Origin of the sequence: Micrococcus sp. TA1 (assembly GCF_014199555.1) — a bacterium.
Classification (GTDB): Bacteria; Actinomycetota; Actinomycetes; order Actinomycetales; family Micrococcaceae; genus Citricoccus.
This window is the reverse complement of the sequence record NZ_JACHNW010000001.1, coordinates 2,463,959-2,520,778: the sequence shown is the minus strand read 5'-3', so window position 1 is coordinate 2,520,778 and position 56,820 is coordinate 2,463,959. Positions and strand designations below refer to the sequence as shown.

General features: G+C 71.8%; 50 protein-coding genes and 1 tRNA gene (2 of these 51 only partly in view). 30 read left to right on the top strand and 21 right to left on the bottom strand.

The genetic code is table 11. The annotated features are described in order from the left end of the window. Positions 1-552: the 5' portion of a putative hydro-lyase gene (locus tag GGQ69_RS11100; RefSeq protein ID WP_183527992.1), read on the bottom strand. 300 nt of this gene lie to the left of the window's left edge; 552 of the gene's 852 nt are visible here — the first part of the coding sequence; the start codon lies at positions 550-552; the stop codon falls past the left edge of the window. After that, positions 549-1,820: an NRAMP family divalent metal transporter gene (locus GGQ69_RS11095; protein ID WP_183527990.1), complete on the bottom strand. Its 1,272-nt coding sequence runs from the start codon at positions 1,818-1,820 to the stop codon at positions 549-551. The genes GGQ69_RS11100 and GGQ69_RS11095 overlap by 4 nt, the downstream gene beginning before the upstream one ends. Before the next feature lie 218 nt (positions 1,821-2,038). Between GGQ69_RS11095 and GGQ69_RS11090 the strand changes: the two genes are divergently transcribed. Then, on the top strand, positions 2,039-2,311 hold the full coding sequence (locus tag GGQ69_RS11090) for a Rho termination factor N-terminal domain-containing protein (RefSeq protein WP_183527988.1): 273 nt from the start codon (positions 2,039-2,041) through the stop codon (positions 2,309-2,311). A gap of 21 nt (positions 2,312-2,332) precedes the next feature. Here the strand turns inward: GGQ69_RS11090 and GGQ69_RS11085 are convergent, their stop codons facing one another. Continuing rightward, complete coding sequence (locus tag GGQ69_RS11085; RefSeq protein ID WP_183527986.1) at positions 2,333-3,403, bottom strand: DNA topoisomerase IB; 1,071 nt, start codon at positions 3,401-3,403, stop codon at positions 2,333-2,335. A 1-nt stretch (position 3,404) separates the two neighbouring features. Beyond that, entirely contained in the window at positions 3,405-4,478 is a 1,074-nt protein-coding gene (locus GGQ69_RS11080; protein ID WP_183527984.1) for a Ku protein, read from the bottom strand. A gap of 43 nt (positions 4,479-4,521) precedes the next feature. Between GGQ69_RS11080 and GGQ69_RS11075 the strand changes: the two genes are divergently transcribed. Together GGQ69_RS11075 and GGQ69_RS11070 are read left to right on the top strand one after the other, a co-directional pair. Beyond that, positions 4,522-7,161 carry an ATP-dependent DNA ligase gene (locus GGQ69_RS11075; RefSeq protein WP_183527982.1) on the top strand — a complete coding sequence of 880 codons (2,640 nt, stop codon included), beginning with the start codon at positions 4,522-4,524 and terminating at the stop codon, positions 7,159-7,161. Beyond that, a complete protein-coding gene (locus GGQ69_RS11070; protein WP_183527980.1) occupies positions 7,158-7,727 on the top strand; it encodes a DUF6328 family protein in 570 nt (189 codons plus the stop codon). The genes GGQ69_RS11075 and GGQ69_RS11070 overlap by 4 nt, the downstream gene beginning before the upstream one ends. A gap of 5 nt (positions 7,728-7,732) precedes the next feature. On the opposite strand, the gene GGQ69_RS11065 is transcribed toward GGQ69_RS11070, so the two are convergent. The 6 genes from GGQ69_RS11065 to GGQ69_RS11040 are packed head-to-tail and all read right to left on the bottom strand — an operon-like array spanning position 7,733 to position 16,095. Beyond that, entirely contained in the window at positions 7,733-9,151 is a 1,419-nt protein-coding gene (locus GGQ69_RS11065; protein ID WP_255459487.1) for an NAD-dependent succinate-semialdehyde dehydrogenase, read from the bottom strand. A gap of 5 nt (positions 9,152-9,156) precedes the next feature. Then, on the bottom strand, positions 9,157-10,998 hold the full coding sequence (locus GGQ69_RS11060; RefSeq protein WP_255459486.1) for an amidase: 1,842 nt from the start codon (positions 10,996-10,998) through the stop codon (positions 9,157-9,159). Further along, entirely contained in the window at positions 10,985-12,073 is a 1,089-nt protein-coding gene (locus GGQ69_RS11055; RefSeq protein WP_183527974.1) for an agmatine/peptidylarginine deiminase, read from the bottom strand. Before GGQ69_RS11055 ends, GGQ69_RS11060 begins: the two co-directional genes overlap by 14 nt. Further along, complete coding sequence (locus GGQ69_RS11050) at positions 12,073-13,629, bottom strand: APC family permease (protein ID WP_183527972.1); 1,557 nt, start codon at positions 13,627-13,629, stop codon at positions 12,073-12,075. The genes GGQ69_RS11055 and GGQ69_RS11050 overlap by 1 nt, the downstream gene beginning before the upstream one ends. 1 nt (position 13,630) lies before the next feature. Beyond that, positions 13,631-14,542: a universal stress protein gene (locus GGQ69_RS11045; protein ID WP_183527970.1), complete on the bottom strand. Its 912-nt coding sequence runs from the start codon at positions 14,540-14,542 to the stop codon at positions 13,631-13,633. Then, positions 14,539-16,095 carry an NAD(P)/FAD-dependent oxidoreductase gene (locus GGQ69_RS11040; protein ID WP_183527968.1) on the bottom strand — a complete coding sequence of 519 codons (1,557 nt, stop codon included), beginning with the start codon at positions 16,093-16,095 and terminating at the stop codon, positions 14,539-14,541. The genes GGQ69_RS11045 and GGQ69_RS11040 overlap by 4 nt, the downstream gene beginning before the upstream one ends. Before the next feature lie 361 nt (positions 16,096-16,456). Here GGQ69_RS11040 and GGQ69_RS11035 point away from each other — a divergent pair, with 361 nt between their 5' ends. From GGQ69_RS11035 to GGQ69_RS11025, 3 genes are all read left to right on the top strand, one after another. Further along, a complete protein-coding gene (locus GGQ69_RS11035) occupies positions 16,457-17,821 on the top strand; it encodes an APC family permease (protein ID WP_183527966.1) in 1,365 nt (454 codons plus the stop codon). 113 nt (positions 17,822-17,934) lie between these two features. After that, positions 17,935-19,512, top strand: coding sequence for an amidohydrolase (locus GGQ69_RS11030; protein WP_255459672.1), 1,578 nt, complete (start codon positions 17,935-17,937; stop codon positions 19,510-19,512). A gap of 127 nt (positions 19,513-19,639) precedes the next feature. Further along, positions 19,640-20,362, top strand: coding sequence for a TetR/AcrR family transcriptional regulator (locus GGQ69_RS11025; protein ID WP_183527963.1), 723 nt, complete (start codon positions 19,640-19,642; stop codon positions 20,360-20,362). 13 nt (positions 20,363-20,375) lie between these two features. Here GGQ69_RS11025 and GGQ69_RS11020 read toward each other — a convergent pair whose 3' ends face one another. From GGQ69_RS11020 to GGQ69_RS11005, 4 genes are all read right to left on the bottom strand, one after another. Beyond that, positions 20,376-21,953, bottom strand: coding sequence for an NAD(P)/FAD-dependent oxidoreductase (locus GGQ69_RS11020; RefSeq protein WP_370577155.1), 1,578 nt, complete (start codon positions 21,951-21,953; stop codon positions 20,376-20,378). Between the two features lie 22 nt (positions 21,954-21,975). After that, positions 21,976-23,355 (bottom strand): aspartate aminotransferase family protein, encoded by a 1,380-nt coding sequence (locus GGQ69_RS11015; protein WP_183527961.1) that lies wholly within the window; start codon positions 23,353-23,355, stop codon positions 21,976-21,978. A 103-nt stretch (positions 23,356-23,458) separates the two neighbouring features. Continuing rightward, positions 23,459-24,853 (bottom strand): aspartate aminotransferase family protein, encoded by a 1,395-nt coding sequence (locus GGQ69_RS11010; RefSeq protein ID WP_183527959.1) that lies wholly within the window; start codon positions 24,851-24,853, stop codon positions 23,459-23,461. Continuing rightward, positions 24,850-25,344 carry an Lrp/AsnC family transcriptional regulator gene (locus tag GGQ69_RS11005; RefSeq protein WP_183527957.1) on the bottom strand — a complete coding sequence of 165 codons (495 nt, stop codon included), beginning with the start codon at positions 25,342-25,344 and terminating at the stop codon, positions 24,850-24,852. Before GGQ69_RS11005 ends, GGQ69_RS11010 begins: the two co-directional genes overlap by 4 nt. 280 nt (positions 25,345-25,624) lie before the next feature. Between GGQ69_RS11005 and GGQ69_RS11000 the strand changes: the two genes are divergently transcribed. From GGQ69_RS11000 to GGQ69_RS10915, 18 genes are all read left to right on the top strand, one after another. Then, positions 25,625-26,917 (top strand): spermidine/putrescine ABC transporter substrate-binding protein, encoded by a 1,293-nt coding sequence (locus tag GGQ69_RS11000; RefSeq protein ID WP_183527956.1) that lies wholly within the window; start codon positions 25,625-25,627, stop codon positions 26,915-26,917. A gap of 4 nt (positions 26,918-26,921) precedes the next feature. Beyond that, entirely contained in the window at positions 26,922-28,148 is a 1,227-nt protein-coding gene (locus GGQ69_RS10995; RefSeq protein WP_183527954.1) for an ABC transporter ATP-binding protein, read from the top strand. Continuing rightward, a complete protein-coding gene (locus tag GGQ69_RS10990) occupies positions 28,145-29,083 on the top strand; it encodes an ABC transporter permease (protein ID WP_183527952.1) in 939 nt (312 codons plus the stop codon). Before GGQ69_RS10995 ends, GGQ69_RS10990 begins: the two co-directional genes overlap by 4 nt. 19 nt (positions 29,084-29,102) lie before the next feature. After that, the gene (locus tag GGQ69_RS10985; protein ID WP_255459484.1) at positions 29,103-30,032 is read left to right on the top strand and encodes an ABC transporter permease; all 930 of its coding nucleotides are present in this window, start codon (positions 29,103-29,105) and stop codon (positions 30,030-30,032) included. A 51-nt stretch (positions 30,033-30,083) separates the two neighbouring features. Continuing rightward, a complete protein-coding gene (locus GGQ69_RS10980) occupies positions 30,084-30,635 on the top strand; it encodes a MarR family winged helix-turn-helix transcriptional regulator (RefSeq protein ID WP_183527950.1) in 552 nt (183 codons plus the stop codon). A 353-nt stretch (positions 30,636-30,988) separates the two neighbouring features. Next, on the top strand, positions 30,989-31,225 hold the full coding sequence (rpmB, locus tag GGQ69_RS10975; RefSeq protein WP_067189728.1) for a 50S ribosomal protein L28: 237 nt from the start codon (positions 30,989-30,991) through the stop codon (positions 31,223-31,225). A gap of 1 nt (position 31,226) precedes the next feature. Next, complete coding sequence (gene rpmG, locus GGQ69_RS10970) at positions 31,227-31,394, top strand: 50S ribosomal protein L33 (protein ID WP_010145439.1); 168 nt, start codon at positions 31,227-31,229, stop codon at positions 31,392-31,394. Between the two features lie 3 nt (positions 31,395-31,397). After that, on the top strand, positions 31,398-31,703 hold the full coding sequence (rpsN, locus tag GGQ69_RS10965) for a 30S ribosomal protein S14 (RefSeq protein WP_010145440.1): 306 nt from the start codon (positions 31,398-31,400) through the stop codon (positions 31,701-31,703). A gap of 359 nt (positions 31,704-32,062) precedes the next feature. Next, entirely contained in the window at positions 32,063-32,347 is a 285-nt protein-coding gene (locus GGQ69_RS10960; protein WP_029139339.1) for an HU family DNA-binding protein, read from the top strand. Positions 32,348-32,463: 116 nt separating this feature from the next. Continuing rightward, positions 32,464-33,321 (top strand): hypothetical protein, encoded by an 858-nt coding sequence (locus GGQ69_RS10955; protein WP_255459483.1) that lies wholly within the window; start codon positions 32,464-32,466, stop codon positions 33,319-33,321. A gap of 57 nt (positions 33,322-33,378) precedes the next feature. Then, positions 33,379-34,302: a copper resistance CopC family protein gene (locus GGQ69_RS10950; RefSeq protein ID WP_183527948.1), complete on the top strand. Its 924-nt coding sequence runs from the start codon at positions 33,379-33,381 to the stop codon at positions 34,300-34,302. Between the two features lie 3 nt (positions 34,303-34,305). Then, on the top strand, positions 34,306-35,022 hold the full coding sequence (locus tag GGQ69_RS10945) for a copper chaperone PCu(A)C (RefSeq protein ID WP_183527947.1): 717 nt from the start codon (positions 34,306-34,308) through the stop codon (positions 35,020-35,022). Beyond that, the gene (locus GGQ69_RS10940; RefSeq protein ID WP_183527945.1) at positions 35,009-36,385 is read left to right on the top strand and encodes a Dyp-type peroxidase; all 1,377 of its coding nucleotides are present in this window, start codon (positions 35,009-35,011) and stop codon (positions 36,383-36,385) included. The genes GGQ69_RS10945 and GGQ69_RS10940 overlap by 14 nt, the downstream gene beginning before the upstream one ends. Then, positions 36,373-38,541, top strand: a complete 2,169-nt coding sequence (locus GGQ69_RS10935) for a bifunctional copper resistance protein CopD/cytochrome c oxidase assembly protein (RefSeq protein WP_183527943.1) — start codon at positions 36,373-36,375, stop codon at positions 38,539-38,541. The genes GGQ69_RS10940 and GGQ69_RS10935 overlap by 13 nt, the downstream gene beginning before the upstream one ends. After that, positions 38,538-39,383 carry a hypothetical protein gene (locus GGQ69_RS10930; RefSeq protein WP_183527941.1) on the top strand — a complete coding sequence of 282 codons (846 nt, stop codon included), beginning with the start codon at positions 38,538-38,540 and terminating at the stop codon, positions 39,381-39,383. Before GGQ69_RS10935 ends, GGQ69_RS10930 begins: the two co-directional genes overlap by 4 nt. Positions 39,384-39,638: 255 nt before the next feature. Then, positions 39,639-39,932, top strand: coding sequence for a DUF6480 family protein (locus GGQ69_RS10925; protein ID WP_010142986.1), 294 nt, complete (start codon positions 39,639-39,641; stop codon positions 39,930-39,932). Between the two features lie 84 nt (positions 39,933-40,016). After that, positions 40,017-42,167, top strand: a complete 2,151-nt coding sequence (locus GGQ69_RS10920) for an NHL domain-containing thioredoxin family protein (protein ID WP_183527939.1) — start codon at positions 40,017-40,019, stop codon at positions 42,165-42,167. Between the two features lie 43 nt (positions 42,168-42,210). Beyond that, complete coding sequence (locus tag GGQ69_RS10915) at positions 42,211-42,687, top strand: flavodoxin domain-containing protein (protein ID WP_183527937.1); 477 nt, start codon at positions 42,211-42,213, stop codon at positions 42,685-42,687. Between the two features lie 18 nt (positions 42,688-42,705). On the opposite strand, the gene GGQ69_RS10910 is transcribed toward GGQ69_RS10915, so the two are convergent. Together GGQ69_RS10910 and GGQ69_RS10905 are read right to left on the bottom strand one after the other, a co-directional pair. Further along, positions 42,706-43,848 (bottom strand): hypothetical protein, encoded by a 1,143-nt coding sequence (locus GGQ69_RS10910; RefSeq protein WP_183527935.1) that lies wholly within the window; start codon positions 43,846-43,848, stop codon positions 42,706-42,708. Positions 43,849-43,852: 4 nt separating this feature from the next. Then, a complete protein-coding gene (locus GGQ69_RS10905; protein WP_255459482.1) occupies positions 43,853-45,640 on the bottom strand; it encodes a helicase HerA-like domain-containing protein in 1,788 nt (595 codons plus the stop codon). Between the two features lie 118 nt (positions 45,641-45,758). Here GGQ69_RS10905 and GGQ69_RS10900 point away from each other — a divergent pair, with 118 nt between their 5' ends. Continuing rightward, a complete protein-coding gene (locus GGQ69_RS10900; protein WP_183527933.1) occupies positions 45,759-45,995 on the top strand; it encodes a hypothetical protein in 237 nt (78 codons plus the stop codon). 8 nt (positions 45,996-46,003) lie between these two features. Here GGQ69_RS10900 and GGQ69_RS10895 read toward each other — a convergent pair whose 3' ends face one another. The 4 genes from GGQ69_RS10895 to GGQ69_RS10880 all read right to left on the bottom strand — a co-directional run bounded on the left by GGQ69_RS10895 (position 46,004) and on the right by GGQ69_RS10880 (position 49,050). Then, positions 46,004-47,011: an AEC family transporter gene (locus GGQ69_RS10895; RefSeq protein ID WP_183527931.1), complete on the bottom strand. Its 1,008-nt coding sequence runs from the start codon at positions 47,009-47,011 to the stop codon at positions 46,004-46,006. A 59-nt stretch (positions 47,012-47,070) separates the two neighbouring features. Further along, positions 47,071-47,141 (bottom strand) — tRNA-Gly (locus GGQ69_RS10890). Between the two features lie 138 nt (positions 47,142-47,279). Continuing rightward, complete coding sequence (locus GGQ69_RS10885; RefSeq protein WP_183527929.1) at positions 47,280-48,566, bottom strand: cation:proton antiporter; 1,287 nt, start codon at positions 48,564-48,566, stop codon at positions 47,280-47,282. A gap of 4 nt (positions 48,567-48,570) precedes the next feature. Next, entirely contained in the window at positions 48,571-49,050 is a 480-nt protein-coding gene (locus GGQ69_RS10880) for a cation:proton antiporter regulatory subunit (RefSeq protein WP_183527928.1), read from the bottom strand. Between the two features lie 59 nt (positions 49,051-49,109). Here GGQ69_RS10880 and dcd point away from each other — a divergent pair, with 59 nt between their 5' ends. After that, positions 49,110-49,691, top strand: a complete 582-nt coding sequence (gene dcd, locus GGQ69_RS10875; RefSeq protein ID WP_010142995.1) for a dCTP deaminase — start codon at positions 49,110-49,112, stop codon at positions 49,689-49,691. A gap of 139 nt (positions 49,692-49,830) precedes the next feature. On the opposite strand, the gene GGQ69_RS10870 is transcribed toward dcd, so the two are convergent. Then, on the bottom strand, positions 49,831-50,382 hold the full coding sequence (locus GGQ69_RS10870) for an endonuclease domain-containing protein (protein WP_183527925.1): 552 nt from the start codon (positions 50,380-50,382) through the stop codon (positions 49,831-49,833). Between the two features lie 707 nt (positions 50,383-51,089). Here GGQ69_RS10870 and GGQ69_RS10865 point away from each other — a divergent pair. From GGQ69_RS10865 to GGQ69_RS10850, 4 genes are all read left to right on the top strand, one after another. Beyond that, the gene (locus GGQ69_RS10865; RefSeq protein WP_183527923.1) at positions 51,090-52,457 is read left to right on the top strand and encodes an MFS transporter; all 1,368 of its coding nucleotides are present in this window, start codon (positions 51,090-51,092) and stop codon (positions 52,455-52,457) included. A gap of 205 nt (positions 52,458-52,662) precedes the next feature. Further along, positions 52,663-55,863, top strand: a complete 3,201-nt coding sequence (locus tag GGQ69_RS10860; protein ID WP_183527921.1) for a Na+/H+ antiporter subunit A — start codon at positions 52,663-52,665, stop codon at positions 55,861-55,863. Then, entirely contained in the window at positions 55,860-56,624 is a 765-nt protein-coding gene (locus tag GGQ69_RS16880; RefSeq protein WP_183527919.1) for a Na(+)/H(+) antiporter subunit C, read from the top strand. The genes GGQ69_RS10860 and GGQ69_RS16880 overlap by 4 nt, the downstream gene beginning before the upstream one ends. Continuing rightward, positions 56,624-56,820, top strand: partial view of a Na+/H+ antiporter subunit D gene (locus GGQ69_RS10850; RefSeq protein ID WP_183527917.1) — the 5' end (the start) only. It continues 1,624 nt past the right edge of the window; the window shows 197 of its 1,821 coding nt (coding positions 1-197); the start codon lies at positions 56,624-56,626; the stop codon falls past the right edge of the window. The genes GGQ69_RS16880 and GGQ69_RS10850 overlap by 1 nt, the downstream gene beginning before the upstream one ends.

The window sequence follows — 56,820 nt, the reverse complement described above, 5'->3', positions numbered from 1 at the left end:
CGAGACCACCAGCGGCCCGGCGAGGCCGCCGGCCGGGGCGCAGCGCACCGAGGTGCGGTACATCGGCACGTTCACGCCCTGCTCCTGGTGCGCGACCGGCACGCCCCCGGCCACCAGCGCCGCCTCGAAGGTGAAGGAACAGCCGACGATGAACGTCACCAGGTCCTCCCGCCAGTACTCGGTGATCGACGTCGGCTCGGCCACCGGCACGCCGTCCTCGTAGACCACGTACTTCGGCACGTCGGTCCGGATGTCCCCACCGGCCAGCAGCTCGGAGGTGACCTCGCCGGCGTCGAGCACGCCCAGCAGCGGCATCGGCTTCGGGTTGCGCTGGGCGAACAGCAGCAGGTCGAAGGCGTGGGAGCGCGGGACGATGATCAGGTTCGCCTGGGCGTGGCCGGCGGAGAAGCCCGACGTCGGCCGCACCAGTCCGGCGCGGAACAGAGCCCGGGCCTCGGCGGGGGAGAGTGCCTGGGCCTCGGCGGGAGACGGTGACGCGAGGTCGGCCGGGCGGTTCCCGGGGCCGGGTGCGGGAGGGGTGCTCAGGTTCATGCGCCGGTCATCATCTCGATGGCGGGGACGAAGGAGTTGACGGACAGGAACGCGGTGATGAGCCAGACGAGCACGCCGATCACGATCAGCCACACGGGGTAGCGGTAACCGTGCAACAGGTCCCGGCGGCGGATGGCCACCCACAGCAGCACGCCGAAGCCGATCGGCAGGATCAGCCCGTTGAACGCGCCGGCGAAGACGAGCAGGGTCTGCGGGGCCTGGCCGAGCAGCAGGAAGGCGATGGTGCACACCACGATGAACGCGACGGTGAGCAGATTGCGCCGGCGCGGGTTTCCGTCGGACCGGGTGACGAAGGAGATGGAGGTGTAGGAGGCGCCGATGACCGAGGTGACGGCCGCGGCCCACAGGATGACCCCGAACATCCGCAGGCCGATCTCGCCCGCGGCGCTCTGGAAGGCCTCCGCGGCCAGGTTGTCACTGGTCAGCGCGACGCCACCGGCGACCACGCCGAAGATGGCCAGGAACAACAGGGTGCGCATGACGGCCGTGACGATGATGCTCAGCACGGAGGTGCGGCTGATCTGCTTGATCGCGCGCTCGCCCCGGACGCCCGAGTCGATCATGCGGTGCGCCCCGGCGTAGGTGATGTACCCGCCGACGGTGCCTCCCACGAGGGTGGTGATGACCAGGAAGTCGACCTGCTCGGGGAACACCGTGTTGCGCAGGGCCTCCCCGACGGGCGGGGCGGCGACGACCGCCACGTAGAGCATCAACAGGATCATGACCGCGCCGAGCAGGACGACGATCCGGTCCAGGGCCATGCCCGCCCGCTTGGACAGGAAGATCAGGATGGCGATGACCGCCGAGGCGGCGCCGCCGATCTTGGGGTCCAGGCCGAACATCGCGTTCGCCCCGAGGCCGGTTCCGGCGATGTTGCCGATGTTGAAGATCGCCCCGCCGACGAACACGAGCGCGGCGAGCACCCAGCCGACACCGGGCAGGACCTTGTTCCCCAGCTCCTGGGCCCGCAGCCCGGAGATGCCGATGACCCGCCACACGTTGAGCTGGACCGCGATGTCGACGAGCGTGGAGACCAGGATCGCGAACGCGAAGGCGGCGCCAAGCTGGACCGTGAAGGTGGCGGTCTGCGCGATGAAGCCCGGGCCGATCGCGCTGGTGGCCATGAGGAACATGGCGCCGAGCAGCGCGGTGCGCTGGGCCTTGACGGTGAGGGGGACCTTCTCGGGGTGCCCTCCCGCGGGCCCGGCGGGGTCCGTGCCGGTGGCCGGCTTCGCAGTGTCCTTCATGGTTCCTCCCGGGGGGTGGGTGACTGGCATCACAGATGCAGGCTGGTGAGAAGGCTACCGGTTGTTCAACAATCCACGCAAGACATTGTTCAACAATCACGATTGCAGCTGCAGGCGCAGGTGCCGGTAGAGGTGCAGGCGTGGGGCGGACGCCACTGGTCGTGCCGGGCCGGCCCCGGCACTTGAACTTCCGCCGCCACCCGGAGAACACTGGGGGCATGCCCCAGAAGAACGACGACGCCCCGCAGCTCAAGGACCAGGAGATGTACGAGGCCCTCCGCGAGGAAGGGGCCAGCAAGGAGAAGGCGGCCCGGATCTCGAACGCCGCCGCCCGGGACGGCCGCTCCGAGGTGGGCGAGCGCGGCGGGGAGTCCGGGTCCTACGAGGACTGGACGGTCGAGGAACTCAAGGACCGGGCCCGGGAACTGGAGATCACCGGTTACTCGGACCTGCGCAAGGACGAGCTGATCGAGAAGCTGCGCAACCACTGAGCCTCCGGGCAGGTCCCCGGTTCAGTCCCCGTCGCCCCCGGTCAGCAGGGCCAGCAGGGCCCGGTCCGGCTGGCGCGTCAGGTCCATGACCCGGCCCTTCTCGAACAGGTCCAGCACCCGGGGGTCGATGTAGGACTCCCGGGCCACGGTGGGGGTGTTGTGCAGCAGCTCGGCGCTGGCCCGCACGGCGATCCGCACCGCCTCCGGTGAGGTGGCCCCCGCCCGGTGGGACCGCGCCAGCGACCGGGCGGCGGCCATCGTGCCCTGCCACGTGCGGAAGTCCTTGGCGGTGAACTCCAGGCCCGCGATCTCGGTCAGGTACTCGTTCACCGCCTCGGCCGAGATGCCCCTCCACTCCTTGCGGCGTCCGGACTTCACCGGATAGCAGACCGCGGGGGCCGTGCGCGGGGTGAGCGGCACGCCGGCGAAGAACTCCGCCAGGTCCGCGTCCCGCAGGGTGAGGTCCCACTCGCTGCCGGACTTGCCCCGGAACACCAGGCGGACCTCCTCCCCCTGGACCTCGACGTGCCGCCGCTGCAGGGTGGTGGCCCCGAAGGCCTCCAGCTGCCCCGAGTGCTCCTTCCCGCCGACGCGCAGGGCGCCGCGGTCCATCAGGCGCACGGCCGCGGCCAGGGCCCGACGCCGGCCGGTCGCCTCCGCCGGGGCGGGGCCCGTCCCGCCCCGCGCCGTCCCGCGGCCGGTGCCGGCCGCGCGTGGGGCGGCACCGCCGTCGCGGTCCTGCGCACCGGAGCGCAGGTCCCGGGTGACCCGCCGGCGCAGGGAGGGCAGGGTCTGGCCGAACGAGATCGACTTCTCGAACTTCTCGGCGTCCCGGTCCGCGCGCCACTGCGGGTGATAGAGGTACTGGGTGCGCCCGGCGTCGTCCACGCCGGTGGCCTGGATGTGGGAGTTCTCCTCAGCGGCGATCCACACCTGTTTCCAGGCCGGCGGGATCGCCAGTGCCCGGATCCGCTCGAGGGCGTCCTCGCGGGTGATCCGGCGGCCGTTGGCGCCCCAGTAGGTGAAGCCCCGTCCCGCCCGGCGCCGGGTGTACCCGCCGGTGCCGGGCGAGACCGTCTCCAGCCGCGGCACCTCAGGCGCTCTTGCGGCGCGAGGACGGGGTGCCGGTCTTCTTCCGCGTGGACCGGCCGGAGGACTTCGCCGTCGTCTTCGCGGACTTCGCCGAGCCCTTCGCCGAACCCCCCGTCGAGTTCCTCGTCGAGTCCTTCGAGGACGTCGTCCCGGAGGCACCCTTCCGGCCCGAGGCGGCCGACGTCTTCGAGGCCCCAGAGGCGCGCGACGTCGAGCTGCCCTTCGCGGTCCCGGACCTGCCGGGCCCGCTGGACCTGCCGGACCGGGAGGTGCGGCCCCGGCCGCGCTTGCGGTCCAGGGAGGCCTTGAGCGCCTCCATCAGGTCGATGACCTCGGCGTCCTCGCCCGCGTCCTCGTCCGACCCGGACGCCCCGAAGGTCGCCTCGGTGTCCAGGGAGTCACCCTGCTCGAGCTTGGCGTCGATCAGCTTGCGCAGCTCCACCTGGTACGTGTCCTCGAACTCCTCCGGCGTGAAGTCGGAGGCGAACTGGTCCACCAGCGCCTTGGCCAGCTTCTTCTCCTTGGGACTGATCCTGGCCCGGGACCGGGTGGCGGGGAAGTCGACCTCCCGGATCTCGTCCGCCCAGTGCATGCCCTGCAGCACCAGCACGTCGTCCTGCACCCGCAGCACGCCCAGCCGGGTCTTCTGCCGCAGCGCGAAGGTGACGATCGCGGTGCGGTCCGTGGACTGCAGGGCCTCGCGCAGCAGCAGGTAGGACTTGGGGGACTTGCCCTGCGGCTCCAGGAAGTAGCTCTTCTCCAGCGTCACCGGGTCCACCTGGTCGGAGGGGACGAACTGGACCACCTCGATCTCGTCGTTGGTGGCCTCGGGGAGGGCCTCGAACTCCTCCTCGTGGATCACCACGGTCTGGTCGCCGTCGTCGTAGGCCTTGTCGATGTGCTCGTAGTCGATCTTCTTCCCGCACACCTCGCACCGGCGCTGGTACCGGATCCGGCCGCCGTCGGCGTCGTGGACCTGGTGGAAGGACACGTCGTGGTCGGTGGTGGTGGAGTATGCCTTGACAGGGACGTTCACCAGCCCGAAAGTGATAGATCCAGACCAAATGGCTCGCATGGCGGTCAGCATATGCGGCCGCCGGGGGGTCGCGGGAGGGCACGTGGCACGGACAACCCGCCAGACCTACACCGTGGGGCAGAGATCGCTCTCCGTCTCCAACCTCGACAAGGTCCTCTACCCGGCCACCGGCACCACCAAGGCCGAGGTGATGCGCTACTATCTCGGGGTCGCCGACGTGCTCATCCCGCAGGTCGCCCGCCGGCCGGTCACCCGCAAGCGCTGGGTCGACGGCGTGGGCACCGCGGACAGGCCCGGCACCGTGTTCTTCCGCAAGGACCTCGAGGACTCCGCCCCGGCCTGGATCCCCACCGGCCGGATCGTCCACGCCGAGCGGACCAACACCTATCCGCTGGCCGACGAACCGGCCGTGCTGGCCTGGTTCGCCCAGGTCGCGGCCCTGGAACTGCACACCCCGCAGTGGCGCTTCGGCCGCAACGGCCAGCCGCGCAACCCGGACCGGCTCGTGCTGGACCTTGACCCCGGTGAGGGCGCCGGGCTCGCCGAGTGCGCGGAGGTGGCCCGGTTGTGCCGTGACCTGCTCACGGACATGGGGCTGGAGGCCTATCCCGTCACCTCCGGGTCCAAGGGCATCCACCTGTACGCGGGGCTGGACGGCAGGCACAATGCCGAGGCTGTCAGCGCGGTCGCCCACGAACTGGCCCGCGCCCTGGAGGCCGACCACCGTGACCTGGTGGTCTCGGCGATGAAGCGGTCTCTGCGCGCGGGCAAGGTGTTCGTGGACTGGAGCCAGAACAACGCCTCCAAGACCACGGTCAGCCCCTACTCGCTGCGCGGACGGGAGCACCCGTGGGTGGCCGCGCCCCGGACCTGGGAGGAACTGGAGGACCCCCGGCTGCGCCACCTCGAGTTCGAGGAGGTCCTGGAACGGGTGGCCGGGGGCCTGGACCCGATCGCCCCGCTGGGCTGGACCCCGGACGGCCGAGACGGTGGGGATGAGGAGACCGGGGACGACGACGGCGGGGCGGGTGCCGGCAGCGGCACGGCCGAGGCCATCGACCGGCTCTCGAGGTACCGCTCCATGCGCGACCCGGACAAGACCGCCGAACCGGTCCCGGCACAGGCTCCGGTCGAGCGGGAGCTCGGTGAGGGACAGCTGCCCAGCTTCGTGATCCAGGAGCACCACGCCCGCCGCCTGCACTGGGACTTCCGGCTGGAGCACTCCGGGGTGCTGGTGTCCTGGGCCGTGCCCAAGGGCCCGCCGCTGGACACGGACCAGAACCGGCTGGCGGTGATGACGGAGGACCACCCGCTGGAGTACGGCACCTTCGAGGGCACGATCGCCCCGGGCGAGTACGGGGCCGGGGAGGTCACCATCTGGGACGCGGGCACCTGGGAGCTGGAGAAGTGGCGCGAGGGCAAGGAGGTCATCGGCGTCCTGCACGGCCGCCCGGACGGCGGGCTCGGCGGGGTGCCCCGCCGCTACGCGCTGATCAACGCGCCCGGCATGGGCGGGGAACGCAACTGGCTGATCCACCTGATGAAGGACCAGCCGGACACCGGGCAGTCCACGCCCGGGGTCCCTGCGGCCCCGGACGCGACGACGGCAGGGAAGCAGACGGCAGGGAACAAGGCGGCAGCGAAGAAACCGGCAGGGAAGACGGCGGCCGGGAACAAGGCGGCCGGAAACAGGGCGGCCGGAAACAGGGCGGCCGGGAACAGGACCGTGGGGGCCGGCCCCGCGGCCTCCTTCGGCCCGGAGGACCTGCCGGCCCCCATGCTGGCCACGGCGGGCCGCCCCGCGGATCTGACCGCGGACGAGGACTGGTCCTTCGAGATGAAGTGGGACGGCTGGCGGGTGGTCGCCGGGGTCAGCCAGGACCGGGTGGTCCTGACGAGCCGGAACGGCCAGGACCTCACCGACCGCTATCCCGCACTGCAGGAACTCACCGGGCTGCTCCGGGGCGAGGCCGCGGACCGCGGGGGAGCGGTGCTCGACGGGGAGCTGGTGTCCCTCGACGACCAGGGCAGGCCGGACTTCGGGATGCTGCAGGACGGGACCGGGGAGCTGCGCCTCATCGTGTTCGACATCCTCCAGCTCGGCCCGCCCGGCACGTCGCAGCACCGACGCCATTCCCTGCTGCGCACCGCCTACGGTGAGCGACGGGTGATCCTGGAAGCCTCCCTCGGAGAGGGGGAGGTGGTGTCCGTGCCGCCGGCCTACCATGGCTCCCTGGCCCAGGCCCAGCGGATCAGCCGCGCGATGGGGCTGGAGGGCGTGGTGGCCAAGCGCACCGGTTCCGTCTACCTGCCGGGCCGCCGCGGGTCGGCGTGGATCAAGCTCAAGCTGCAGCAGCACCAGGAGATCGTGGTGATCGGCGTCCGTGAGGGCCGGGGTGAGCGCTCCGGCGGCATCGGTTCCCTGCTGGCGGCCATTCCGGACGAGAACGGGACACTGCGCTACGCGGGCCGGGTGGGCACGGGCTTCTCGGCCGGCCAGCTGGTGGAGGTGGAACAGCGGCTGCGGCCACTGGCCCGGGACACCCCGCCCGTGGACGATGTCCCGGCCGGGGACCGTTCGGACGCCTGGTGGGTCACGCCGTCGGAGGTGGCGGAGGTGTCCCTGGCCGGACGCACCCGCGCAGGGCGGCTGCGCCAGGCGTCCTGGCGGGGCTGGCGGCCGGACAAGTCCGTGGACGAGGTTCGCTGGGAGGTCCCGTGAACCACGCAGGCCGGCCGGGTGGCGCCGACCCGCCGGCGGATCCGGGTCTGCCCGGGGATCCCTCAGGCCGGCCCGGGGACCCCACCGGGCTGCGGCACGAGACGCCCGCCGAGAAGCTGGACCGGAACTGGAACGACCTGCTCCAGGAGCTGCGGGTGATGCAGACGGGCACGCAGATCGTCACCGCGTTCCTGATCGTGCTGCCCTTCCAGGCCCGTTTCGAGGAGGTGGCCGGGGAGATCATCGGCTGGTACATGGCCCTGTTACTGGCCGCGGTGGTCCTGACGACCCTGATGCTGCTGCCCGTGGTCATCCACCGCCGGTTGTTCGGCCGGCACGTCAAGGACCAGACCGTGGCCTGGGGGAACCTGCTGGTGAAGGTCTGCCTGGCCGGGCAGGGGGTGCTGCTGGCCGGCTGCGTGGCGCTCATCGCACACGCCGTGCTCGAGCCCGCCCGGGCCTGGTGGATCGCCGGTGTCACCGCCGCGGTGATCGCGCTGCTGATGCTGGCGCTGCCACCGCGGCGGGTCCACGCGGGCGACGAGGGTGACGCCGGCGGACGCTGAGACGACTACCGGGTCCGGGCCACGGACATGAGCCGCTTGTTCACGAACTCGTCCATGCCCAGCGGCCCGAGTTCCCGGCCGAAACCGGAGCGCTTCACGCCGCCGAAGGGCATGTTCGCGGCCTCCGGCGGCGACTGGTTGGCACCGACCATCCCGGCCTCCAGCTGCTCGGCGAACCGCTCGGCGCGCCCCGCCTCGGTGGCGAACACGGTCGATCCCAGGCCGTAGGGGGTGTTGTTGGCCAGGGCGATCGCCTCCTCGTCACTGGACACCCGGTACACCGCCAGGACCGGGCCGAAGAACTCCTCGCGGTAGACGTCGGAGTCCTGGGGGATGTCCGTGATCACGGCCGGCTCCACGTAGAAGCCCTCCCGGTCGGCGCGCCGGCCGCCCACGTGCAGGGTGCCGCCGGCAGCCACCGCGCGCTCGATCTGGTCGACCAGGGTCTGCGCCGCGGACTCCGAGGACAGCGGGCCGAAGGTGCCCTCCCGCTCCTGGGCCGGATCGGCGGGCTGCAGCCCGGAGACCTGCTGCACCAGTTCGTCGACGAAGTCGTCGAAGACGTCGTCCATGACGATCAGGCGCTTGTTCGAGTTGCACGCCTGGCCGGTGTTCTCCAGCCGGATGGCCAGCGCGTCGCGGGCCGCCTGGCGGGGGTCGTCCGTGGAGAGGATGACGTAGGGGTCGGACCCGCCCAGTTCCAGGACGGCCTTCTTCAGGTGCCGGCCGGCCTGCTCGGCCACCGCGGCGCCGGCCCGCTCGGAACCCGTCAGCGAGACGCCCAGGACCCGGGGGTCGGCGATGATCGTGCCGACCTGGTCGTGCGTGGCGAACAGGTTCTGGTAGACCCCCTCGGGCACGCCGGCGTCGCGGAACAGCTGCTCGATGGCCAGCGCGGACTCGGGGACGATCTCGGCGTGCTTGAGCAGGATGGTGTTGCCCAGCACCAGGTTCGGGGCGGCGAAGCGGGCCACCTGGTAGTACGGGTAGTTCCACGGCATGATGCCCAGCAGCACGCCCAGCGGCCGGCGCTGGATGACGTTGCTGGACCCGTCGGTGCTGTCGAGGACCTGGTCGGCGGCGAGCTGCGGGCCGTTGTCCGCGTAGTACCGGAAGATCTCCGCGCTGAACTCGGCCTCCCCGCGGGACTCGGCGATCGGCTTGCCCATCTCGCGGGTGATGGTCTCGGCCAGCGCGTCGGCGCGCTCCTCGAACAGCTCGGCGATCCGGGCCACGATGCCGGCCCGCTCGCCGATGTCGCGGGAGCGCCAGTCCTCGAAGGCCCGGTGGGCGGTGGCGATGGCCTGCTCGACCTGCTCGTCGGTGGCGACCGGGTGTTCGCTGACGGTCCGGCCGGTGGCCGGATTGACGGCGCGATAGGCCGGTGACGTGGTGGGGGTGGTGTCGGTGCTCACAGTGTCCATAGTGGTCATGATGCCTCTTCCGTGCGTGGGGTGGAATGCGTGGAGGGGGATTCGGTGGTCGGTGCCCGGACCGTGGTCCGTGGAGGCGGGGACCGGTACGGGCCGGTCGCCTCGAACGCGCAGGCGAGCCGGAGCAGGGTGGTGTCGTCGTAGGCGCGGCCGGCGAAGGTCAGCCCGAAGGGCATGGCGATGTCCGGGGCGGTGCCCATCGGGACGGTGACGGTGGGGATGCCCAGGTGCCGGGGGACCAGGTTGCCGTTGGCCACCCAGGTCCCGTTGCGCCAGGCCAGCTCGGCCGAGCGGGGGTTCACGTCGGCGTCGGCGGGCCCGACGTCGGCCAGGGCGGGGAAGACGACCGCGTCCAGCCCCAGCCCGTCCATCCAGTCCTCGAGGTCGGTCCGGCGGGTCCGTTCCAGACCGGCGAGGCCCTGCGCCAGGTGTGGGATCGACTCCACCGTGGTTCCGGGACCGCGGGTCCGGATGATCTCCGGGAAGGCGGCGATGTCGTCGCCGAACCCCTCGTAGCGGTCCGGCAGGGCGCCGGCCGGGTGCGGGAAGATCCGGGCGCCGTCCACCCCGGCCAGCGTGTCCAGTCCCGGGTCCCCGTTGGCCTGGAGGAAGTCCTCCCAGGCCCACGCGGACAGCTCGGTGACCTCCGCGTGCAGGAACTCGGGGGACACCAGTCCGCGGGTGCCGATGGTCGGGGCCCCGGGGCGGTCACCCTCGTAGTTCGTGACGACCGGGAAGTCCACCGCCACGACGGTGGCGCCGGCCGTCTCCAGCGCGGCCCGGGCCGCCTGCCAGAGCTCGATCACGGAGGGGCGCGTCTCGACGCGCCGGCCCATCGGGCCCCCGATGCCGGCGGACCCGCGGTGGTCGGGTCCGGTGCCGGCGTCCGGGTCGGCGTTGACGTACATCCGGGGCACGCCCAGTCGCCTGCCCGCCAGGGCGCCCCGGCCGCCGTCGGGCCCGGACGCCGCGGCGAGGGCGGGGTAGGACGGTGGCCGGACGTCACCGGCCCGGGGGAGGCGGATCCACGGCTGGAGGCGCCAGAAGTCCCCGCGGGCGGTGTGGTCGTCGGCGACGATGACGTCCAGCACCTCGAGCAGGTCCGCCATGGAACGGGTGTGGGGGACCACCACGTCCATGGTGGGCACCAGCGGCCAGTTGCCCCGCACGGAGATCATCCCGCGGGAGGGGGTGTAGGCGCACAGGGCGTTACAGGAGGCGGGCGCCCGGCCGGACGACCAGGTCTCCTCGCCCAGGCCGAAGGCGCCGAGGCTCGCGGCCGTGGCCGTCCCGGAGCCGTTCGAGGAACCGGAGGCGAAGGCGCTGGTGAGGTAGTCGGGGTTGTAGGGACTCTCCGCCCGCCCGTACAGGCCGCGCTGCATGCCCCCGTTGGCCATGGGCGGCATGTTCGTCAACCCCAGCAGCACCGCCCCGGCGTCCCGCAGCCGCTCGATGGTGAAGGCGTCCCACCGGGCCACGAGGCCGGCGAACGCCGGGGACCCGGCCGCCACGGTCAGCCCGCGGGCCATGAACGAGTCCTTCGCGGTGTAGGGAATGCCGTCCAGCGGTCCCCGCACCGCGCCGGCGGCGCGCCGCTCGTCCGAGGCGCGGGCCTCCTCCAGGGCCCGGGGGTTGTCCACGATCACCGAGTTCAGCGGGATGCCGCCATCGGGGGCCCGGTGCGTGGCCACCGTGCCGGAGGCGGACTGCGCCGGCCGGTCATAGTGGGCGATGCGCGCCCGGTAGGCGTGCACGAGCTCCACGGCGGTGGTGCGACCGGACTCCAGGGCCGTCCGGAGCTCGGCGATCGACGTCTCGGTGACGTCAAGCATCCCCATCGACCGACCCGCGCGGGGCGAGCGTGCCCCGGTCCGCACCCGCTGCCGGCTGCTGCTGGGTGATGCAGTGGATGCCGCCGCCGAAGGCGAAGATGTCCCGGGCGTCCACGAGCTCCACGGTGCGTCCCGGGTAGGCCTCGCCGAGGATCCCGGCGGCCAGCGCGTCGGCTTCGGGCTCGCCGAAGGCGCACAGGATGACGGCGCCGTTGGCCACGTAGTGATTGATGTAGGAGTAGTCGACCCATCCCTCGGCATCGCGCAGCGCGGACGGGGCGGGGACGTCCACCACGCGCAGCGGCCGGCCCTGGGCGTCGACCGCACCGCCCAGTTCCTCGCGCAACCGACGGGTGACCTGGTGGTCGGGGTGCCCGGGGTCGTCCTGGCGGTGCAGCAGCACGGTGCCGGCCTCGGTGAAGGACGCGACGATGTCCACGTGCCCGCGGGTGCCGAAGCCGTCGTAGTCCCGCGTCAGCCCGCGGGAGAGCCACACCGCGTGGGTGGTGCCCAGCTGGTGGTGGATCTCGGCCTCCACCGCGGAGCGGGTCAGGCCCGGGTTGCGGTCGGGGTCCAGTTGCACGGTCTCCGTCAGCAGGACCGTCCCCCGGCCGTCGACGTGGAACCCGCCGCCCTCGTTGACCAGCCGGGAGTCCCGCGCCGGGACCTGGGCGTGGTGGGCGACGGTGGCGGCGAGGTGCCGGTCCTGGTCCCACCGGGCCCAGGACTGGGCCCCCCAGCCGTTGAAGACCCAGTTGACCGCCGAGAGCGCTCCGAAGGGATCCAGGGTGAACGTCGGGCCGGAGTCGCGCATCCAGGCGTCGTCCAGGACGGCGGGGAGGATCTCGACGTCGGACCCGAGCAGGTCCCGGGCCGCCGCCTCGTCCTGCGGGTGGGACACCACGGTGACCGGCTCGTACCGGGCGATCGTGCGCGCCACGGACGTCCAGGCGGTGCGGGCCCGCCCCAGGCCCTCCGAGCCGGGGGCGCCGAACGTGTCGTTGGGGGTGGGGAAGGACATCCAGGTGCGCTCGTGGGGTGCCCACTCCGGGGGCATGACCGAAGGGCCGAGGGTGGTCATCAGATGGTCAGTCCTTCTCCGGTGGTGTCCCGCGTGGACTCGGTGGTCTCCAGGGTCTCCCCGCGGAAGTAGGCCGGGTGGCGCAACCGGGTCCACAGCATGAGCACCACGCCCAGGACGAGCACGCCCATGCCCAGGACGAACACCATGCCCACCCCGCCGATCGAGGACCCCGACCCGTAGTCCGGGCTGATCGAGTCCACGGCGGTCTGGAAGAACATGACCAGCAGGACCGCGCCGCCGATGAGCGGGAAGAGGAACTTGAACACCACGTTGCGGGCCGAGGTGAACAGTTCGCGGCGGAAGTACCAGACGCAGGCCAGGGCCGTGATGCCGTAGTAGAAGCAGATCATCAGGCCCAGGGCGGTGATGGTGTCCCACAGGGCGTTCTCGCTGAGCAGGCGGGTGATCGTGTAGAAGCCGCCGGCGGCCACGGCCGAGGAGATGGTGGCCACGGAGGGGGTGCGGAACCGGGGGCTGATGCGGGAGAACATCGGCGGCAGGGCACGGTAGTACCCCATGGCCAGCAGGGTGCGCGAGGGGGAGATCATCGTGGACTGCAGGGAGGCGAAGGAGGAGGACATGATCGCGATGGACATCAGCAGGGCGAACGGGCCCATCACCGGGCTGGCGAGCACCGCGAACAGCGACTCCTGGTTGTCCGGGTTCCCGGCGCCCAGGCCCTCGGTGCCGATGCCGGCCCAGGCGATGACGGCCAGCGCGCACAGGGTGTAGATCACCATGATGATCAGCACGGTCAGGGTGGCCGCCCGCCCGGAGGTGCGCTGGGGGTCCTTGGTCTCCTCGTTCATGGTCAGGGTGGTGTCCCAGCCCCAGAACAGGAAGATGGACAGCGAGATGCCGGCGGCGACGATGGAGAAGTCGTCGAAGCTGAACGGGTTGAACCAGTCGATGCTGATGGGCGTGGGGTCGAAGCCCTCCCCGTTGGCGGCCTGCACGAGGGCCGCCACGGCGAAGCCGCCCAGCACCAGTAGCTGGAAGCCCACGAGGACGTACTGGATGTGCTGGGTGGACTTCAGCCCGCGGTAGGAGATCCAGGCCGCCACCGCGATGAACACCAGCGTGGTGGGGATGTTGATCCACAGGTTGTCCGTCAGCTCGGCCAGCGCCGGACTGCCGAGGACCTGGGCCAGCAGCAGGTAGAAGAAGTCCACCGCCACGGCGGCCAGGTTGGACAGCACGATCACCGTGGCCGCGATCAGGCCCCAGCCGCCCATCCAGCCGATCCAGGGGTTGAAGGCCTTGGTGGCCCAGGTGAAGGACGTCCCGGAGTCGGGCACCCGCGAGTTGAGCTCGCGGTAGCCGAAGGCGACCAGCAGCATGGGCAGGAAGCCGAGCAGCAGGATGGCCGGCACGTGGGTGCCGACCACCGAGATGGTGGGCCCGAGCCCGGCGGTCAGGGTGTAGGCCGGGGCGATGCAGCCCACGCCGATCACGACGGCGCCGATCACCCCCACCTGGCCCCGGGCCAGTCCCTTGGCGGAGACGGCCCGGTCCTCGGTGGGCCGGGGCGGCACGGTGTTCGCAGTGCTCATGTCAGTGGTCACTTTCAGCAGTGGCGGGACCGGTGTGGCCGGCGGGCACGACCACCACCGGGACCGGGACGGTGCGCAGCATCTTCGCGGCGGTGCTGCCCAGGAACAGCCGGCCGCGGGCGGCCAGCCGGGAGGAGCCCACGACGACGACGTCGTCGGGCTCCCACTCGAGGTGGGCCATGGCGTGGTCCACGGTCGGCCCGGAGGCGACGAGCGTGCTGGCCCGGCCCTGGTCGAGCATCTCGGCGGCCTCGTCGGCCAGCCGCCGGTTCGCGTACTGGGTGACGGAGGCCAGGACGTCCTCGTCGTCCGCAGCGGTGCCCGGGCCGGAACCCTCCTCGGCCCGGTCCAGCAGCACGAGGGAGACCAGGCGCAACGGGATGGACCGGCGACGGGCCGCCTGGATGCCCAGGCCGACGACGTCGACGGCGCCCGGCCGCGGGCCGAACATCGCCGTCAGCCGGCCCACGGGCCCACCGTGCCGGTATCCGGCCGGGGCCAGGGCCACCGGGATCGGCGCCGTGTGCAGGAGGGTGGTGGCGACGGAGCCGAGGCGGTATCGACGCAGCAGTCCGCCGCTGCGGCCGCCGATGACGATCATCGAGCAGTCCAGTTGCCCGGCCGCGGCCAGCAGCCCTTCGGCGTCCGACTCGGCCGTGACCACGTGGCCGGTGGCCGGGACGTCGTCCGGGACGGAGGCCAGCGCCTCGTCGAGCCAGGCACCCAGTTGTTCCTCGAGGATGCTGCCGTACCCGCCGGCCGGCGGATAGATCCCGGCGTAGGCGCTGTCCAGCGGGGCGATCATCACCACGTGGAGCCGGGCGTCCTGCTCCCGGGCCAGTGCGATGCCCAGATTCAGGGCGTCCCGTCCCGTGGAGGTCGCCAGGTAGCCGACCAGCAGGTGCCGGGTCATCGGAGCGTCCCCTCGGTGAGGACCGGCCGGCCGGCGTGTGCGAGGATCTGCCGCGCCGCGGCCTCGCCCATGCGCACCGCGCCGTCCACGTGCTGGTAGCCCTCGGCGGCGATGTCCGAGCAGGCGTAGTGGATGGGCCCGGTGGGACGGTTCTGCAGGTGGCCCCAGCGGTGCAGCCCGCCCAGGTCATAGCTGGCCGCGTAGGCGCCGCGCGTCCACTCCTCGGCCGCCATGTCCGAGAGGTAGAAGGCGATCGGCTCCAGCGCCTGCGGCCCCAGGTAGAGCGCCAGCGCCTCCAGGACCTGTCGCCGGCGCTCCTCGGCCGGCAGGGCCCACATCCGTTCGGCGTGGACGTCCGAGATGAAGCCCACCAGGGTCCCGTGCGGGTCCTCCGTGCCGGGCTCGCCGCCGGCGAGGTTGGGGCCGTAGTTCGTGTTGTCGTAGACCTCCTGCACCAGGCGGCCGCCGCCGAAGCCGGTGCCGGACAGGCCCTGGGCGCGCCAGAAGGGGGTCTCGTAGACGGCGTGGACCTTGATGACCAGGCCCATCGAGAGGTGCTGGTGGGCGATCTGCTGCTCGCGCGGCAGCGGCGGGGTGAACTGGATGCGCGAGTAGAGGTTCGGCGGGACGGCCAGCACGGCGTTCCGCGCCCGGACGACCACGCGGTCGGAGTGGGCGACCACCCGGCCGGGGGCACCGTTCTCCGGCACGCCGTCGCGCACGTCCGCCGCGATGCCGTTCAGCGGATCCGCGGTGGCGGGGTCCGGGGTGGCCCACTCCAGCTCCCGCACCGGGGTGGACAGGTACAGGTCCTCGCCGATCTCCTCGGCCAGTCGCTCGGACACCGTCTGCATCCCGCCCACCACGCGCCGGTCCAGGATGAAGTCCTCGTCCACCAGGTTCGAGAAGGACCCCGCCGAGGCCGCCATGAGCACGGCCTGCAGCACGGAGAAGGCGTGGGAGGGCTTGGTGAGCATGCCGGAGGCCACGTAGATCGAGACGTTGTCGATCGCCTCCTGGTCGTCCGAGTGGCTGCTGAGCCAGGTCCGGAAGGAGATGGAGTCGAGCTCGGCAGCGCGGTCCGCCGCCCACGGCGCACTGGCCCCGATCTCCACGGTGAGCTCGTCCAGCAGGCCGATCAGCCGCTCCATCTCGGCGGCGGTCCGGTCGGAGACCGGCATGCGGTCACCGGTGTAGGTGTGCCGCGTCCCGTCCGGCGCCACGTAGACGGATGCACCCTCGCGGTAGCGCGGGAAGGTCTCCAGGCCCAGCTCCTCGACCAGGTCGATCAGCCGGGTCTGGTCCGGGGAGATCCACTGCCCGCCGATCTCGATGAAGTGCTCCCGGCCGCTGGCGTCCGCCACCCGGCCGTTCCACGTCCGGCCCCCCACGCGGGGCCGCGCCTCCAGGACGGCGACGCTGTGGCCGGCCTCCCGGAGGGTGCGGGCGGCCATCAGTCCGGCAGGTCCCGCCCCGATGACCACCACGTCGCGGTCGATGGTCGGGACGGTTCCTGAGGCGTCGTCAGTGCGTTCGGGGGTGGTGGTACTCATGGTCGGGCTCCCGTAAATGAATAACATTCGTTTTGTGACACAGTACACGTCCTGGTCGGGGGCGCAAGGGGTCGGTGAGCCTCGGTGGTGGAGGTACGTGGCGAGCCTGTGGGTGACCTGGGGCGACCGAGGCATCCCTTGACGAAAATGAATGTTGTTCGTATAAAAGTGAGACCTGCATCACAGGCGATGCGGATGGATGATCAAGACTGCCCAAGCCTTCCTGGGGCAGGGAGGTCCGCTCGTCCGCACACCCTCATGCCGCATGGCGGTCGCCTCGCGGCTTCGACCCGTCCTCAGGCGCGGTCCCGCTCGGTGTGCCGGGTACGCCCACTTTCCGCCCTGATCGACAGGAGCACCCATGACCTCCGTCACCGGACCACCGTCCCTACTCCCGGCACGAACCCCCGTCAGGATGACCAAGGTCCTGGGCGTGGTCGGGCTGACCGTCTTCGGCATCGCCTACATGGTGCCGTTGACGGTATTCTCGACCCTCGGCCCGGTCGCGGAGATCACCGGCAATGGCGTTCCGGGCGATTACGTCGTGACCTTGGTCTGCATGCTCTTCACCGCCCTCAGCTACGGGAAGATGACGCGCCGGTACCCCGTGGCCGGCAGCGCCTACACCTACAGCCAGCAGGCCTTCGGGGGGCACGCGGGGTTCCTCACCGGATGGGCCCTAATGCTCGACTACCTGCTGCTGCCGATGATCAACTACCTGCTGATCGGCCTGTATATGGGGGCCTACCTCCCTGGCGTGCCCACCGCCGTATGGGTCCTCGCGGCGATCGCCCTGGTGACCGTGCTCAATGTCCTCGGCATCAAGTCGGTGAGCACCTTCAACGGGATCGTCGTGGTGGTCCAGGTGGTCTTCGCGGTGTCGTTCGTCCTGCTCAGCCTCGGGTCGTTGTCCGGTGGCAGCGTTCCCGATCCGTCCGTCGCCTTCAGCGGCATGAACGGGGTGGGCGCCCTGTTCACGGGCGCGGCCATCCTGTGCTTGTCCTTCCTCGGGTTCGACGCCGTCTCGACGCTGAGCGAGGAGGCGCGCCACCCCCAGCGCGACGTCCCCCGGGCCATCATGGCGGTCACGCTCATCGGCGGGCTGACGTTTATCGGGCTGTCCTTCGTGTCCTACCTCGTGGTGCCGGACTGGCAGTCCTTCCAGAACGTCGACACGGCCTCGGCGGAGGTCGTGCAGGCCGCCGGCGGGGCCTGGCTGTCGAACTTCTTCGCCGCCTGCCTGCTGGCCGGAGCCACTGGGTCGGCCCTGGCCTCGCAGGCATCCGTCTCGCGCATCCTTTACACCATGGGCCGTGACGGCGTGCTTCCGCGGCGGCTCTTCGGTGTCCTCACCCGCCGATTCAACTCTCCTGCCCGGGCGACCCTGGTCGTCTCGCTGGTCTCTCTCTCCGCCCTGGTACTGCCCCTCGAGATCGTCATCACCATCATCTCGTTCGGTGCCCTGGCCGCGTTCACGATGGTCAACCTCTCGGTGGTCAAGACCTACGCGATCGATGATGCGCGCCGACGAGGTCGGGACGCGGTCAGCTACATCGTCTTGCCCCTGATCGGTTTCGCCCTCACCCTGTGGCTCTGGACGTCCTTGCCCGGCAGCGCGTTGCTCGTCGGGGGCGTCTGGCTGCTCGTGGGCCTGGCCTACCTTGCCGTACTCACCAGGGGCTTCCGGCGCCAACCCCCTGTCCTGGACCTGAAGGAGGACCTGTGACACCGATCCACCCCGTGGCCTCATCACCCGGACCGGCCGCGACATCTCCTCAGGCCCAGCCCCCGGTGCGGCGACGCTTCGACCTCCTCGTGTTCGCTGACACGGTGCACACGATGGACCCGGGACAGCCGACCGCCAGCGCCATCGGTATCCGGCAGGGCACGATCACGTGGGTCGGGCAGGCTTCCGACGTCCAGGAAGCGGACGCCACCGAAATACTGCGGGCTGCCGGCGGGTGTGTGACGCCTGGGTTGGTCGATGCACACATCCATCCTGTACTGGGGCTGGAGGTGACCCGCGGGGCGGACCTGAATGCCGTGACCGCCGCCGAGCAACTGCACGCCGCCCTCGCGTCCCCGGAGTCCTCCTCGACCCCCGGGGCCGACTGGGTGCTGGGCTGGGGCCTGGACCCGAGCATGGTCACGGGCCGCAACCTCTGCGCCCGCGACCTGGACGAGGCGGTGCCCCACCGACCGGCCTTCGTGCGGCTCTTCGACGGCCATTCGGCGGTGGTCAACACGCGGGCCCTGGAGCTGGCCGGGCTGACGGGGCGGGAACGCTTCGCCTCCTCGGCCGTGGTCGAGGTGGACGCGGACGGATTACCCACCGGCTTCCTGAAGGAATGGGACGCCATGGCGCTCGTCCTGGCGCACGTCCCGGCCCCGGCCTTCGAGGACCGGCTGGACGCCCTGCTCGGCGTGCTGGCGATGATGGGCGATGCCGGCCTGACCGGCGGTCAGGTGCTGGACTGGAGCGACGGCATGCTCGACCTCGTCGCGGCGGCCGAGGAACGCGGCGAACTGCCCATCCGGCTGTGCTTCTCCCCATGGATCATGCCCGGTGACTCCGAGGACCGCTTGCGCTCGGTGATCGACCTCCAAGGCCGGTCCGGTCGTCGCTGGACGGTGGAGGGCGTCAAGCTGATGATCGACGGCACCATCGACAACGGCACGGCGTGGCTGGACCGGCCGGACGTCAACGGGGAGTCCACGGGACCCCTGTGGCTGGACGCCAGGTCCTTCACCGAGACGCTCCACCGCCTGGACGCGCAAGGGATCCGGACGACCACCCATGCCATCGGGGACGGGGCGGTGCGCTACGTCCTCGACGCGATCGCCAGCGCACCGGGCGGCGCCGGCGGTCCGGACGGGACGCCCCGTCACCGGATCGAGCACATCGAGACCATCCCCGACGACTTGGTCGGGCGCTTCGCGGAACTGGACGTGGCCGCCAGCATGCAACCCACGCACTGCAGCCTGTACTGCTCCGGTGACGGCACGGACAATTGGTCGCGACGGCTGGGCGACGAACGCACCGGGAACGCGTGGCGGTTGGGCAGTCTCCGGCGCGCGGGTGTCACCGTCGCGGTCGGTTCGGACTGGCCCATCGCCCCCTGCGATCCCCTGCGGATCATTGCCGACGGCCAGCTGCGCCGGGAGGCGGGGAAACCATCGCAGCCACCCGTGGTGCCCGAGGAGGCGCTGACCGCCTTCCAACTCCTGGAGGGCTTCACCACCCATCGCGCGCGATCCTGGGGGCGTGCGGATGGAGGACGAATTGCCGTCGGGCAACCGGCCGACTTATCCGTCTTCTCCGGTGATCCCCTGACGACCGCCCCGGACGACCTGCCCGGCCTGGCCGTGGTCGCCACCGTCGTCGACGGCACGGTCCGGCGACCGGGCCGGGGATGAGGAGCGTTCTCGGTGGCCGGCGCCGGGTGCAGGGGCGACGCCAAGGGTTCAGGGAGGCTCCTCGTAGACTGACCGGGGTGCCCTTCCGGGCGCCCGGACCGTGGACAGCTGGGATGGAGGATGTGACATGGCCGGATCCCGGCGACAGGCGGGCCGGCCGGTGACACCGGTGCTGAGCCGGGAGCGGATCGCCCAGGCGGCGCTGGAGCTGGTGACCCTGGACGGGGCCGACACGCTGACGATGGCGGCCCTGGCCCGGCACCTGGGGGTGGCCGCGTCCGCGCTGTACAACCACATCGGCGGCAAGGCCGAGCTCACGGCGCTGCTGCAGGATGCCGTGATGGGACGGGTGGACGTCAGCTCCCTCGAGGCGTTCCTGGACGGTTCCGGGTCGCTGGCCGCGGCGCTCGCCGACTGGGGCCGGTCCTACCGCGAGGTCTTCGCCGCCCACCCCACGCTGATCCCGCTCATCGCGACCCTGCCGATCTCCGGGGCGCCGACCACCCGGGGGATGTACGACGTCGTGGCGGCGGCCCTGAGCCACGCGGGGGTGCCCGACCCGCGGGTGGTGCCGGTCATCATCGCCTTCGAGTCGTTCCTGTTCGGATCGGCCATGGACGTGCACGCCCCGGCCTCCATCTTCACCTCGCGGCCCGGTGAGTCCGATGCGCCCAACTTCCAGCGGACCGTGGACTCCTTCATGGCCTCGCTGGCGGCCGGTGACCAGGGGACGGGTGCCGCCGGGCAGGACGCCGTCCCGGAGGCGGCCCAGCGCAATCCCTACGCGGATGCGCCCTTCGAGCTCGGGCTCGATGCCCTGATCCACGCCACCCTGCGGCTCGTTCCCTGAGCCCGTGCCCTGATCAGGAGTCGAAGCCCATGCCCAGGGCCCCGGTGAACCTCAGCCACAGTCCCTTGCGTCCGCCCCGCCGGTCCGCCCGGGCCATCTCCCGCTTGGTGATCTCGATGCCGGCCCAGGCCAGCGGGTCGGGAGGGAAGGGTGCCGGCTTGCGCCGGACCATCTGCAGCCCGGTCAGTTCGGTGTCCCGGCCCGAGAGCAGGTCCAGCATCACCCGGGCGGCGAACCGGCTGGCGCCGACGCCCAGTCCGGTGAACCCGGCCGCACGCGCGGTCAGCCCGCCGTGGGCGGTGTCGAAGAAGGCGAAGAACCGCGAGCAGGTGTCGATGGCCCCGCCCCACTGGTGGCTGAAGCGCACGCCCTCCAGTTGCGGGAACGTCGCCAGGGTGTGGGCGGCGAGCCGCCGGAAGGTCGCGGGGCGCTGGTCGTAGGTGCCGGAGACGCGCCGCCCGTAGTGGTAGACCGCGTCGTAGCCGCCGAACAGGAGCCGGTCCCGGCCCGTGGCGCGGTCGGTGGCCAGCCGGTAGTAGTGGAACCGGGAGTCGGGGTCGTCCAGTCCCTGCCGGCGACGCCAGCCGAGCGCCGCGGACTGCTCCGGTGTCAGCGGTTCGGTCATCAGCGCGTAGTCGTAGACCGGGACGGTGGACAGTCCCGTGCCGGGCAGCAGGGACCGGTAGGCGTTGGTGGCCAGGGCGACCCGCCGCGCCGTGACCACGGCGCGGGGCGCTCCGCCCCCGGGACCCTGGTGGCCGCCGTCGTACGTCTCCTGCGGAAGGGGCCCGGTGCGGGCGGGAAGGCCCTCGACCTCCCCGCCGACCGTGGCCACCACTCGGGCCCCGGCGCCGGTGCCGGTGCGGCGCAGTTCCGGGACCGGTGAGTGCTCGTGGACGCGCACGCCCCGCTCCAGGCACGCACGCTTGAGCCCCCAGGCCAGCCGCGCGGGGTCCACCAGCGCGGATTCCCGGTGCCACCACAGCCCGGCCCGGTAGAGCGGCGAGGCGACCTCGGCCCGGACCTGCTCCCGGTCGAAGAAGGTCGACTGCGCCGGATCGGTCTCGTGCTCGCGCCGCAGCGCGTCCACGTGGTGGTCCTCGACGGCCACGGTCATGCTGCCGTTCCACTCGAAGCCGCAGTCGATCCCGTACCGCTCGAGGGCCTGCCGGATCTCCTCCACGTTCTGCTCCCCGAGCTCGTCCAGCCGGTCGACCTCGTCCGGTACGTGCAGCACCCCGTTGGCGCGTCCGTGGGTCAGCGAGGTCGAGACGAACCCCCCGTTGCGTCCCGAGGCGGCCCAGCCGCACTCGTGCCCCTCCAGCAGCAGCACGTCCCGGTCCGGGTCCCGCTCCTTGGCCAGCAGCGCGGTCCACAACCCGGTGAAACCGCCGCCGACCACCAGCAGGTCGGTCGTCGTGTCCCGGGACAGGGCGGGCTCGGCAGGCGGCCGGTCAGGGGAGTCCAACCAGTAGGAGATGGCCTTGGCGCCAGCCAGCGCCGCGTCCACGACGCCGGCCGGCACCTCCCGCTCGGCTCTCTCATACGCGGTCAGGGGCGAGGCCTCGTCGGGTCGTGGCGGCTGCGGCACGGGGTTCACCTCGGGTCCCGGATCAACCGGCCGCGTGGCGGTCCGCGACCTCGAGCGCCTGGTCCAGGATGTCCAGTCCCTCGCGGAGCACCTCGTCCGGGGTGTTCAGCGGCGGGGCCACGTGGATCCGGTTGTAGTTGGCGAACGGCAGCAGGCCCAGCCTCTTGCACTCGCCGATCAGCTCGTTCATCTCCGGGCTCGAGCCGCCGTAGGCCGCCAGGGGTTCCTTCGTGGCCCGGTCCCGCACGAGCTCCACGGCCCAGAAGGCGCCCAGTCCGCGGACGTCGCCCACCGAGGGGTGGCGGTCCCCGATCTCCCGCAGGCGGGGGCCGATGACCTCCCGGCCCACGCGCGCGGCGTTCTCCACCATGCCCTCGTCCTTCATGGCGTTGATGGTGGCCACGGCGGCGGCGCAGGCCAGGGGGTGCCCGGAATAGGTCAGCCCGCCCTGGTAGACGCGCTCCGCGAAGGTCTCGTAGACGGCGTCCGAGATGGCCACGCCGCCCAGCGGGACGTAGCCCGAGTTGACGCCCTTGGCGAAGGTCATCAGGTCGGGCTCCACGTCCCAGTGGTCGACGGCGAACCACTCACCGGTCCGGCCGAAGCCGACCATCACCTCGTCGGCGATGAACATCACGCCGTACTTCCGGGTCAGCTCCCGGACCCCGGCCATGTACCCCGCCGGCGGCACGTAGATGCCGGCGGTGCCGGGGACCGACTCGAGGATCAGGGCCGCGATGTTCTGGGCGCCCTCGAGCTGGATGACCTGCTCCAGGTGCTCCAGGGCGCGCTCGGTCTCCTGCCGGTCATCCTGGGCGTGAAAGTAGCTGCGGTAGGGGTAGGGGGGCATGAAGCGGACGACGCCGGCCGCGGACCGGTCGGCGTCGAACCGGCGGGCATCACCCGTGACGTTCACGGCCAGGTCGGTGCCGCCGTGATAGGACCGGTAGGCCGAGAGGACCTTGTGCCGGCCGGTGTGCAGCCGCGCCATCCGGATGGCGTGCTCGACGGCGTCGGCGCCGCCGTTGGTGAAGAACACGTGGTTCAGGTCCCCCGGGGCCAGGTCGGTGACGAGGCGGGCGGCCTCCGACCGGGCGTCGTTGACGTGGGCCGGGGCGATCGTGGCGATCCTCGCGGCCTGGTCCTGGATCGCGGCGATGACCTTCGGGTGGGAGTGGCCGATGTTCGTGTTGACCATCTGGGAGGAGAAGTCGATGAGCCGGCGCCCCTCGCCGTCCCAGACGTGGGGGCCCTCGGCCCTGAGGATGGTCATCGGGCTGATCTTGCGCTGCGCGCTCCACGAGTGGAAGACGTGGGCGCGGTCGAGGTCGAACGCCTTGCGGCCCTCGGCGATCAGGTCCTCGGTGATGGCGGGATCGGGGGTTACCGGCTGGATGGTCATCTCGTCTCCTTCGTCGAAGCTGCCTGGTCTCGATCGTGCCATGACGGGGCGCGCGGCGGGTGAGGCCGGTCGCCCGCGCGCCCCGTCCCGGCCGCCGGTTCGGTCAGATCCTCGCCCAGGCGTCCTGCAGGACCCCGCGCAGGATCTGCTCGATCTCGTCGAACTCGGGCTGGCCCAGGGTCAGCGGCGGGGCGAGCTGGATGACCGGGTCGCCGCGGTCGTCCGCGCGGCAGTACAGTCCGGCCTCCCACAGCGCGGGGGACAGGAAGTCGCGCAGCAGCCGGTCGGCCTCCGGGCCCTCGAAGGTGGTCTTGGTGGCCTTGTCCTTGACCAGCTCGATGCCGAAGAAGTACCCGGCCCCGCGCACGTCGCCCACGATCGGCAGGTCCAGCAGCTGTTCCAGGGTGGCCCGGAAGGAGTCGGAGCAGCCCTGGACCCGCTCGTTCAGCCGCTCGCGTTCCATGATGTCCAGGTTGGCCATGGCGACGGCCGCGGCGACCGGGTGACCGCCGAACGTGTAGCCGTGGTAGAAGGTCGAGTCCTTCGAGAAGGGCTCGAAGAGCCGGTCGGAGGCGATCATCGCCCCGATGGGGGCGTACCCGGAGGTCATGCCCTTGGCGCAGGTGATGATGTCCGGGGTGTAGCCGAGGTCGGTGCAGGCGAACATCGAGCCGATCCGGCCGAAGGCGCAGATCACCTCGTCGGAGACCAGCAGCACGTCGTACTCGTCGCAGATCTCCCGGACGCGGTCGAAGTAACCCGGCGGGGGCGGGAAGCACCCGCCGGCGTTCTGCACCGGCTCCAGGAAGACGGCGGCCACGGTCTCGGGCCCCTCGAACTCGATGGCCTCGCGGATGCGTTCGGCGGCCCAGAGCCCGAAGTCCTTCTCGTTGTCCGCACAGAACTCCGGCGCCCGGTAGAAGTTGGTGTTCGGCACCCTGAACCCGCCCGGGGTCAGGGGCTCGAACTGCTGCTTCAGCTCGGGGATGCCGGTGATGGACAGGGCGCCCTGGGGCGTGCCGTGGTAGGCGATGGAGCGGGAGATGACCTTGTGCTTCATCGGCCGGCCGGTCTCCTTGAAGTAGTTCTTGGCCAGCTTCCAGGCGGACTCCACCGCCTCGCCGCCGCCGGTGGTGAAGAACACGCGGTTCAGGTCCCCGGGCGCGTAGGCGGCCAGCCGCTCCGCCAGGTCGATGGCCGGGGGATGGGCGTAGGACCACAGCGGCATGAACGCCAGCTCCCGGGCCTGCTTCGCCGCCGCCTCCGCCAGCTCCTCGCGACCGTGCCCCACCTGCGCCACGAACAGGCCGGCGAGGCCGTCGATGTAGCCCCTGCCGGCGTCGTCATAGATCATGTGGCCCTCGCCGCGCACGATCACCGGGACGTCGGCCCCGCGCTGGATCGGGCCGTGCGCGGTCATGTGCATCCACAGGTGGTCACGGGCCGCGTCCGTGCGCAGCGCGCCGGTGGGTGTGGTGCGTACCGAGTTGTCGGTCATCGGGTTCCCCAATCGTATTCCTGCTTCCGCAGGGAGAGGTAGGTGAGGGTCTGCGTCTGCGTAACCCCCTCGGTGGTCCGGATGGCGGTGATGACGTCCAGGAGGTGCAGGTCGTCCTCGCAGACCACCTCCACCAGCACGTCCCAGTCACCGGCGACCACCACGCAGTAGTCGACCTCCGGGATCTGCGCGAGGCGGTCGGCGGTCCCGGTCAGGTCGGCCCCGGTCTTGACGTGCACCATGGCCTGCCGGGGGAAGCCCAGCTGCATCGGGTTGGTCACGGCCACGACCTTCAGGACGTCGTCGTCGAGCAGTTTCGTCACGCGCTGCCGCACGGCGGCCTCGGAGAGCCCCACGGCGCGGGCGATCGCCGAGAATGAGCGCCGCCCGTCCTGCTGCAGCTGCTCGATGATGGCCTTGGAGCGGTCGTCCAGCGCTGCGGAATGGGCCTCGGACGGCTTCGCGGGGGCGAGGCTGCTCTGCGGCGTCACGGTGCCTCCTGGCGTCCATGGGGGGGTGGGGTGTCGGGTACGGGCCGCACCCGGAAAACGGATCTCGTTGACTGGGGGTGGGCTTGCCTCATTGAATCCCACGCGGAGAGGGGGCGCAAGGGTCGGATTTCGTTTCCGAGAGGTAAATGCTCAACGAAAAACCTTGTCAGTGCAGGAGTGCTCTGTCACACTCTGGTCAACAGCCGCGGCAGTACACAACGCTCAGGTCCCGGCCCCCGGGGACCCGCCGTGGCCGCTCGCGTCGATCCGAGGAGCCAGCATGTCCCCCCGATCCCATCCGTCCCACCGTCTCAGCCTCCGGCCGGGTGCCACGCCCGGTCCCCGCGATCCTGACGTCGCCGCGCTGGTCCGGCTGGCGCGGTCGGCGTCGGCCGGCAGGATCAGCCGGCGGTCCCTGCTGACCGGTGCCGGCGGGCTCGGACTGGCCTCCGTGCTGGCCGCCTGCGGAACCGGTGGCGGGACGACGCCGGCCGGGGAGAGCGAGTCCTCCGGGCAGCTGACCCCCGCCGAGGACCGCTCGGCCGAGGACGGGACGCTGCGCTGGTCCAACTGGACGCTCTACCTGGACTATGACGACGCCGCGGGCGTCTATCCCACGCTGGAGCGGTTCCAGGCGGAATCCGGCCTGGAGGTGACCTACACCGAGGACATCGACTCCAACGACGGCTTCTTCGGAAAGTACCAGAACCAGCTGTCACGGGGGCAGGACATCGGCGCGGACCTGATCACGCTGACGGACTGGATGGCCGCGCGATTGATCCGCCTGGGCCAGGTGCAGGAACTGGACGCGGGGAACATCCCGAACCTGGCCAACCTGCTGCCCAACTACCGGGAGGTCGAATGGGACCCGGGTCGCGTGCACTCCGCGACCTGGCAGGGTGGGTTCACCGGACTGGCCTGGAACAAGGAGGAGGTCCCCGGGGGCCTGCGCGCGCTGGACGACCTGTGGGACCCGGCGCTGAAGGGGCGCGTGGTCGTGCTGGACGAGATGCTCGACACCATGGGCCTGCTGATGATGGCAGACGGGGTGGACATCACGGGGGACTGGGGTGACACCGAGTTCGACAACGCCCTGGAGGTCCTGCAGAGGCACATCGCCAGCGGCCAGATCCGCCAGGTCAAGGGCAACGCCTACAAGGAGGACCTGATCTCCGGTGACGCCCTGGCCGTGATCGGCTGGTCCGGGGACATCACCCAGCTGAACGTCGAGAACGGCGACCGCTGGGAGTTCGCCCTCCCGGAGGCCGGCGGGACCATGTGGGCGGACAACCTCATGGTCCCCATGGGGTCCTCGCACAAGGCCAACGCGGAGAGGCTCATCGACTTCTACTACGACCCCGCGGTGGCGGCCGAGGTCGCCGCGTACGTCAACTTCGTCTGCCCGGTGGAGGGGGCGCGGGAGGAGATGGAGAAGATCGATCCCCAGCTGGCCCAGGACCCGATGATCTTCCCGACGGACGAGTACCTGGCCAACGCCCAGATCATCCGGGCACTCACCCCCGAGGAGGAGACCCGGTACAACGAGTCCTTCCAGCGGGCGATCGGCAACTGAGCCCATGGGACAGCTGCCGGCGACGACATCGCCCGAGAGCATCCCGGGGACGGACCTGGCCGCACCCGGGCAGCAGCCCGCCGGGGACCGGCCGGCATCCGGGGGCGCCGAACTGGTCCTGCACCGAGTGCGCAAGCAGTTCGCCGGCTTCGCGGCCGTCCAGGCCACGGACCTGACGGTCCCGGCCGGTGAGTTCTTCGCGCTGCTGGGCCCCTCCGGTTGCGGAAAGACCACCACCCTGCGCATGGTGGCCGGCCTGGAGACGCCCACGGCCGGCAGCATCCGGATCGGTGGACGCGACGTGACCTCCCTGCCGTCCTACAGGCGGCCGGTCAACACCGTCTTCCAGTCCTACGCGCTCTTCCCCCACCTGTCCGTGAAGGAGAACGTGGCCTTCGGGCTGCGCCGCCGGCGGGTGCGGGACTGGAGGGGCCGGACGGAGGAGTTCCTGCGACTGGTGGAACTGCACCACCTGGCCGACCGTCGTCCCGCACAGCTCTCCGGCGGGCAGCAGCAACGCGTGGCGCTGGCCCGGGCCCTGGTCAACCAGCCGGAGATCCTGTTGCTGGACGAACCCCTGGGCGCCCTGGACATGAAGCTGCGTCGGCAGATGCAGTCCGAGCTCAAGCGGATCCAGGCCGAGGTGGGCCTGACGTTCATCCACGTCACCCACGACCAGGAGGAGGCCATGTCCATGGCCGACAGGATGGCCGTGATGAACGAGGGCCGCATCGAGCAGATCGGCAGGCCGGAGGACCTCTACCACCTGCCGCGCACCGCCTTCGTGGCCAACTTCCTCGGCCGGTCGAACCTGATGGCCGGGACCGTCACCCGGGGAGGTGGCGGCACGGACCCCCTGCTCGAGGTGAACGCGTCCGGCCACCGGCTCGCGGTGCACCGGGACCGGGCGGTCTCCACCACCGGAGAGGTCCTGGTGGGCATCCGGCCGGAGAAGATCCACATGCGTGCGGCGGGGGCGGACCCGGACGGTGCCACCGCGAGCGGGGGAGTGAACCGGGTGGCCGGGACCGTCACGGACGTGGCCTTCACCGGGGTCTCCACCGAGTACCGCGTCGAGGTCCCGGGACTGGGCGAGCTCGGCGTCTTCGCCCAGAACCGCGGCGAGGACCTGATGCGGCCCGGTGACGCCGTCGGGCTCTCCTGGGACCCGGCCCACGCCTTCGGCCTGGACGGGCGGCAGGACGCGGCGGCCGGGGACGGCGCGGTATGACCTCCCGGGTGGCGGGCCGCTCGGGGCGGCAGGCCGGATTCGACCGGGCGGCTGCGCTCGCGGACGGGACCGCGCCGGCCCGCGGCCGGGCCGGGTACGGACTGGTCAGCCCCGGGCTGGTCTACCTGCTGGTGTTCTTCGTGCTGCCGGTCTTCACGCTGCTGGCCACCTCGCTGTACGTGAAGCCGCCCGGGGCCGAGGTGGGCCAGTTCGTCCCCGCCCTGGAGTTCGGGAACTACGCCGTGGTGCTGGGCGGGTACTGGCCGGAGCTGCTGCGTTCCTTCGGCTTCGCCCTGCTGGCCACGGTCCTGTGCCTGGTGATCGGCTACCCGATGGCCTACCTGATCGCCGTGCGGCTCCGGGGGCGGGCCTTCGTGCAGGGGCTGCTGCTGGTGCTGCTGATCGCACCGTTCTTCACCTCCTTCGTGCTGAGGACCCAGGCCTGGAAGCAGATCCTGGCGGACGAGGGGTTCCTGGTCCAGGCCCTGAAGACGCTGCACCTGATGCCGCAGGGTGCCTCCCTGACCGCCACGTCGGTGGCGGTGGTGGCGGGACTGACCTACAACTTCCTGCCGTTCATGGTGCTGCCGATCTACGCGAACCTCCAGGCCCTGGACCACCGGCTGCTGGAGGCGGGCCGGGACCTGTACGGCAGCGACCTCACGGTCTTCCGGACGGTCACCCTGCCGATCTCCGTGCCCGGCGTGCTGGCCGGGACCCTGCTGACGTTCATCCCGGCCTCGGGGGACTTCGTCAATGCGGCCATCCTGGGCAACAACCGGAACACGACCATGATCGGGCAGGTCATCGACTCCAAGTTCATGCGCGTGCTCGACTATCCCGGTGCGGCCGCGCTGTCCTTCATCCTCATGGTGACGATCCTCGTGCTCGTGACCCTCTACGTGCGCAGGTTCGGCACCAGGGACCTGGTGTGAACGGAAGGCAGGGACCGACATGACCAGTTCCGGGACGACCACCACGACGCCGGTCCCCCCGCCGGCCGGCAGGCCCGCCTCCGCCGCACCCCGCGCCACCGGGGGCGGGCCAGACGGTCCCCCGGACGGCGGGACGGTGGGCTCGCGACTGGGCCGGGCGATCGGGCGCTGGGCCGTCCCGGTGCTCGGCGGCCTGGCGTTCATCTACCTGCTGGTCCCGATCGCCTACATCTTCGTGTTCTCCTTCAACCAGCCGGCCCGCACCAACCTGACCTGGCGGGGATTCACCTGGGAGAACTGGCAGAACCCCTGCGGGGCGCCCGCGGTCTGCGCGTCGGTGCAGACCTCCCTGCAGGTCGGACTCGTGGCCACGGCGATCGCCCTGGTCCTGGGCACCCTGCTGGCCTACGGGCTGGGACGCTACGCCTTCCGGTTCCGCGACGCCGCCGGATTCCTGATCTTCCTGCCGCTGGCCACCCCGGAGGTGGTGCTGGGCGCCTCCCTGCTGTCCCTCTTCCTGAACGTGGGGATGCACCTGGGGTTCTGGACCGTGGTGCTGGCCCACGTGATGTTCTGCATGTCCTTCGTGGTCGTGACCATCCGGTCCAGGGTGTCCACCCTGGACCCGCGGCTGGAGGAGGCGGGACGGGACCTCTACGGGTCCCCGGCCCAGGTGTTCCTCCGGGTGACCCTGCCCCAACTGGTGCCGGGCATCCTGGCGGCCGGGCTGCTCTCCTTCGCGATGAGCTTCGACGACTTCATCATCACCAACTTCACCTCCGGCACCCTGGAGACCTTCCCGAAGTTCGTCTACGTGGCGGCCGCCCGGGGCATCCCGGCAGAGGCCAACGTGATCGGTTCGGCCATGTTCCTCATCGCCCTGATGGCGGTGATCGTCATCCAGCTGGTCTCCTGGCAGCGGCGGCGGATGACGGCCGGGCCGCGCTGACGTGCCGGCGTCCTCCCGCGGAAGGCCCCCGGACATGGGATACTCACCTCCATGGACGGTGGGGAAGACGTTGACAACGTGGAGTCGGGCGGGGCTGACGGCGAGGTCCGCTGGCTGACGCCGAAGGAACGCCGGGCCTGGCTGAGCATCGTGGCCACCCACATGCAGCTCATGCCGGCCCTGGAGGCGGACCTCCACCGTGAGGGGCCGGTCAGCTTCTTCGAGTACCAGGTCCTGGCCATGCTCTCGGAGAACGACGGCCCGCTGCCCATGAGCGAGCTGGCGGCCCGGACCAACTCCTCGCTGTCCCGGCTCTCGCACGTGGCCCGGAAGCTGGAGGCCAGGGGCTGGATCCACCGCCGGCCCTCCACCGAGGACGCGCGGGTCACCCTGGCCGAGATGACCGATCTCGGCATGGACGAGGTCGTCCGGATCGCCCCCCACCACGTGGCCAGCGTGCGCGCCTGCCTGCTGGACGTCCTCGATGACGAGGACCTCGAGGACATCGGGCGGATCGGGGCCAAGATCCTGGGCCACCTGGAACCCGGGCACTGGGTGTTCCGTGACCCCGTCCTGACGTCCGCCGGCCTCACCCCGTCCTGATCGCGCCGGTTTGATCGCCGTGACGCCGTGCCCTAAGATAGAACGGCGTCAAGCCACGCTGTGTCCTCGCGCGCCCGGTGCCTGCACCGGGAGGAGAGGGCGTCGGAAAACAGCGTGACTCCCGCACATCGGATCCCGCGTCCGCCATCCGGCGACGCGCGGGGCTCACCGTCTTCCCCAGCGATCAAGGGCGCTTCGGTTGGTTCTCACCCAGCCTGGTTATCCCTTCGGAAAGTCGCAGTAAGAGCGCGGTGTCACAACTGGTGGCGGGACTCGTGGTGCGCCGGTCCGACCGGAGGCTCCACAGCGGGTTCCGCCCGTTCTTTTACTACTACTTGCAACGAGGAGTGATCATGGCAGCACACTGCCAGGTAACCGGGGCTGGGCCGGGCTTCGGCCACAGCATTTCCCACTCGCACCGTCGCACCAAGCGTCGGTTCAACCCGAACATCCAGAAGAAGACCTACTGGGTGCCGTCCCTGCGTCGCAACGTGACGCTGACCCTGTCCGCGAAGGGCATCAAGACCATCGACGTGCGCGGGATCGACGCCGTCGTCGCCGACCTGATCGCCAAGGGAGTGAAGCTCTGACATGGCCAAGGACAAGGACGTACGTCCCATCATCAAGCTCAAGTCCACCGCCGGCACCGGGTACACCTACGTGACCCGCAAGAACCGCCGCAACAACCCGGACCGCATCGTGCTCAAGAAGTACGACCCGGTGGTCCGCCAGCACGTCGATTTTCGAGAGGAGCGCTGAGGCATGGCGAAGAAGTCCAAGATTGCCAAGAACGAGCAGCGTAAGGTCATCGTGGCCCGCTACGCCGAGAAGCGCCAGGAACTGAAGAAGACCCTGGTGGACCCCAACGCCTCCGACGAGGCGCGCGAGGCAGCTCGCGTGGGCCTGCAGAAGCTCCCCCGCGACGCGTCCCCGATCCGCGTGCGCAACCGCGACGCCATCGACGGCCGCCCGCGCGGCACCTTCCAGAAGTTCGGCATCTCGCGTGTCCGCTTCCGGGACATGGCCCACCGCGGTGAGCTGCCGGGCATCACCAAGTCGTCCTGGTGATCCACGCGCCGGTGCTCATCGCCGGCCAGGGTGCCTGAACGGCGCCGCCTGATCCACACCGGAAGGGGTGGCAGACCACATGGTCTGCCACCCCTTCCGGCGTTCCGGGGCCCGTCCTCTGTCCCGACCGGCCCCGCGCCCGGGTGCCGTTGCGCAGGCCTGGGCAGTGGGTGCCGGGACGTCCGGAGGGCCCGAAAAGGACCCGAATGGTGGGAATTCGGACATAAATCACCGGAAATCCGCGTGTTCCGGCGCCTCTAGGCCATGTCGGGGGCCTTCCGGGTGGTAGCTTTCCAACCATGTGCCCGGCCCCGCCGGTCCGGGCTTGAACGAATCACCACCGACGTCCAGGAGGACACATGGCTATGAACCGCAGCGAACTGGTTGCCGCCGTCGCCGAGAAGAACAACCTGTCCCAGTCCGCCGTGAACGGCGTGCTGGACGCACTCTTCGAGACCTTCGCCTCCCAGGTCTCCAAGGGCGAGAAGGTCAGCATCCCCGGCTGGCTCTCCGTCGAGCGCACCGACCGTGCCGCCCGCACCGGCCGCAACCCGCAGACCGGTGAGACCATCCAGATCCCGGCCGGCCACTCGGTCAAGATCTCCGCTGGCTCCAAGCTGAAGGCCGCTGCCACCGGCAAGTGACCTGCCGCAGGCCTGACGGCTCCAGCCGTTCACCACAGGGCGTCCCGCCACGGCGGGACGCCCTGGGCGTTTAACCGGCCAGATCGTTTTTCTACGCTCGGTAGAACTCGCGTAGCATGGGAGATCGTCAGAACGAGAGCGTTCCAAGGGTCTCGACGCGGTGGGAGGTGGACGTGGTGGAGCACCGTCCCCTGAGTTCCGCGCGGCACCGTCCCGCGATCCGCAGTGCCGGGCCGGGCCGCCTGCGCGGCCCGGCCCGGCTGCTGCGCGGTTGGGCCGCCGCTGTCGTGGCCACCCTGGTGGCCGCCGGGTCCCACACCCTGGCCTCGAGCACCGAACCCGGACACGACGCCGGCCCCGCGCCGGTCGTCTGGATCCTCACCCTGGCCCTGGCCGGGCCGCTGTGCACCGCACTGGCCGGCAGGGCCCTGTCCTGGTGGCGGCTGGGGTCCGCCGTGGCGTCCAGCCAGTTGCTCTTCCACTGGCTCTACTCGCAGTCCGCGGTCCTGCCGGGTCACCCGGCCGGCCCCGTGCCGGCGGACCCCGCCGGGCACGCCGCCCACGCGGGTCATCCCGGACTCGCCGCCCAGTCCGTCCAGGTTCCACCGTCCTCCCCGGCCGTCGAGGCCTCCCAGCCCGCCGCTGCGCCGGGCCTCGTCGACGGCCCCCTCCCCGGGGCCGAGGCGCTGCAGTCCGCGGACCACTCCAGCCTGGCCATGGTGGCCGCCCACGTGCTGGCAGCGGTGGTCACCGTGTTGCTGCTGCGCCGCGGGGAGGCGATGGCCGCCCGCGTGGTGGAGCTCGCCGTCGGGTTCGTCCTGCAGGCCCCGGGCGCCCGCTTGGCCCGCTGGGTCCCCGCGGTCCGTCGACCGCGTCTGCCGTCCCGTCCCCTCGCCCCGGTGCTGCGCGCCGGGGCGGTCGTGTCGTCCGCTCTCCGGTTGCGGGGTCCGCCGGTGCCAGCGCTGTCCCTCTGACCGCTGACACCCCCACCTGCCCGGCGCCGAGTACGGCCCGGGACCGCAAAGGACACCATGAACCCCCCTGTCTCCCCGCTGCACCCTGCCCTGGACGCCGACGCGTCCACCGCCCGGACCGCCCGCGCCGCCCGCTCAGCCACCGACCGGACGGCCGGCACCCGGCCCGCCGGCCGGCGTCGGGCCCCCCGCCGACGCCTGGGCGGCGTCACCGCCGCGGCCCTGCTCGCCCTGTCCGCGGCCACCGCCGCGGCACCCCCGGCCCTGGCGCACGACCAGCTGCTGTCCACCACCCCCGAGGCCGGGGCCACCGTCACCGCGGCGCCGGCCGAGCTGTCCCTGACGTTCTCGGGCACCCTCATCACCGGCCAGGGCATCCAGAACCTCGTCACGGTGACGGACGAGGCCGGGCACCAGTGGCAGGACGGTGCCGCGCAGGTCGCCGGCCCCGAGCTGACCTCGGCCCTGTGCGAGGGCATGCCCAACGGCGACTACGACGTCGCCTACCGGGTGGTCTACTCCGACGGCCACTCCGAGGCCAAGCAGTACGGCTTCACCGTGGATGACCCCTCGGCCCCGGACACGGCGGTCCCGCAGGACTGCGGCGTGCCGAACCCGGATGCCCCGGTCGGCAGCGGTGAGGGGGCGACGTCGGCCGATGCCGCCTCCCCGGGCGGCGCCACCGGTGACGTGGCCTCGGCCGATCCCGGTGCCGAGCCGGCCCCGGCCACCCCCGGCGCCCCGGACACCACCGGCACCCCGGACACCACCGGCACCCCGGACACCGACGGCCCGGCGGACGGGCAGGCGACCGCCGCGGACTCCGCCACCGCCGAGACGGCCAGCGAGGCAGTGCCCGCCTGGGTGTGGGTCCTCGGGATCCTGGGCGCGCTCGTCGTGGCCGCGGCCGTCACGCTCGTCTTCCGCCGGGCCCGGGCCATCGACGACGCCCCCGGCGGCCGGCCGGGTTCGGAGGGCTGAGCGATGAGGACGGCGTTGACCGCGCACCCTGTATTGACCGCGCACGCTGTATTGACCGCGCACCCTGTCCGGCGTCGCACCCGGCCCGCCCCTCGCCGGTCCGCACTCGCCCTGCCCGCCCTCGCGCTGGCCGGAGCGCTGCTGCTGACCGGTTGCGCCCAGCCCGCCCCGCAGGCGGCCGGGCCGGCCTCGTCCGAGGCCGCCGCCGGGGCTGTCACCGGCACCACCGGTAGCCCCATCACCGTCACCGACCCGTGGGCGAAGGCCACCGAGGAGGCCATGACGGGTGTGTTCGGGACCGTGCAGAACGCCTCCGACCGGGACGTCAGGATCACCGGGGCCAGCACCGACCTCGCCGCGACGGCCGAACTCCACGAGACCGTTGACGACGGGACCGGCGCGACCCTCATGCGGGAGGTCCAGGGCGGTCTCACGATCCCGGCCGGCGGCAGCCTGGAGCTGGTGCCCGGCGGCCACCACATCATGCTGATGGGGCTGCGCCGGGACATCGCCCCGGGTGACGTCGTCGAGGTCCGGCTGGAGTTCGAGGACGGCCGCACCCTGGTGCTGACCGCCCCGGCCAAGGAGTTCGCCGGCGCCCAGGAGGAGTACCGGGGGACCGGGGAGATGGACGCCGGCGGGGAGACGGACGCCGGTGGACACGCGGGCGCCGAGGGTGAGGGCACGACCCCCGCCGTCCAGGGCCATGGCGACCACTGAACCGTCCCGCCGCGCCCTGCTGCTCGGGGCCGGCGTCGCCGGGGGCGGGCTGATCGGCACCGCCCTCGGCTACGCCACCGGGGCCACGGGCCCCGGCCCCGTCCCGACGGACGCCTCCCCGGCGTCCGCCGGGACGGGCGGCCCCCCGGGGGCCGGGCCGGCCGACGTCGGGACCCCGGCCGGGGCCCCGGTGCAGGCCCCCGGATGGGCGGAACCGGGCGGTGAGGCCGGCCGGGTGGCGGTCTCCTCCCCGGTGGGCACGGACACGGTGCCGTTCCACGGCCCCCGGCAGGCCGGGATCGACACCCCGGCGCAGGCGCACGCGATCTTCCTCGCGCTCACGCTGAAACCCACCACGGACCGCCCGGGGATCCAGCGGATGCTGCGGCTGCTCTCCGACGACGCAGCCCGGCTCACCCAGGGCCGGGCCACGCTCGCCGACACCGAACCGGAACTGGCCGCCACCCCCGCGCGGATGACCGTCACGTTCGGGTTCGGCCCGCGGCTGCTGCAGCGGGCCGCGCCCGCCCTGGCCCCGTCCTGGCTGCGGCCGTTGCCGGCCTTCGGCATCGACCGGCTGCAACCGGCCTACACCGGTGGGGACCTGCTGCTGCAGCTGTGCGGGGACGACCCGATGTCCCTGGCCCACGCGCGCCGCATGCTGCTCAAGGACGCCCCCGCCTTCGCCGAGGTGCACTGGGTCCAGACCGGCTTCCGCGGAGCGCGCGGGACCCAGCCGGACGGGACCACCATGCGCAACCTGTTCGGCCAGGTCGACGGCACCGCCAACCCGGCCCCGGGGTCGGCGGCCGCGGAGCGCATCGTGTGGGGCGGGGGCAGCGGCCCGCTGCGACTGACCCCCTGGGTGCCGGGCGGCACCTCGCTGGTGCTGCGGCGCATCGCCATGGACCTGGACTCCTGGGACGGACTCGACCGCCCGGGCAAGGAACAGGTCATCGGCCGCCGTCTCGGCACCGGGGCGCCCCTGACCGGCACCGCCGAGCACGACGCGCCGGACCTGGGCGCCGTGAACGGCCTCGGGTTCCCCGTCATCTCCGAGGTGGCACACCTGCGCCGCTCGCGCACCGCCAACCCGGACCATGCCATGCTGCGGCGGGCGTACAACTACGACGACGGCCCGGGGGAGTCCGTGAGCAACACCGGGTTGCTGTTCGCGGCCTACCAGTGCGACGTGGACCAGCAGTACGTGCCCATCCAGCGCCGGCTGGCCGAGTCCGATCACCTGAACCTGTGGACCACCCCCGTCGGATCGGCGGTCTTCGCCATCCCACCCGGGTGCGACGAGGACGGATTCGTCGGCGACGTCCTGTTCGACCGGGCTGCGAGAGAATGGAACCCGTGACCTCCTCCCGCACCACCCCGCAGCGCCAGTCCCGGGCCGGCTCGGCGCCCACCCACGGCTCCACCCCGGCCGGTGGTGATCCCGGGACGACCGGCAGCGCCGGCGTCCCGGCCTGGGCGTGGCCGCTGGTGGGCATCGTGGCCGGTGCGGTGCTCGTGCTCGCGGCCTCCCTGGCCGGCGTGGTGTCCGCCGACGAGCTGTCCGACCCCGGTGCCTTCACCCGCTGGGGGCTGCCGGTGGCCAAGCTGCTCCACAACCTGGCCATGCCCACGGCGGTCGCCGCGCTGATCTTCGCCTGCGCCATCCTGCCCCCGCGCCGCGGTGAGGACGAGCACCCGGCGTTCACCCTGCTGATGCAGGTGGCGGCCGTGGCCGCCGGCGCCTGGACGGTGTCCGCGCTGGCCGTGATGCTGCTGTCCTACTCCGACCTCGCGGGCGTCCCACTGGACCCGAGCGCCACCTTCACCTCGGGACTCGTCGGATTCCTGCAGGACATCTCGGTGGGCCAGGCGTGGGTGGTGGTGACGGTGATCGCCGCCGTGGTCACCTCCCTGACCCTGGCCGTGCGCTCCGCCACCGGACTGGCGTGGACGGCCGTCCTGGCCCTGGTGGCGATCGTGCCGCAGGCCCTGATCGGCCACTCCGCCTCCGGTGACGACCACAACGGCGCCGTGAACTCCATCGGCCTGCACCTGCTCGGCGTGGTCGTCTGGGTCGGCGGACTGCTGGTGCTGATGCTGGTCTCCCCACGCCTCACCGGCCCGGACGGGGCCACCGGCCGGGCCTCCGCCCACCGCCAGGGCCCCGAGCCGCTGGTCTACACCGCGGTGTCCCGGTACTCGGTCCTCGCCGGGCTCGGCCTGTTCACCGTGGTGCTCTCCGGCGTGGTGAACGCCGCGATCCGGATGGACACCCTCGAACAGCTCACCAGCCCCTACGGGCTGCTCGTGCTGCTGAAGCTGATCGGCTCACTGCTGCTGGGCCTGGCCGGGCTGATGCACCGGCAGTGGATCATCCCCCGGCTGGCCACGGGCACCACCGCCCCGCCGCCGGCCGCCCGGCGCCTGCTGTGGCAGCTGATCGCCGTGGAGGCCGCCGTCATGGCCGGCATCATGTCCCTGGCCACCGTGCTCGCCCGGACCTCTCCGCCCGTGCCGGAGGAGACCGCCCCGGACGCCTCCCCGGCCCGCATCCTCACCGGTTACGACCTGCCCCCGGAACTGACCTTCGAGCGCTGGTTCACCACGTGGCGGTTCGACTGGCTCTGGGTGGCCATCATCGCCTTCCTGGCCCTCTGGTACGTCAGGTCCGCCGTCCGGCTGTACCGCCGCGGGGACTCCTGGCCGGTGCTGCGCATCGCCTCCTGGCTCGTCGGCCTGACCATCCTGTTCTGGGTCACCTCCGGGGCCCCGGCGGTCTACGGCAAGGTCCTGTTCAGTGCGCACATGGTGGCGCACATGACGCTGACCATGATCTCCCCGCTGTTCCTCGTGCTCGCCGCCCCGGTGACCCTGGCCCTGCGCTCGCTGCCCACCCGCACCGACGGCTCCCGCGGGCCGCGCGAGTGGATCCTGGCGATCGTGCACTCCTGGTGGGGACGGTTCATCACCCACCCGGGCGTGGCCGCGGTGAACTTCGCCGGCTCGATCCTGGTGTTCTACTACACCCCGTTCTTCGGCTTCGCCCTGAACGAGCACCTCGGCCACGAGTTCATGAACGTGCACTTCCTGCTCACCGGGTACATCTTCGCCTCGGTGATGATCGGGATCGACCCGCTGCCGCGCACCGTGCCGTACCCGATGCGCCTGGTGCTGCTGCTGGCCACGATGGCCTTCCACGCGTTCATCGGGGTCGCCATGACCTCGTCCGAATCGCTGCTCCAGGCCTCCTGGTTCGGTTCCACCGGCCGGCCGTGGGGACTGCCTGCCATCGACGACCAGCAGATCGGCGGGGCCATCATGTGGGGCATCGGCGAGGTGCCCACCGTGATCATGGCCGTGATCGTCGCGGTCATGTGGTCCCGGTCCGACGCCAAGGAGACCAGGCGGCTGGACCGCAAGGCCGACCTGAACGACGAGGCCGAACTGAAGGCCTGGAACCGGATGTACGCACAGCTGGCCGAAGACGACACCACCACCGGAGGAACCCCGCGATGACCACCCCGATGCGCCCCCGGAGCGCCCGTCCCGGCCGGCTGGTCGTGGCCGGGACCCTGCTGGCCGCGGCGCTGCTCGCGACCGGCTGCTCGGCGTCCCCGGAGGGAGCCGCACCCGCCCCCTCCGATCCGCACGGCACCGCGGCGCCCGGCCAGCCGTCGTCGGGCACGGCCTCCGCCGCCGCCACGGACGCGGAGGCCACCGCGCAGGCCTCCGACGCGCGGGCCGACCAGCGGGCGGTGGGCGCGGCGGCCGAGCGCGCGGCCAGCTTCGGGTTCACCCAGCAGGTCTCCGCCACCGACGCGGAGATCCAGCGGACCCGCGAGGAGTCCCGGTTGCGCCAGACGAACACCTCGGGGACCACGGTGGAACCGGCCGGGTGCAAGGCACCGCTCACGGCGGTCGACTGGTCGCCGATCCTGCTGCCCGGTGCGGACGCCTCCCGCCTGGACTTCGGCTCGGAGGGCTTCACCGGCACCGGCAGCGTGGAGGTCGCCTCACTCGAGGACCCGGAGGTGCTGGAGCGGCACCTGGCCAACGTCGAGCGGCTCGTGACGGACTGCCCCGACCTGACGATGACCGTGACGAACGAGAACCTGCAGAAGAGCACCTTCGACGTCACGGCCCGGGCCTCCCGGTCCGACGGCGCGGACGTCGACTCGGGGCTGGTGTGGACCCGGACCCCGGCAGGCGGGGGAACGGAGACCACCGCCCAGGTGCTGATCGGCCGGGCCGGGGACCACGTCGTCATGGTCTCCTTCATCGGGCAGCCCGAGGTGGCCGGCGAGGAGTTCACCACCATCGGCGAACAGGTCCTGGCCGCCGCCGTCGGATCGCTGTGACGGGTTCCTGAGCCGTCAGGCGCGGGAACCGACGAGGCGCATCACGGCGGTGCGCCAGCCCACCCGGACCGTCCCGGCCGGGTGGGGGTTCACGGGCGGCCGGGTTGCTGACAGGATGGCGGAATCGACGTCCCGGCGTCCCGCCGCACACAGGTCCTGACCGGCTGAGGCCTGGAGGGGTTGTGGGCCGGAGGGTTGTGTGCCGGACAGGGCGTCGAGAGGACCGGACGACCCGACGCACGCGAGGAGACGACGATGGCCCACGGTGGACAGCCCCAGCCCGACGACAGCTTCCGGGACACCGAGACGAGCGAACTGGACCGGCACGGCACCCACCAGCCGGAGCGGGGCGTCACCGACGCCGGCAACCAGCCCGGCACCGGTGACGAACAGGACTGGGAGCCGACGTCGGAGGAACAGTCCCGCTCGACGAACCCCGACCCGGCGGAGGGCAACGTCACCGGGCTGGAGCCCGGCGGCGGCGTCCCGGCCGGGGAGACCCCGCCCGCCGACGACCAGATGAGCCGCGACCAGGGCCACGAGGAGTAACGGGCGCCGGGCCGATTACGCCCGTGGCGTTGTGTGACTTCCCCGGCTGGAACCGCCCGGCGGCTCTCGGCGACAATGGAGCCCATGAGCAGCCCTGAAGACCAGCCGGTCAGCACTCCCGCCACCGCCACCGCCGCGACGGCCACGGCCCCCGCACCGCGCGCGACCTCGCGCGTGCGGGCCTCCGAGCTGCACGGGCGCAGCTGGCTGAACACCGGCGGGAACCCGCTGGACCTGGCGGCACTGCGGGGCAAGATCGTCATCCTGGACTTCTGGTCCTTCTGCTGCATCAACTGCCTGCACGTGCTGGACGAACTGCGTCCGCTCGAGGCCGAGTACCGGGACGTGCTCGTCACCGTGGGCGTCCACTCGCCCAAGTTCGACCACGAGGCGGACCCGGAGGCGCTCGCCGCCGCCGTGGAGCGCTACGACGTCCAGCACCCCGTCCTGGACGACCCGACCCTGACCACGTGGCAGGCCTACTCCGCGCGTGCCTGGCCGACGCTCGTCGTGGTGGACCCGGAGGGTTACATCGCCGCCCACCTGTCCGGCGAGGGCCACGTCGCGGGACTGACCTCGCTGGTCGAGGAACTCGTCGCCGAGCACGAGGCCAAGGGCACGCTGCACCGCGGCAACGGCCCCTACGTCCCACCGGAGCCCGTCGCCCGGGACCTCAAGTTCCCCGGCAAGGCCATCGCCCTGGGCGCCCGTGGCGCGCAGGCCGGCACCTTCCTCGTGGCGGACACCGGCCACCACCGGCTGGTGGAGCTGGCCGAGGACCTGACGACCGTGGTGCGCACCATCGGCGGCGTCGGCGGACCGAGCGCGGACGGGGCCGACGCCCCGGCCCCCGACGGCGGCGCCGACCCGGCCACCGCGCCCGGCACCAAGGGCCTGGCCGACGGCGGCCCGGACGCCGCCCTGTTCAACGAGCCGCAGGGCCTGACCCTGCTGCCCCGGGACGTGGCGGACGCGGTCGGCTATGACGTCGTCGTCGCCGACTCCGTGAACCACCGCCTGCGCGGCGTGCGCCTGGCCGACGGGACCGTGCGGACCGTGGCCGGCAACGGCGTGCAGCGGCTGATCGACCCCGAACGGGCCCGCGAGGCGGCGGACCCGGACACGGAGGCGACCCTCTCCCTGGCGCCCTTCGGCACCGACCCGCTGCACACCTCGCTGTCCAGCCCCTGGGACGTGCTGTGGTCCACGGCCGAGGACACCCTCGTGGTGGCGATGGCCGGCACCCACCAGCTGTTCAGCTTCGACCCGCGCACCGGGGACCTGGCGGTCTATGCCGGCACCGGACTGGAGGGACTGGAGGACGGGGACCCCACCGTGGCCTGGTTCGCCCAGTCCTCCGGTCTCGCCGAGTCCGCGGACGGCACGATCTGGGTGGCCGACTCCGAGTCCTCCGCCCTGCGCCGGATCACCCCGGCCGACCCGGCCGCGGCGGACGGTGCGCTGAGCCGCCGGGTGGGCTCCGCCGTCGGGACCGGACTGTTCGACTTCGGCTTCCGCGACGGCGCGGCCGACCAGGCCCGCCTCCAGCACCCGCTGGGCGTGGCCGCCCTGCCGGACGGCTCCGTGCTCGTGGCCGACACCTACAACGGCGCGATCCGCCGGTACGCGCCGGCCGGCGTCGCTCCGGACGGACGCCCCACCGAGGCGAGCGTGTCCACCCTGGCCCGCGGGCTGAAGGAGCCCTCGGACATCCTGGTGGAGCCGGACGCCGAGGGGAACGCCGCCTCGATCGTGGTGGTGGAGACCAACGCCCACCAGCTGGTCCGGCTGTCCGTGCCGGAGGAGTACCTGCAGGTCGACGAGGGCGCGCTGCAGACCCATCGCCCGCGCACCGCGGTGGCCGCCGGCGAGCTGGAGCTGACCGTGGCCTTCGAGGCGCCGACCGGGCAGAAGCTCGACGACCGCTGGGGCGACCCCACGCAGCTGAAGATCTCCTCCTCCCCGGAGGAGCTGCTGCTGGACGGAGAGGGCACCTCGACGGGGCTGGTCCGCACGCTGCGCATCAACCCCGACATCGCCGAGGGCGTCCTGCACATCACCGCGCGGGCCGCGTCCTGCGACGGCGAGAAGGGCCAGCCGATCCCGGACCACGCCGCCTGCCACCTGTACCAGCAGGACTGGGGGATCCCGGTCACGGTGCACGCGGACCCGGCCGGTGACGGGGACGTCGTCCCGGAGACCCGGCTGGACCTGGACCTGCGCGGGATACACTGACAACGCCCACCGCACCCGAGAGACCCGAAGGCGGCCGTATCCCATGACCACCCTGGTTGTTGCCTCGTCCAAGCACGGTTCGACCCGAGAGATCGGTGAACGCATCGCCGCGGTCCTGCACGCCAACAAGGGCGTGACCACGGTCGTCGAGGACCCGCAGGGCGCGCCGCAGTGGCTGGCCTCCGTGAACGCCGTGGTGGTCGCGCTGCCGATCTACGCCGGGTCCCTGGAGAAGGCGGGCAAGGCCTTCCTGGACACCCACCGGGCCGAGCTGGCGAACAAGCCGCTGTTCATCCTGGCCTCGGGTGCCGGCCCCGAGTTCGACGACGGCCTGCGCACCACCCTGGAGGCCTACGGCCCGAAGGAGGTCGGGTACTTCCGCGGGGCGCTCTACGAGGAGAAGCTCAGCTGGCTCGAGAAGCTGATGATCAGGCTCGCCAAGGGCCAGTACGGGGACTTCCGCGACTGGCAGGGGATCGAGGCCTGGGGCAAGTCCCTGGCCACCCGCGGCGCCAGCTGAGCCGGCGGCTGGGCGGGCTCAGGGGGCCTGGGGGACGTAGCGCACCGACTCCGGGCCGACCTGCAGGTCGGCCTCGAGCACGACCGGTTCCGCGTGCTCCACGCGGCGACGCTCGCCGGTGACCAGGTCGATCTCCTCGAGGGTCAGCCGCGCCTCGGTGCGGACCGGTGCGGCCACCGTCACGTCGGTCTCCCCGGAGGCGCCCTCGCCGCCCTCGTCGTCGGCAGGCAGGGGCTCGACCTCGACCGCCGGGTCCGGGGCGACCGACCAGCTGATGGAGTCCGGCGGGATCCGGTTCAGGGTGTCGTAGCCCATGGGGCAGCCCGCCGGGTGGAGGACCTGCTGCTCCGTGCACCCGGACAGGTAGTCGTCGACCTGCCGGTTCGCCTCCTCGGCCACCGCGTCCGTGTACCGCAGGGTCAGGGTCAGGGGGAGCGGTGCCGACGGATCGGCCCCGTCCACGACGGTCCGCACCGGGTCCGCCTCCAGGTAGGTGCTCGTGGCTGCGCCGCTCACCGCCGCCGGTGGCAGGACCGCGAAGTCCTGGACCGGGGACGACTCACCCGTCAGGGTGACCTCCTCGCCGTTCACCGTCCCCGCCAGGTGCTGCCCGGCGGCCTCGGCGGGCCACACCCCCGGCTCCACCCGGACCGTGGACAGGGCCACCGGTGCCATCCGCCAGCGGTCGAAGAACAGCCAGTCGCGTCCCTCGTGCTCCACCGTGAACGTGGTGGCGTGGTCCTCGCCGTCCACTCGGTAGCCGACCTCCACCTCGACGCCGTTGCCGGTCTCCTCGCCCCGGGACACGGTGACGTCCTCCAGCGCGGCGAAACCGGCGGCCAGCGGTTCACCGTCCAGCAGCGTGGTGGCCGTCCCCGGGGGCGGGACGGGAGTCTTGGAATCCCCGGTGCCGGAATCCCCGGTGCCGGTGCTGTCCGCGCCGGTGCCCGTGCCGCCGGCCAGTCCGAGCGCCGCGGCACCGTCCCCGCCGGCCAGCGCGTCGAGGTAGCGCTCGACCTGGGCCTCGGGGGAGTAGACCGTCGCGTTGACCGTCCCGATCGCCACGCCCCCGCCCACCAGGGCCAGGGCTGCGGCCCCGCCCCACAGGGCCAGCGTGCGGCCGGGCCGGCCGGTGCCGCAAACCTGTCTGCGTGCGTCCACCCGCTCAGCCAAACAGGCCTCCCCGGCGGCGTCCGCGCCGCTTGGTGCCGAAGACCGAGCGCACCACGGAGCGGCCGAAGGCGGTGGCAGCGGTGCGCGCGATGTCCTCGACGACCTCGGCCATCGGGTTCTCCTCCCGGCGGGACCGCAGCGGGGCCGGTTCGCGCCGCGGGGGCGGGGCCGGTTCGCGCCGGGGGGCCGGCTCGCCCCGCGGGGTCTCGACCGGACCGGACGAGGGCACCGGGTGGCCGAGGATCTCGGCCTCGATGCGCCGCGCCTCCGCGTCGATGTCCGCCTGCGACTGGCCCGCACCGGGGGTGTGCGTGCCCACGGACCCACCCGTCGGCACGGGGCTGGCCGCACCGGCGCCGGGCCCCGCGGTCGCGGACCCGGTGAGGCGCTCGAACGCCGAGACCCGGTCCTGGTCCTGGCCGTAGGCCTCGAGCAGGGCGGAGGCGGCCACCGCCGCGTCGAGGGCCTCGGGCGTGGAGGGGCCGATGACCGAGGTGGGGGACCACATCCGGGTCAGGGCGACCGGGGTCGGCGCACCGTCCTCGTCCATCACGGTGACCACGGCCTCCCCGGTGCCGGCGGAGGTGAGGACCTCCTCGAGGTCGTACTCGGTGTGCGGGAACGTCTGCACGGCCTGCCGCAGGGCCTTGGCGTCCTTCGGGGTGAAGGCGCGCAGCGCGTGCTGGACCCGGTTGGCGAGCTGGCCGAGCACCTCCTCGGGGACGTCCTGCGGGGACTGGGTCACGAAGAAGACGCCCACGCCCTTGGACCGGATCAGCCGGACGGTCGTCGTGATCGCGTCGAGGAAGGCGTCCGAGGCGTCGTCGAAGACCAGGTGGGCCTCGTCGAGGAAGAACACCAGCTTCGGCCGGTCGGTGTCCCCGACCTCCGGCAGCTCCGCGAAGAGGTCCGCGAGCAGCCAGACCATGAAGGTGGAGAACACCCGGGGCCGCTGCTGCAGGCTGGGCAGTTCCAGGCAGGAGATCACGCCGCGGCCGTCGGGGGCCCGGCGCAGCAGCTCTGCCGTCTCGAACTCGGGGACGCCGAAGAAGGCGTCCATCCCGCCGGCGGCCAGCGCCGTGACCTCGCGCAGGATGACGTTGGCGGTGGACGTGGCCACCCCGCCCAGTCCCCGCAGGTCCTCCTTGCCCTCCTTGCTGGTCAGGTGCATGACGACCGCGCGCAGGTCCTTGAGGTCGTCCAGCGGCAGCTCGCGCTCGTCGGCCCAGTGGAACATCAGCTGCAGGCAGGACTCCTGGGTCTCGTTGAGGTCCATGATGCGGGCCAGCAGCAGGGGGCCGAAGGAGTCCACCGTGGCGCGGACCGGGATGCCCGGGCCGTCCCCGCCGAGGGCCAGGAACTCGACCGGGAACGCCGCCGGCTCCCAGGGCATCCCGGTGGCGGTGGTCCGCTCGGCGAGCCTGTCGCTCGGGGTGGCCGCGGTGGCCAGCCCGGACAGGTCACCCTTGACGTCCGCCAGGAAGACCGGGACGCCGGCGGTGGAGAGCTGCTCGGCCATCACCTGCAGGGTCACCGTCTTGCCGGTGCCGGTGGCGCCGGCCACCAGCCCGTGCCGGTTCATCATCGCCAGCGGCAGGCGGATCGGGGCATCGGCATGGACCACGTCCTCGACGACGGCGGCCCCCAGGGTGATCGCCGGACCCGCGGTCCGGTACCCGGCCCGGATGGTCTCCAGGAGCGCGGACGAGGCGCCCGGGGCGGGCCCGGACGGCGTCTGCGGCGAGGACGTCGCCGGCGGTGATGACTGCTGGTCTGTCATGAAAGCATCCTAGGGCGGATGCAGGGGGTGGGCCCCGATAGATTGATCAGGCCGCCTCGACGTCGAGCGGCAGGACCGTGTCCGGCGGAAGCGTGGGGCACCGAGGGAAGCGAGCGCCATGGCCGACAAGCCGTACCGGGTCACCAGTGACAGCACCGGGCTGGGCTTCTGGTTCCGGCTCCGGTGGCGACTGGCCTACATCGCCTCGTCCATCTACGGCTCCGCGGACCGGCAGGCCAGCCTGGACCCGAAGCGCGAACTGCGCAAGGAACGGGCGGCGCGCCTGATCACCGCGTACCGGGGCCAGGGGCAGGAACCCTCGGAGGCGCTCCTGCGGGCCGCCCGGGAGGGCTGACCCCCGGGTCAGGCCAGGAGCAGGGCGACGGCGATCATCGCCGGGATCGCCACGATGGTCGTCACCAGCACGGTGTCCTTCGCCATGACCATGCCGGTCTCGTAGCGCGAGGCGGCCACGAACACGTTCTGGGCCGTGGGCAGGGAGCCGAGGACCACCGCGATGAGCAGTGCGTCGCCCTCGAGACCCATGACCGGTCCGGCCAGCACCCAGGCCAGGGCCGGGTGGACGATGAGCTTGATGACGGAGGCCACGGCGACGTCGGCGCGGCGGCCCGCGGCCTTCTCCAGCGGGCGCGAACCGACCAGGGACATCCCGAACGCCAGCAGCATGGCGGGGATCGACGCGCCGGCGATCAGGCTGACGGACTCGCCGACCGGGCCCGGCAGTTGCCAGCCGGTGGCCGAGAAGACCAGGCCCAGCGCCGAACCGATGATCATCGGGTTCAGGGCGATGTGCCCCACCTGCCGCCAGAACCTGGCCCACCGGCCGACCGGACGGATCGGACCGGCCCGGCGGCCGGCGTCGTGGCCCGCCCCGGCGCCCCGGCCGCGGGCCCGGGCCTCTGAAGCGGTGGTGGCATCCAGGGACGCGACGTAGATGGGCGTGTAGAGGGCGAGCTGGAAGATGAGCACGGGGGCGGCGAGTGCGGCGTCGCCGAGCACGTAGGCGGCGATCGGGATGCCGAGGTTCGCCGAATTGACCATGGATGCGCTCAGCGCGCCGATGACGGTCTCGGAGCCGCTCCGGCGGGGGAGCAGCAGGCGGGCCACCAGCAGGTAGATGCCCCCGGCGGCCAGCGCGGAGGCACCGGCGACGACCAGCTGGGGGCCCAGGACCGACTGCACGTCCGCGGCGGCGAGGGTGTCGAAGAGCAGGGCCGGGCTGGCCACGAAGAAGGCGGTGCGGGAGAGGACCGGCTGGCCATGGGTGCCCAGGACGCCGGTGCGGCCGGTGAGGTATCCGACCAGGATGATCACCCAGACCACGGTGAACCCGGACAGTACCTCGACCACCGGGCGCCCCCTCGCTGCCTGACCGGAGGAGGCCCAGTGGCCGCTCTGGACATGAAGAGAGCGGGCGACGGGAATCGAACCCGCGTATCTTGCTTGGGAAGCAAGCGCTCTACCATTGAGCTACGCCCGCAGGACAGGAGCTTACGCGCCCGTCACGTGCTTTTCAGCTTACACGCTCTGGGCGGCGTGGCGTGCCACGTGCGCTCGGCGTGGCGATCGCGGGGTCGTCCGGGGTGCTGTGAGGGGGCGTGGTCCCCGTGGCCCGTCGTCAGTCCAGGCTCAGTTCGCCGCCCGCAGTCCGCCCGTCCGCAGTCCGCCCGCTCGCCGTCTGCGCGCCGGCGAGACGGGACTGTCGCCGGGCCGCGGCCCGGCCGACGCCGTCCGCGTAGCGGGTGAGCACCGGGCCGATGATCGCCAGGGACATGACGTAGGCGGTGGCCAGTGCGGACACGTCGGTGGCCATGGCCCCGGAGGTCACGGCCAGGCCGGCGATGACGATCGAGAACTCACCGCGGATGGTCAGGGCGGCCCCGGCGCGCCATCGGCCGGCGGTGCCGATCCCGGCCCGGCGCGCCGCCCAGTAGCCCGTGGCGACCTTGGTCAGTGCCGTGACCAGCGCCAGCAGCAGCGCCCAGCCGAGCACCGGGGGCAGGGTGCGCGGATCCGTGTTCATGCCGAACAGCACGAAGAACAGGGCGGCGAACAGGTCCCGCAGGGGTTCCAGGAGGTCCCGGGCCGAGTGCGCGGTGGCCCCCGAGATCGCGATCCCCAGCAGGAAGGCCCCGACGCCGGCCGAGACCTGCAGGGCGCCGGCCAGGCCCGCGACCAGCAGTGCCAGGCCGAGCACCTTGAGCAGGAAGGTCTCCTGCTCGGGGGAGGCCACGAAGCGCGAGATCTGTGGTCCGAACCGGAGCCCCACCACCAGGACGATCGCGACCACCAGCAGCGCCACCCCGAGTGCCTGGGCCCCGGCGGCCACGGAGAGCCCGCCGAGCAGGGCGGTCAGCACGGGCAGGTAGACCGCCATGGCGAGGTCCTCGAAGACCAGGATGGACAGGACGACCGGCGTCTCCCGGTTGCCGAGCCGGCCGAGGTCGCCCAGCACCTTGGCGATGATGCCGGAGGACGAGATGTAGGTGATCCCGCCGAGGACGACGGCACCCGCCGCGCCCCAGCCCAGCAGCCAGCCGGCCACGGCGCCGGGCAGGAAGTTCAGGACCAGGTCGACCAGTCCCGCCCGCCAGGACGCCCGCATCCCGGTGACCAGTTCCCGGGCCGAGTACTCCAGCCCCAGCATCAGCAACAGCAGGACCACGCCGATCTCGCTGGCCAGGTGGGTGAACTCGCTGATGTCCTGGAAGGGGACCAGCTCGGAGTCGTGCGTCATGGGATTCAGGTCGCGGCCGAAGAGGATGCCGCCGTAGCCGATCGCCAGCCCGCCCAGCAGGTACAGCGGTACCGGTGACATCCCGATCCGGGCGGCGAACCGGCCCAGCCCTCCGAGCAGCAGCAGGATGGCGCCGAGCTCGATGAGGGCCAGGGTGGTGGTGTTCACGGCGTCACAGGGACAGGATCTCGGCGGCCCGGCGCAGGCCCTCACCGGTGCCCACGATGATCAGCACGTCACCCTCCTCCAGGAGGAACTCCGGGCCCGGCGAGGGATGGGTGGTCCCGGCGCGGATCACCGCCACGATCGAGGCCGCGGTGCGGGTGCGCATGCGGGTGGCCCCCAGGGGTTCCCCGACGAAGGGGGAGTCCGAGGCGAGCACCATCTGCCGGGTGGAGACGCCGGGCACCTCGGCGTGCTCGTCCTCGAGCTGGGCCACGAGCCGGGGAGCGGACAGCAGGGCCCCGAGCGAGGCGGCCTCCTCGTGGGACAGGGGCACGGAGGCCACGCAGGCGTCGGGGTCCTCGAGGGAGGACACGATGAGCTCCGTGTGGCCGTCCCGGTGCGAGACGATGCCGATCCGTCGGCCGTCCCGCAGCTCGATCTCCTTGCGTGATCCGATCCCCGGCAGCGGGGTCTCATACACCGTCATGGAAAGAGGGTATTCCCCGTCCGGGCCCTGACGCACGGCCGGTGCGCTATCGTTGCCCCGTGCTGCTCTCCGACCGCGACATCCGGGCCGAACTCGACTCCGGGCGCATCCAGCTGGACCCCTCCGCCCCGGAGATGGTGCAGCCCTCGAGCATCGACGTGCGCCTGGACCGGTTCTTCCGGCTGTTCGACAACCACAAGTACGCTCACATCGATCCCTCCCAGCCCCAGGAGGACCTGACGCGGCTGGTGGAGGTGGACCCGGAGGAGGCCTTCATCCTGCACCCGGGGGAGTTCGTGCTGGGCTCCACCTACGAGCAGGTCACCCTGCCCGAGGACATCGCCGCCCGGCTCGAGGGCAAGAGCTCGCTGGGCCGGCTCGGACTGCTGACGCACTCGACCGCCGGGTTCATCGACCCCGGATTCTCCGGCCACGTGACCCTGGAACTGTCGAACATGGCCACCCTGCCGATCAAGCTCTGGCCGGGGTCGAAGATCGGCCAGCTGTGCTTCTTCCGACTGTCCTCGCCCGCCGAGCACGCCTACGGCTCCGGCCCCTACCTCAACCGCTACCAGGGCCAGCGTGGCCCGACGGCCTCGCGGTCCCACCTGAACTACCACCGCACGATCATCGAGCGCTGAGCAGGGAGAAGGCCCCGCGAGGCGTGATCCGGGCAGCCTCGACAGGTGAGAATTGTCCCTTGGGGCCTTCGCCACAGGGACAATTCCCGCCAACGAGTGAGGACGTCCACGGTCCGGCCGGTCGTTGCAGCGCGGCCGCCTAGGCCGAGGGCCCAGTCAGGCGCTCGCGGACCAGCCGGATCAGCCGCGCGAAGCCCTGCGCCTGGTCCGCCCACGTCAGCCTGACGACGAGCCAGCCATGTCGCTGAAACCACTCGTCACGGTAGGCATCCGCTGCCTGTTGTTCCCTGGACCGGTGGTGCTTGCCGTCATACTGGATCGCGATCTTCAGGTCCCGGTATGCGAGATCGGCCTCGGGAGACCATCGCTCTGCGGGGTCGCCTTTGACCTGGAGCTCAGGCTCGGGGAGCCCTGCGTCCACGAGGGCCAGCCGGACGCGGGTCTCTTGCGGTGAGTCGGCCCCGACCCGTGTCTGGTCGATGACGTGCCGAGCCCTGCGTATCCCCGGCCGCCTGCCGGCGCTGGCCACGGCAGCGGCCAGTCCCGCCGGGGTGTCCAGGCCGTCGATACGCCCACCCGGCCGGTACGGGCGATTGACGATCGCGTCGGACACGACCACCAGGTCCACGAAGGCCAGGCGTTCGTCCGCGGCCAGGTCAATCAGGGTCCGGGCCGGGGAGGTCAGGTTCAAACGACGGAATCGCACCCTCTCGGAGGGCAGCAACGGATGCCGATGACTGCGGACCCCCCGGCGCTGCGCACGGCTTGCCCCGGGGGGCCAGGTCAGGTGAATGTCCTGGTCCGAGAGCACGCTGTCCGGCAGGGGGAGCCTGAACACGTGCGCCGCAGTGACGTGGGAGATGAAGGCTCCCGGATACTGCCGCTGGACGGCGGCGAGAGCGGCAAGTCCCCATCCGTGACCCGGGGTCTCGTACTCGGAGGGCCAACCGAAGTGGGCGATGGTGTCTGCATAGAGGCCGTGACCCAGGCGGACGATGTCTGAACTCCGGAGCCGCTTGTCCGTCACGCCGAGAGCCAGAGCCTCGGAGCGGGTGAAGGGTTGGGACCGCAACATCTCCGGTAAGGGACGGGGAGGGGGCATGACCCCATGCTGGGCGAGCTGCAGCGGGACGCGGCGGGACGCCGGGGAGAGTGTTGACGAACGGCCGGGCGGTGGCGGCCCTGGAGGAACGGACCGGCGTCACGGTCCGCACCGAGGACCCCATGTCCGCACGCGTGGACTCCTCCTGGGTGGATCTCATCCCTCACGACCGGTTACCAGGGGATGGATTCGGCCCATGGATGCCGGCTCCACTCTGTGCATGCCACTCCGCACCCAGTCTCACCCGGGGGCGGGTGTTCACTCCCGTGCTTCCCGTGGCCAGTACGATGCCCCGCATGAACCACTCCACTCCGCCGGCGTCCGAGCCCACGTCAGCGCCCGGTCCCCAGGCGGGCGCAACCGACGACGCCGGGCCGCTCGCGCGCCGCCTGAACCGCAAGCACGTCACCGCCTGGGCGCTGTGGGACTGGGGTTCGGCATCCTTCAACGCCGTGATGGTGACCTTCGTGTTCGCCACCTACCTGGCCTCGGACGCCTTCGGCCCGGACGACCGGGGCACCCAGTGGCTGACCTCGGCCAATGCCCTCGGGGGGCTGCTCATCGCGCTGACCGCACCCGTGATCGGCCAGCGCTCCGACCGCGGCGGGAGGCGCAAGCTCTGGCTGGGCCTCAACACCGCCGTGGTCATCGTCCTGACGGCGCTGTGCTTCCTCGTGCGCCCGCAGGAGTCCTACCTGTTGCTCGGCGTCGTCCTCATCGCCGCCGCCAACGTGGCCTTCGAGTTCGCCGGGGTGAACTACAACGCCATGCTGCTGCAGGTGGCCACGCCCGGGACCATCGGCAAGGTGTCCGGGATCGGCTGGGGCGCCGGTTACGTGGGCGGGATCTTCCTGCTGCTGGTCCTCTACGTCGGGTTCATCGCGGGGGACACCCACTGGTTCGGGATCACGAATGAGGACGCGATGAACGTCCGCGTGGTCGCGCTGTTCTCCGCCCTCTGGTTCCTGGTGTTCGCCCTGCCCCTGCTGTTCGCCGTCCCCGAGAACCGGACCGGCGGGCGGGGCGGGAAGGTCAGCGTCCTGGAGTCCTACCGGATCCTGCTGCGCACCGTCACCGGGCTGTGGCGCCGTGACCGCAACACCTTCTGGTTCCTCGTCTCCTCGGCGGTGTTCCGCGACGGGGTGGGCGCGGTGTTCGCCTACGGCGCGATCCTGGGTGTCACGGTCTACGGGGTGGACCCGGCGGACATCCTGATCTTCGGCATCGCCGCCAACATCGTGGCGGCGGCGGGGTCCTTCCTCGGCGGCTGGATCGACGACCGGGTGGGTCCCAAGCGCGTCATCCTGGGGTCCCTGGTCGGGCTGATCGTCTCCGCCACCATCGTCTTCTTCCTCGACGGCACCACCGCCTTCTGGATCTTCGGCCTGGCGCTGTGCTTCTTCGTCGGTCCCGTGCAGTCGGCCTCGCGCTCCTTCCTCGGCCGGCTGACCTCGGAGGAGCGGGCCGGGGAGATTTACGGGCTGTACGCCACCACCGGGCGGGCGGTGTCCTTCATGGCACCGGCCCTGATCTCCGTGGCGATCGCACTGACCGGGGACTCCCGCGCCATGGTGCCGGCCATCCTGCTGGTGCTCGTCCTCGGAATGGTCCTGCTCCTGCGGGTCCGCGACCCGAGGGCCGATGAACGGCTGGGCGCCCGCTGACGCATCCCCGGGACAGGGCCCGCAGGCCCTCGACCGCGTGGCGCGGAACGGTGATGACCAGGGGAGACACGCCCTGATCCGGTGAGGTGTCGCCCCCGGGAGGCACCGCTGCAGGCCTGTCCGGAACGGCCGCCCGGTCAACGCGGTCGGGCGCGCCCGGTAGTATGGGTCAGGACTCCCCGATCTAGATGCTGGAGGCCGCCGCATGCTCACCGTGCTCATTGCACTCTTCGCAGTGGCATTGGTGGCGCCGATCATCTTCCGGTTCGCGGACCGCAACGGCTTCTACGTCCTGGCCGCCGTACCGGCCCTCGGCTTCGTCTGGCTCCTGTTCCAGCTCCCCGAGGTCCTCGCGCTGCAGGACAGCGTTAACTCCGGGGCCTCCCCGCCCTCCGGGGTCGGCACCGGACTGGTCCAGACCTACGCGTGGATCCCCGACCTGGGCATCGAGCTGTCCTTCCGGATGGACGCCCTGGCCGCGTTCATGGGCCTGATCATCCTGGGCGTCGGCGCCCTCGTCCTGGCCTACTGCGCCCGCTACTTCCAGCGTCACGAGGCGCGGAACGCCTCCTTCGGAGCCCAACTGGTGGCCTTCGCGGGCTCCATGTTCGGGCTGGTCACCACGGATGACCTGATCGTCCTCTACACCTTCTGGGAACTGACCTCCGTCCTGTCATTCCTGCTGATCGGCTACTCAGCCCACCGCATCTTCGCCCGCCGTTCCGCCATCCAGGCCCTCGTGGTCACCACCCTGGGCGGACTGTCCATGCTGGTCGGCCTCGTCATGCTGGGCCAGGCCGCCGGGACCTACCGGCTCTCCGAGATCGTGACCGCCGGCCCGGAGCTGCTCTCCGGCCCCTACGCCGGGGCGTTCATGGAGTGGGCGATCGTGCTGGTCCTCGTCGGCGCCCTCTCCAAGTCCGCCCAGGTGCCCTTCCACTTCTGGCTGCCCGCCGCCATGGCCGCCCCCACCCCGGTCTCGGCCTACCTGCACGCGGCCGCCATGGTCAAGGCCGGCGTCTACCTCGTGGCGCGGCTGGCGCCGGCCTTCGCGGAGTCCGGCTGGTGGCAGGTGCTGGTGATCGGCGTCGGGCTCTGGACCATGCTGGTCGGCGGCTGGCGGGCCCTGCGCCAGACGGACATCAAGCTCATCCTGGCCTACGGCACGGTGTCCCAGCTCGGTTTCCTCATGGTGGCCAACGGCCTGGGTGACCGAGACGCCGCCATGGCCGGGCTGGCGATGCTCGCGGCCCACGCCCTGTTCAAGGCCCCGTTGTTCATGGTAGTCGGCATCATCGACCACGAGGCGGGAACCCGCGACCTGGCCCGGCTCTCGGGCATCGGCCGCAACCATCCGTGGCTGTTCGGCACGGCCGTGGTCTGTGCCGCCTCGATGGCGGGCATCCCGCCACTGTTCGGCTTCGTGGCCAAGGAATCGGTCCTGGAGTCGCTCACGCACTGGGGTCAGCACGGTGCGGCCGGTGCCGGCCTGTGGGCCTCCGTCTGGGCCTGGACGCCGCTGGTCCTCGTGGCCGTGGGCACGGTGCTGACCGTCGCGTACTCCGCCCGCTTCCTGTGGGGCGCCTTCGCCACCAAGACCCTGCCCACGGACGAGGGGATCGTCCAGGTGGAGGACACCCGCTTCCACGGCCCCGTCACGGCGAGTGCACTCGGCCCCTCCGCCCTGCTGGCGCTGGCCTGTGTGGCCGGTGCCCTCATCCCCGGCGCCATGGAGGCCCTGCCCGCCGCGTTCGGCGCGTCGATGGCGCCCCTGGAACCGGGGTCCGAACCGGCCTACCTCGCGCTGTGGCACGGGCTCACCCCGGTGCTCGGGCTCTCGGTGGCCGTGATCCTGACCGGCCTAGTCCTGTACGCGGTGAAGGACCCGGTGGCCCGGTTCCAGGCCGCGGTGCCGTCCTGGGTGGACGCCCAGCGCCTCTACCGGGCCTCGCTGGCCGCGCTGGACGACGTGGCCATCTGGGTCACCGGCCGCACCCAGCGCGGTTCGCTGAGCTACTACCTGTTCATCATCCTCTCGGTGGCCCTGCTCGCACCGCTCCTGGCGCTGCTCTTCCCCCAGGAGAACGACGGCGGAACGGGGCTTGCGGAGTCCATCCTCGGCTCGGCGCAATGGACCTGGGCGGACACGATCGCCCAGGTGCTGGTCGGGGCCGCCATGATCGTGGCGACGTTCGCCGCCATCCGGGCCCGAAAGCGCTTCATGGCCGTGCTGCTGATCTCCGTGACCGGGTACGGGCTCGCCGCGATCTTCGCGCTGCAGGGTGCTCCGGACCTGGCGCTGACGCAGTTGCTGGTGGAGTCGATCGTCCTGGTGGCCATGGTGCTGGGGCTGCGCATGCTCCCACCGGGCTGGTACACCCGACGCCGCTCGGACTTCAAGGTGCCCCGGGCCATCCTCGGCATCGCCTTCGGCGCGGTCATGGTCGCCGTGGCCGTCACCGCCCTGGCCTCCCGCACGGCCGAGCGGATCTCCCTGGAGATGCCACGGCTGGCGTACGAGGAGGGCGGTGGCGCGAACATCGTCAACGTCCTGCTGGTGGACATCCGCGCCTGGGACACCTTCGGCGAGATCGCCGTGCTCGCGGCGGCCGCCACCGGTGTGGCGTCGCTGGTGTTCATCCAGCACCGGGACCGGCAGGCGGGGAACCTGCAGGACGTCGCGTCGGGTTCGGTCGGTCGCTACCGGGCGCAGGACGCGCGGGAACGGCGGGAACTGGCGGCCGTCCGCAAGTTCGCCATCGTGGACCAGGACCAGTGGCTGGTGGCCGGGCGCACCGTGGCGCCCGAACGGCGCTCCATCATCTTCGAGGTGGTCACCCGCCTGATCTTCCACGTCATCATCCTGCTGTCCATCTACCTGCTCCTGGCCGGTCACAACACCCCGGGCGGCGGCTTCGCCGGCGGGCTGATCGCCGGTCTGGCACTGACCATCCGCTACCTGGCCGGTGGCCGGTACGAACTGGAACAGGCCATGCCCATCCCCGCGGGCGTGCTGCTGGGTTCCGGGCTGGCCATCGCAGCCCTGACCGGGGCCGTGCCCCTGCTGTTCGGCGGGCAGGTCTTCCAGTCGGCGATCGTCGAGTTCGCCCTTCCGGTGATCGGCGACGTCAAGTTCGTCAGTTCGACCGTCTTCGACATCGGCGTGTACCTCGTGGTCGTCGGCCTCGTCATCGACGTCCTGCGGTCGCTCGGTTCTGAGGTGGACCGCCGCTCGGAGGCCGAGGGGACCGCTCAGGCCGAGGCCCAGCAGCGCCGCCGGGAGGCCGGGGCCGCGGCCGAGGCATCCTCCGCGGTCCCGGCCGGCGGCAGCACCTCCGGTGACGGCAGGGACCCGGCCCGCGCCGGCCTGCCCGTCTCACCGGATGCGGGGAGGGTGATCTCGTGAGCGTGAACATCGTCCTGCTCCTCGTCATGGGCGTCATGTACGCCGGTGGTGTCTACCTGCTGCTGGAGCGCACCCTGACCCGGGTGCTGCTGGGCATCCTGCTGATGACCAACGCCACCAACATGCTGATCCTCATCATGTCCGGCGCCCCGGGGGAGGCTCCGCTCGTCGAGGACGGCCTGGCCCCCGGGGCGTACACCGACCCACTACCGCAGGCCCTGACCCTGACCGCGATCGTGATCTCCTTCGCGATCACGGCGTTCATGCTGGGGATGATCTACCGGTCCTGGAAGCTGGGCCGGAGGGACGAGGTCCTCGTGGACACCGAGGACGTCAAGGTGGCCGAGCAGCCGTCCTTCGACGCAGAGGACGACGCCGAACTGCTGGAGGAGACCTCCGAGTTCCTCGACGAGGACGAGGACCCGAACGCCGACTACGAGCACGCGACGGCCATCAATCCGGCCACGGGGCCGCTGCCGGTCAAGCCCCAGCGGGACGGCACGGTCCGGGTCCGGCCGCAGGCCGGCCGGTCCGAGTCCTCCGCCCGAGGCGGCCGCCGCAGAGTGCAGGAGATGGAGGAGGGCGAACGCCCCGTCGGGTCCAGCGGGCACGACGATCACCTCCCCGATGAGGACGAGCGGGCCGGCAGCCCGCGCTCCCGCCCGCCGCGGTCCACGGAGCACCAGCAGGACAACCGGCAGGACACGCGAGACGGTGACGGTCGGGCCCCCCGGGGCCGCCGACGGAAGGGAGATGGCTGATGGACCAGGGCCTCGTCTCCCTCGCCCCCCTGGCGGTGCTAATGCCGATCCTCGGGGCCGCACTGGCCTTCGTGCTGGTCCGGCGCCCGCGGGCCCAGATCGCGGTCACGGTCACGACCATCACCATCACCCTCCTGCTGGAATGCCTGCTGCTGGCAGCCACCTGGGACACCGGCGCGGTCGCTGTCTTCCTCGG

What these genes read in the sequence shown, in the direction of transcription:
- rpmG (WP_010145439.1), top strand. Translation starts at nt 31,227, where the DNA reads ATGGCCAAGGACAAGGACGTACGTCCCATCATCAAGCTCAAGTCCACC.
- GGQ69_RS10960 (WP_029139339.1), top strand. Translation starts at nt 32,063, where the DNA reads ATGGCTATGAACCGCAGCGAACTGGTTGCCGCCGTCGCCGAGAAGAAC.
- GGQ69_RS10935 (WP_183527943.1), top strand. Translation starts at nt 36,373, where the DNA reads ATGGAACCCGTGACCTCCTCCCGCACCACCCCGCAGCGCCAGTCCCGG.
- GGQ69_RS11000 (WP_183527956.1), top strand. Translation starts at nt 25,625, where the DNA reads ATGTCCCCCCGATCCCATCCGTCCCACCGTCTCAGCCTCCGGCCGGGT.
- GGQ69_RS10930 (WP_183527941.1), top strand. Translation starts at nt 38,538, where the DNA reads ATGACCACCCCGATGCGCCCCCGGAGCGCCCGTCCCGGCCGGCTGGTC.
- GGQ69_RS10860 (WP_183527921.1), top strand. Translation starts at nt 52,663, where the DNA reads ATGCTCACCGTGCTCATTGCACTCTTCGCAGTGGCATTGGTGGCGCCG.
- GGQ69_RS10920 (WP_183527939.1), top strand. Translation starts at nt 40,017, where the DNA reads ATGAGCAGCCCTGAAGACCAGCCGGTCAGCACTCCCGCCACCGCCACC.
- GGQ69_RS10915 (WP_183527937.1), top strand. Translation starts at nt 42,211, where the DNA reads ATGACCACCCTGGTTGTTGCCTCGTCCAAGCACGGTTCGACCCGAGAG.
- GGQ69_RS11025 (WP_183527963.1), top strand. Translation starts at nt 19,640, where the DNA reads ATGGCCGGATCCCGGCGACAGGCGGGCCGGCCGGTGACACCGGTGCTG.
- GGQ69_RS10985 (WP_255459484.1), top strand. Translation starts at nt 29,103, where the DNA reads ATGACCAGTTCCGGGACGACCACCACGACGCCGGTCCCCCCGCCGGCC.
- GGQ69_RS10905 (WP_255459482.1), bottom strand. Translation starts at nt 45,640, where the DNA reads ATGACAGACCAGCAGTCATCACCGCCGGCGACGTCCTCGCCGCAGACG.
- GGQ69_RS11055 (WP_183527974.1), bottom strand. Translation starts at nt 12,073, where the DNA reads ATGACCACCCTCGGCCCTTCGGTCATGCCCCCGGAGTGGGCACCCCAC.
- GGQ69_RS11065 (WP_255459487.1), bottom strand. Translation starts at nt 9,151, where the DNA reads ATGGACACTGTGAGCACCGACACCACCCCCACCACGTCACCGGCCTAT.
- GGQ69_RS11035 (WP_183527966.1), top strand. Translation starts at nt 16,457, where the DNA reads ATGACCTCCGTCACCGGACCACCGTCCCTACTCCCGGCACGAACCCCC.
- GGQ69_RS11060 (WP_255459486.1), bottom strand. Translation starts at nt 10,998, where the DNA reads ATGGGGATGCTTGACGTCACCGAGACGTCGATCGCCGAGCTCCGGACG.
- GGQ69_RS10865 (WP_183527923.1), top strand. Translation starts at nt 51,090, where the DNA reads ATGAACCACTCCACTCCGCCGGCGTCCGAGCCCACGTCAGCGCCCGGT.
- GGQ69_RS10940 (WP_183527945.1), top strand. Translation starts at nt 35,009, where the DNA reads ATGGCGACCACTGAACCGTCCCGCCGCGCCCTGCTGCTCGGGGCCGGC.
- GGQ69_RS10980 (WP_183527950.1), top strand. Translation starts at nt 30,084, where the DNA reads ATGGACGGTGGGGAAGACGTTGACAACGTGGAGTCGGGCGGGGCTGAC.
- GGQ69_RS11095 (WP_183527990.1), bottom strand. Translation starts at nt 1,820, where the DNA reads ATGAAGGACACTGCGAAGCCGGCCACCGGCACGGACCCCGCCGGGCCC.
- GGQ69_RS10995 (WP_183527954.1), top strand. Translation starts at nt 26,922, where the DNA reads ATGGGACAGCTGCCGGCGACGACATCGCCCGAGAGCATCCCGGGGACG.
- GGQ69_RS11090 (WP_183527988.1), top strand. Translation starts at nt 2,039, where the DNA reads ATGCCCCAGAAGAACGACGACGCCCCGCAGCTCAAGGACCAGGAGATG.
- GGQ69_RS11050 (WP_183527972.1), bottom strand. Translation starts at nt 13,629, where the DNA reads ATGAGCACTGCGAACACCGTGCCGCCCCGGCCCACCGAGGACCGGGCC.
- GGQ69_RS11030 (WP_255459672.1), top strand. Translation starts at nt 17,935, where the DNA reads ATGGACCCGGGACAGCCGACCGCCAGCGCCATCGGTATCCGGCAGGGC.
- GGQ69_RS11015 (WP_183527961.1), bottom strand. Translation starts at nt 23,355, where the DNA reads ATGACCATCCAGCCGGTAACCCCCGATCCCGCCATCACCGAGGACCTG.
- GGQ69_RS10950 (WP_183527948.1), top strand. Translation starts at nt 33,379, where the DNA reads ATGAACCCCCCTGTCTCCCCGCTGCACCCTGCCCTGGACGCCGACGCG.
- GGQ69_RS10945 (WP_183527947.1), top strand. Translation starts at nt 34,306, where the DNA reads ATGAGGACGGCGTTGACCGCGCACCCTGTATTGACCGCGCACGCTGTA.
- rpsN (WP_010145440.1), top strand. Translation starts at nt 31,398, where the DNA reads ATGGCGAAGAAGTCCAAGATTGCCAAGAACGAGCAGCGTAAGGTCATC.
- GGQ69_RS10955 (WP_255459483.1), top strand. Translation starts at nt 32,464, where the DNA reads ATGGGAGATCGTCAGAACGAGAGCGTTCCAAGGGTCTCGACGCGGTGG.
- GGQ69_RS11040 (WP_183527968.1), bottom strand. Translation starts at nt 16,095, where the DNA reads ATGAGTACCACCACCCCCGAACGCACTGACGACGCCTCAGGAACCGTC.
- GGQ69_RS10900 (WP_183527933.1), top strand. Translation starts at nt 45,759, where the DNA reads ATGGCCGACAAGCCGTACCGGGTCACCAGTGACAGCACCGGGCTGGGC.
- rpmB (WP_067189728.1), top strand. Translation starts at nt 30,989, where the DNA reads ATGGCAGCACACTGCCAGGTAACCGGGGCTGGGCCGGGCTTCGGCCAC.
- GGQ69_RS11045 (WP_183527970.1), bottom strand. Translation starts at nt 14,542, where the DNA reads ATGACCCGGCACCTGCTGGTCGGCTACCTGGCGACCTCCACGGGACGG.
- GGQ69_RS10925 (WP_010142986.1), top strand. Translation starts at nt 39,639, where the DNA reads ATGGCCCACGGTGGACAGCCCCAGCCCGACGACAGCTTCCGGGACACC.
- GGQ69_RS10990 (WP_183527952.1), top strand. Translation starts at nt 28,145, where the DNA reads ATGACCTCCCGGGTGGCGGGCCGCTCGGGGCGGCAGGCCGGATTCGAC.
- GGQ69_RS11010 (WP_183527959.1), bottom strand. Translation starts at nt 24,853, where the DNA reads ATGACCGACAACTCGGTACGCACCACACCCACCGGCGCGCTGCGCACG.
- GGQ69_RS10880 (WP_183527928.1), bottom strand. Translation starts at nt 49,050, where the DNA reads ATGACGGTGTATGAGACCCCGCTGCCGGGGATCGGATCACGCAAGGAG.
- GGQ69_RS11080 (WP_183527984.1), bottom strand. Translation starts at nt 4,478, where the DNA reads ATGCGAGCCATTTGGTCTGGATCTATCACTTTCGGGCTGGTGAACGTC.